55 protein-coding genes (2 of these 55 cut by a window edge) are annotated in these 56580 nt (G+C 66.1%); 31 read left to right on the top strand and 24 right to left on the bottom strand.

Annotated elements, in window-relative coordinates; genetic code table 11:
* Both U0S50_RS05220 and U0S50_RS05215 read right to left on the bottom strand, forming a co-directional pair.
* On the bottom strand, positions 1 to 409 hold the 5' end (the start) of the coding sequence (locus tag U0S50_RS05220; RefSeq protein WP_322307700.1) for an anthranilate synthase component I family protein. It extends 1109 nt beyond the left edge of the window; the window shows 409 of its 1518 coding nt (coding positions 1-409); it begins with the start codon at positions 407 to 409; the stop codon falls past the left edge of the window.
* An 8-nt stretch (positions 410 to 417) separates the two neighbouring features.
* Positions 418 to 2364 carry a peptidylprolyl isomerase gene (locus U0S50_RS05215; protein WP_322307699.1) on the bottom strand — a complete coding sequence of 649 codons (1947 nt, stop codon included), beginning with the start codon at positions 2362 to 2364 and terminating at the stop codon, positions 418 to 420.
* A gap of 211 nt (positions 2365 to 2575) precedes the next feature.
* Between U0S50_RS05215 and tpiA the strand changes: the two genes are divergently transcribed.
* The 4 genes from tpiA to U0S50_RS05195 all read left to right on the top strand — a co-directional run bounded on the left by tpiA (position 2576) and on the right by U0S50_RS05195 (position 6386).
* Positions 2576 to 3328: a triose-phosphate isomerase gene (tpiA, locus tag U0S50_RS05210; RefSeq protein WP_322307698.1), complete on the top strand. Its 753-nt coding sequence runs from the start codon at positions 2576 to 2578 to the stop codon at positions 3326 to 3328.
* A 73-nt stretch (positions 3329 to 3401) separates the two neighbouring features.
* Entirely contained in the window at positions 3402 to 3872 is a 471-nt protein-coding gene (secG, locus tag U0S50_RS05205) for a preprotein translocase subunit SecG (protein ID WP_322307697.1), read from the top strand.
* Between the two features lie 112 nt (positions 3873 to 3984).
* Positions 3985 to 5616 (top strand): CTP synthase, encoded by a 1632-nt coding sequence (locus U0S50_RS05200; RefSeq protein ID WP_322307696.1) that lies wholly within the window; start codon positions 3985 to 3987, stop codon positions 5614 to 5616.
* Positions 5617 to 5702: 86 nt separating this feature from the next.
* Entirely contained in the window at positions 5703 to 6386 is a 684-nt protein-coding gene (locus U0S50_RS05195; protein ID WP_322307695.1) for a Crp/Fnr family transcriptional regulator, read from the top strand.
* Between the two features lie 158 nt (positions 6387 to 6544).
* Here U0S50_RS05195 and dcd read toward each other — a convergent pair whose 3' ends face one another.
* Genes dcd through U0S50_RS05175 form a run of 4 tightly spaced genes read right to left on the bottom strand, consistent with a single transcriptional unit; the run spans position 6545 to position 8867 of the window.
* The gene (gene dcd, locus U0S50_RS05190; protein WP_322307694.1) at positions 6545 to 7099 is read right to left on the bottom strand and encodes a dCTP deaminase; all 555 of its coding nucleotides are present in this window, start codon (positions 7097 to 7099) and stop codon (positions 6545 to 6547) included.
* Between the two features lie 39 nt (positions 7100 to 7138).
* On the bottom strand, positions 7139 to 7597 hold the full coding sequence (locus U0S50_RS05185; protein ID WP_322307693.1) for a cytidine deaminase: 459 nt from the start codon (positions 7595 to 7597) through the stop codon (positions 7139 to 7141).
* Positions 7594 to 8367, bottom strand: a complete 774-nt coding sequence (locus tag U0S50_RS05180; RefSeq protein ID WP_322307692.1) for a GH25 family lysozyme — start codon at positions 8365 to 8367, stop codon at positions 7594 to 7596. The genes U0S50_RS05185 and U0S50_RS05180 overlap by 4 nt, the downstream gene beginning before the upstream one ends.
* 2 nt (positions 8368 to 8369) lie before the next feature.
* The gene (locus U0S50_RS05175; RefSeq protein WP_322307691.1) at positions 8370 to 8867 is read right to left on the bottom strand and encodes a UPF0262 family protein; all 498 of its coding nucleotides are present in this window, start codon (positions 8865 to 8867) and stop codon (positions 8370 to 8372) included.
* A 128-nt stretch (positions 8868 to 8995) separates the two neighbouring features.
* On the opposite strand from U0S50_RS05175, the gene U0S50_RS05170 reads away from it, so the two are divergent.
* Entirely contained in the window at positions 8996 to 10507 is a 1512-nt protein-coding gene (locus U0S50_RS05170) for a replicative DNA helicase (protein WP_322307690.1), read from the top strand.
* A 34-nt stretch (positions 10508 to 10541) separates the two neighbouring features.
* On the opposite strand, the gene U0S50_RS05165 is transcribed toward U0S50_RS05170, so the two are convergent.
* From U0S50_RS05165 to U0S50_RS05150, 4 genes are all read right to left on the bottom strand, one after another.
* Positions 10542 to 11642 carry a PA0069 family radical SAM protein gene (locus tag U0S50_RS05165; RefSeq protein WP_322307689.1) on the bottom strand — a complete coding sequence of 367 codons (1101 nt, stop codon included), beginning with the start codon at positions 11640 to 11642 and terminating at the stop codon, positions 10542 to 10544.
* 81 nt (positions 11643 to 11723) lie between these two features.
* On the bottom strand, positions 11724 to 12248 hold the full coding sequence (gene moaB, locus U0S50_RS05160) for a molybdenum cofactor biosynthesis protein B (protein ID WP_322307688.1): 525 nt from the start codon (positions 12246 to 12248) through the stop codon (positions 11724 to 11726).
* Positions 12249 to 12253: 5 nt separating this feature from the next.
* Entirely contained in the window at positions 12254 to 14008 is a 1755-nt protein-coding gene (locus tag U0S50_RS05155; protein WP_322307687.1) for a lytic transglycosylase domain-containing protein, read from the bottom strand.
* Positions 14009 to 14020: 12 nt separating this feature from the next.
* Positions 14021 to 14806 (bottom strand): uracil-DNA glycosylase family protein, encoded by a 786-nt coding sequence (locus U0S50_RS05150; RefSeq protein WP_322307686.1) that lies wholly within the window; start codon positions 14804 to 14806, stop codon positions 14021 to 14023.
* A 118-nt stretch (positions 14807 to 14924) separates the two neighbouring features.
* Between U0S50_RS05150 and U0S50_RS05145 the strand changes: the two genes are divergently transcribed.
* From U0S50_RS05145 to U0S50_RS05110, 8 genes are all read left to right on the top strand, one after another.
* Complete coding sequence (locus tag U0S50_RS05145; RefSeq protein ID WP_322307685.1) at positions 14925 to 16580, top strand: electron transfer flavoprotein-ubiquinone oxidoreductase; 1656 nt, start codon at positions 14925 to 14927, stop codon at positions 16578 to 16580.
* Positions 16581 to 16776: 196 nt separating this feature from the next.
* Complete coding sequence (locus U0S50_RS05140; RefSeq protein WP_322307684.1) at positions 16777 to 18237, top strand: tetratricopeptide repeat protein; 1461 nt, start codon at positions 16777 to 16779, stop codon at positions 18235 to 18237.
* On the top strand, positions 18234 to 19085 hold the full coding sequence (locus tag U0S50_RS05135) for a 4-(cytidine 5'-diphospho)-2-C-methyl-D-erythritol kinase (protein WP_322307683.1): 852 nt from the start codon (positions 18234 to 18236) through the stop codon (positions 19083 to 19085). The genes U0S50_RS05140 and U0S50_RS05135 overlap by 4 nt, the downstream gene beginning before the upstream one ends.
* Positions 19082 to 19813, top strand: a complete 732-nt coding sequence (locus U0S50_RS05130) for an N-formylglutamate amidohydrolase (RefSeq protein WP_322307682.1) — start codon at positions 19082 to 19084, stop codon at positions 19811 to 19813. The genes U0S50_RS05135 and U0S50_RS05130 overlap by 4 nt, the downstream gene beginning before the upstream one ends.
* A 59-nt stretch (positions 19814 to 19872) precedes the next feature.
* A complete protein-coding gene (gene ilvD / locus U0S50_RS05125; protein ID WP_322307681.1) occupies positions 19873 to 21729 on the top strand; it encodes a dihydroxy-acid dehydratase in 1857 nt (618 codons plus the stop codon).
* A gap of 1 nt (position 21730) precedes the next feature.
* The gene (locus U0S50_RS05120; RefSeq protein ID WP_322307680.1) at positions 21731 to 22126 is read left to right on the top strand and encodes a hypothetical protein; all 396 of its coding nucleotides are present in this window, start codon (positions 21731 to 21733) and stop codon (positions 22124 to 22126) included.
* 62 nt (positions 22127 to 22188) lie between these two features.
* A complete protein-coding gene (locus tag U0S50_RS05115; protein ID WP_322307679.1) occupies positions 22189 to 23544 on the top strand; it encodes an NAD(P)H-hydrate epimerase in 1356 nt (451 codons plus the stop codon).
* Position 23545: 1 nt separating this feature from the next.
* Entirely contained in the window at positions 23546 to 24748 is a 1203-nt protein-coding gene (locus tag U0S50_RS05110) for a class I SAM-dependent RNA methyltransferase (protein WP_322307678.1), read from the top strand.
* A gap of 30 nt (positions 24749 to 24778) precedes the next feature.
* On the opposite strand, the gene U0S50_RS05105 is transcribed toward U0S50_RS05110, so the two are convergent.
* The 3 genes from U0S50_RS05105 to U0S50_RS05095 form a co-directional block, all read right to left on the bottom strand.
* Positions 24779 to 25213 carry an MAPEG family protein gene (locus tag U0S50_RS05105; RefSeq protein WP_322307677.1) on the bottom strand — a complete coding sequence of 145 codons (435 nt, stop codon included), beginning with the start codon at positions 25211 to 25213 and terminating at the stop codon, positions 24779 to 24781.
* A 12-nt stretch (positions 25214 to 25225) separates the two neighbouring features.
* On the bottom strand, positions 25226 to 25657 hold the full coding sequence (locus U0S50_RS05100) for an MAPEG family protein (protein ID WP_322307676.1): 432 nt from the start codon (positions 25655 to 25657) through the stop codon (positions 25226 to 25228).
* Between the two features lie 80 nt (positions 25658 to 25737).
* Positions 25738 to 26904, bottom strand: coding sequence for a CoA transferase (locus tag U0S50_RS05095; protein WP_322307675.1), 1167 nt, complete (start codon positions 26902 to 26904; stop codon positions 25738 to 25740).
* Positions 26905 to 27100: 196 nt separating this feature from the next.
* Between U0S50_RS05095 and U0S50_RS05090 the strand changes: the two genes are divergently transcribed.
* Genes U0S50_RS05090 through U0S50_RS05075 form a run of 4 tightly spaced genes read left to right on the top strand, consistent with a single transcriptional unit; the run spans position 27101 to position 30742 of the window.
* Positions 27101 to 27721, top strand: a complete 621-nt coding sequence (locus U0S50_RS05090) for a TetR/AcrR family transcriptional regulator (RefSeq protein ID WP_322307674.1) — start codon at positions 27101 to 27103, stop codon at positions 27719 to 27721.
* The gene (locus U0S50_RS05085) at positions 27718 to 28692 is read left to right on the top strand and encodes an HlyD family secretion protein (RefSeq protein ID WP_322307673.1); all 975 of its coding nucleotides are present in this window, start codon (positions 27718 to 27720) and stop codon (positions 28690 to 28692) included. Before U0S50_RS05090 ends, U0S50_RS05085 begins: the two co-directional genes overlap by 4 nt.
* Positions 28689 to 29612, top strand: coding sequence for an ABC transporter ATP-binding protein (locus tag U0S50_RS05080; RefSeq protein WP_322307672.1), 924 nt, complete (start codon positions 28689 to 28691; stop codon positions 29610 to 29612). The genes U0S50_RS05085 and U0S50_RS05080 overlap by 4 nt, the downstream gene beginning before the upstream one ends.
* A complete protein-coding gene (locus tag U0S50_RS05075; protein ID WP_322307671.1) occupies positions 29612 to 30742 on the top strand; it encodes an ABC transporter permease in 1131 nt (376 codons plus the stop codon). Before U0S50_RS05080 ends, U0S50_RS05075 begins: the two co-directional genes overlap by 1 nt.
* 26 nt (positions 30743 to 30768) lie before the next feature.
* Here the strand turns inward: U0S50_RS05075 and U0S50_RS05070 are convergent, their stop codons facing one another.
* The 4 genes from U0S50_RS05070 to U0S50_RS05055 form a co-directional block, all read right to left on the bottom strand.
* The gene (locus U0S50_RS05070) at positions 30769 to 31962 is read right to left on the bottom strand and encodes a type III PLP-dependent enzyme (protein WP_322307670.1); all 1194 of its coding nucleotides are present in this window, start codon (positions 31960 to 31962) and stop codon (positions 30769 to 30771) included.
* A 334-nt stretch (positions 31963 to 32296) separates the two neighbouring features.
* A complete protein-coding gene (locus U0S50_RS05065) occupies positions 32297 to 32704 on the bottom strand; it encodes a hypothetical protein (RefSeq protein WP_322307669.1) in 408 nt (135 codons plus the stop codon).
* The gene (locus U0S50_RS05060; RefSeq protein ID WP_322307668.1) at positions 32704 to 33891 is read right to left on the bottom strand and encodes a carboxynorspermidine decarboxylase; all 1188 of its coding nucleotides are present in this window, start codon (positions 33889 to 33891) and stop codon (positions 32704 to 32706) included. Before U0S50_RS05060 ends, U0S50_RS05065 begins: the two co-directional genes overlap by 1 nt.
* Positions 33892 to 34170: 279 nt before the next feature.
* Positions 34171 to 35379, bottom strand: coding sequence for a saccharopine dehydrogenase family protein (locus tag U0S50_RS05055; protein WP_322307667.1), 1209 nt, complete (start codon positions 35377 to 35379; stop codon positions 34171 to 34173).
* A 64-nt stretch (positions 35380 to 35443) separates the two neighbouring features.
* On the opposite strand from U0S50_RS05055, the gene U0S50_RS05050 reads away from it, so the two are divergent.
* The 3 genes from U0S50_RS05050 to U0S50_RS05040 are packed head-to-tail and all read left to right on the top strand — an operon-like array spanning position 35444 to position 37542.
* Positions 35444 to 36433: a threonine ammonia-lyase gene (locus tag U0S50_RS05050; protein WP_322307666.1), complete on the top strand. Its 990-nt coding sequence runs from the start codon at positions 35444 to 35446 to the stop codon at positions 36431 to 36433.
* A gap of 55 nt (positions 36434 to 36488) precedes the next feature.
* On the top strand, positions 36489 to 36926 hold the full coding sequence (locus U0S50_RS05045; protein ID WP_322307665.1) for a hypothetical protein: 438 nt from the start codon (positions 36489 to 36491) through the stop codon (positions 36924 to 36926).
* 22 nt (positions 36927 to 36948) lie between these two features.
* Positions 36949 to 37542 carry a GNAT family N-acetyltransferase gene (locus U0S50_RS05040; protein WP_322307664.1) on the top strand — a complete coding sequence of 198 codons (594 nt, stop codon included), beginning with the start codon at positions 36949 to 36951 and terminating at the stop codon, positions 37540 to 37542.
* Here the strand turns inward: U0S50_RS05040 and U0S50_RS05035 are convergent.
* The 3 genes from U0S50_RS05035 to hemA are packed head-to-tail and all read right to left on the bottom strand — an operon-like array spanning position 37539 to position 39884.
* A complete protein-coding gene (locus tag U0S50_RS05035) occupies positions 37539 to 38213 on the bottom strand; it encodes a nitroreductase (RefSeq protein WP_322307851.1) in 675 nt (224 codons plus the stop codon). The two genes, U0S50_RS05040 and U0S50_RS05035, sit on opposite strands and share 4 nt — an antisense overlap.
* Positions 38203 to 38628, bottom strand: a complete 426-nt coding sequence (locus tag U0S50_RS05030) for a DUF695 domain-containing protein (RefSeq protein ID WP_322307663.1) — start codon at positions 38626 to 38628, stop codon at positions 38203 to 38205. Before U0S50_RS05030 ends, U0S50_RS05035 begins: the two co-directional genes overlap by 11 nt.
* A 35-nt stretch (positions 38629 to 38663) precedes the next feature.
* Positions 38664 to 39884 carry a 5-aminolevulinate synthase gene (gene hemA / locus U0S50_RS05025; protein ID WP_322307850.1) on the bottom strand — a complete coding sequence of 407 codons (1221 nt, stop codon included), beginning with the start codon at positions 39882 to 39884 and terminating at the stop codon, positions 38664 to 38666.
* A gap of 247 nt (positions 39885 to 40131) precedes the next feature.
* Between hemA and U0S50_RS05020 the strand changes: the two genes are divergently transcribed.
* Positions 40132 to 40695, top strand: a complete 564-nt coding sequence (locus U0S50_RS05020; protein WP_322307662.1) for a hypothetical protein — start codon at positions 40132 to 40134, stop codon at positions 40693 to 40695.
* 12 nt (positions 40696 to 40707) lie between these two features.
* Here the strand turns inward: U0S50_RS05020 and murI are convergent, their stop codons facing one another.
* Entirely contained in the window at positions 40708 to 41514 is an 807-nt protein-coding gene (murI, locus tag U0S50_RS05015) for a glutamate racemase (RefSeq protein ID WP_322307661.1), read from the bottom strand.
* A 134-nt stretch (positions 41515 to 41648) separates the two neighbouring features.
* Between murI and plsY the strand changes: the two genes are divergently transcribed.
* The 7 genes from plsY (at position 41649) to U0S50_RS04980 (ending at position 50868) form a co-directional block, all read left to right on the top strand.
* A complete protein-coding gene (gene plsY, locus U0S50_RS05010) occupies positions 41649 to 42251 on the top strand; it encodes a glycerol-3-phosphate 1-O-acyltransferase PlsY (RefSeq protein ID WP_322307849.1) in 603 nt (200 codons plus the stop codon).
* Positions 42248 to 43405, top strand: a complete 1158-nt coding sequence (gene dprA, locus U0S50_RS05005) for a DNA-processing protein DprA (protein ID WP_322307660.1) — start codon at positions 42248 to 42250, stop codon at positions 43403 to 43405. Before plsY ends, dprA begins: the two co-directional genes overlap by 4 nt.
* Positions 43406 to 43519: 114 nt before the next feature.
* The gene (locus U0S50_RS05000) at positions 43520 to 45067 is read left to right on the top strand and encodes a vWA domain-containing protein (protein ID WP_322307659.1); all 1548 of its coding nucleotides are present in this window, start codon (positions 43520 to 43522) and stop codon (positions 45065 to 45067) included.
* A 127-nt stretch (positions 45068 to 45194) separates the two neighbouring features.
* Positions 45195 to 46190 (top strand): hypothetical protein, encoded by a 996-nt coding sequence (locus tag U0S50_RS04995; RefSeq protein ID WP_322307658.1) that lies wholly within the window; start codon positions 45195 to 45197, stop codon positions 46188 to 46190.
* 101 nt (positions 46191 to 46291) lie between these two features.
* On the top strand, positions 46292 to 48844 hold the full coding sequence (topA, locus tag U0S50_RS04990; RefSeq protein ID WP_322307657.1) for a type I DNA topoisomerase: 2553 nt from the start codon (positions 46292 to 46294) through the stop codon (positions 48842 to 48844).
* Positions 48845 to 48957: 113 nt separating this feature from the next.
* Positions 48958 to 50688 carry a vWA domain-containing protein gene (locus tag U0S50_RS04985; protein WP_322307656.1) on the top strand — a complete coding sequence of 577 codons (1731 nt, stop codon included), beginning with the start codon at positions 48958 to 48960 and terminating at the stop codon, positions 50686 to 50688.
* A gap of 30 nt (positions 50689 to 50718) precedes the next feature.
* A complete protein-coding gene (locus U0S50_RS04980; protein WP_322307655.1) occupies positions 50719 to 50868 on the top strand; it encodes a hypothetical protein in 150 nt (49 codons plus the stop codon).
* A 23-nt stretch (positions 50869 to 50891) separates the two neighbouring features.
* Here U0S50_RS04980 and era read toward each other — a convergent pair whose 3' ends face one another.
* The 3 genes from era to lepB are packed head-to-tail and all read right to left on the bottom strand — an operon-like array spanning position 50892 to position 53355.
* Entirely contained in the window at positions 50892 to 51785 is an 894-nt protein-coding gene (era, locus tag U0S50_RS04975) for a GTPase Era (protein WP_322307654.1), read from the bottom strand.
* Positions 51782 to 52453, bottom strand: coding sequence for a ribonuclease III (gene rnc / locus U0S50_RS04970; protein ID WP_322307653.1), 672 nt, complete (start codon positions 52451 to 52453; stop codon positions 51782 to 51784). Before rnc ends, era begins: the two co-directional genes overlap by 4 nt.
* Before the next feature lie 8 nt (positions 52454 to 52461).
* Positions 52462 to 53355 (bottom strand): signal peptidase I, encoded by an 894-nt coding sequence (lepB, locus tag U0S50_RS04965; protein ID WP_322307652.1) that lies wholly within the window; start codon positions 53353 to 53355, stop codon positions 52462 to 52464.
* 204 nt (positions 53356 to 53559) lie between these two features.
* Between lepB and pgi the strand changes: the two genes are divergently transcribed.
* The 3 genes from pgi to U0S50_RS04950 form a co-directional block, all read left to right on the top strand.
* Positions 53560 to 55065, top strand: coding sequence for a glucose-6-phosphate isomerase (gene pgi / locus U0S50_RS04960; RefSeq protein WP_322307651.1), 1506 nt, complete (start codon positions 53560 to 53562; stop codon positions 55063 to 55065).
* A 119-nt stretch (positions 55066 to 55184) separates the two neighbouring features.
* Positions 55185 to 56531, top strand: coding sequence for a glutathione-disulfide reductase (gene gor / locus U0S50_RS04955; RefSeq protein WP_322307650.1), 1347 nt, complete (start codon positions 55185 to 55187; stop codon positions 56529 to 56531).
* Positions 56528 to 56580 carry the start of a helix-hairpin-helix domain-containing protein gene (locus U0S50_RS04950; protein ID WP_322307649.1) on the top strand. The gene runs 199 nt beyond the window's last position, so only the first 53 of its 252 coding nucleotides appear in the window; the start codon lies at positions 56528 to 56530; its stop codon lies beyond the right edge, outside the window. The genes gor and U0S50_RS04950 overlap by 4 nt, the downstream gene beginning before the upstream one ends.

Genomic DNA, 56580 nt, shown 5'->3' with positions numbered 1-56580 from the left:
CCAGGCCGATGGTTTCATAGGCAAAAAAGCCGACGAGGGTGGCGAGCGCCTTGGGCAGCCCTTCGGGGACGTCGAAGCGGCATTCGGCGACAAGATCGCGGAGCGCCTGGAGCGCGGGGCCGGGCAGGGGGGCAAAGGCATCGCGGTCGCGGCGCCAGTCGCGGTTGATCCGCGCGGTGTCGCCCGTGACATCGAAAAGCAGGTCGGGGTCGAGGCCGATCAGGCTGTAACGACCGCGCGTTTCGCCGCTTTCGACCGATTCCAGAACCCAGTCGCCGCGTCCCGGCTCGATCAGCTTGATCGCCGCCGAAACCGGGGTTTCGACATCGGAGATCAGCCGCTGCCAGACGACGGCGCCGCGCCCCTGCGCCAGCGCCTCGAGCGCCGCGGCCTTGCCTTCGAGGCTCATCGCCCGCGCTATTCGGCGACCGGCGCGGTGCCGGAGAGTTCGCGGCGCAGCTGGTCGACCAGATCCTTGTTGATCGTGACCCCGGCGCGGCGCTTGGCCTCTGCGATCAGCTGTGCGACCATTTCATTGCCGAAGGCGGGGGCGAGCGGCTGGGCGATCGCGGCGGCGCGCGCCGGATCGATATCCTTCGCCGACGGGCGGTCCACCTCGGTCAGCGAGATCACCATCCAGCCGCGATTGCCGGGCATTTCGAGCGTCTTCACGCTGCCCTGTGCCATCGAGAAGAGCAGCGACAATTCGGGGGGCACGGGCTGGCCGTTCTGGCCCAGCTCGCCGCGGCGGCCGCCGATCGTCTGGACGCTGCCGATATTGGGGCCGGCGGTGCCGATGGCCGCGGCCAGCGTCTGGCCGCCCTCGACCGCCTTGACGATCGCGCGGGCCTTGTCGCGCGCAATCTTCTGCCCTTCGGCAAAGCGCCATTCGGAGAGCAGGTCGCCGCGGATCTGGGCAAAGGGCGGCGGCGCCGCCGCCACGATCGTTTTCACGGCATAGACGGCGAATTTTTCATTCTCGACCAGCGTGGCGAGCTGCCCTTCGCCTTCACCGCCGGCCTGAAACGCCTGGGCGATCATCGGGGCGAGTTCGGGCGGCAGGGCAAAGGCGGGCTGTGCCGGGGCGCGGCCATTGGCGAGCAGCGCGGGGGTTTCGACGACGGCAAGCTTGCGGTCGGCCGCGACCTCCTCGATCGAGGCGCCGCCGTTCACGGCGTCCTGAAGATTGTTGTAGAAGTCGACGATCGTTTCGTTCGCCTTGTTCTTGGCCAGTTCGGCACGGATTTCGGCAGCGGCGTCGGCCTGGCTGCGCGCCGGGACGGCGGTGACATCCTCGACGCGGGCGACGGCCCAGCCAAGGCCGGTCTGCGTCGGGCCGAGCACGTCGCCGCGCTGGGCCGCGAAACCCGCCTTGGCGGCTTCGGCGCTGCTGGTCGCGGCATAGGCCGACTGGGTGAGCGGGCCGGTGGTCGATGCCGAAAGGCCGACCGCCTGGGCCGCCGCGGCAAGCGTGCTGCCCCCGCGGACCTTGGCGGCGATGCCGTTCGCGGTCGCCTGATCGGGGGCGATCACCTGCGCAAAGCGGCGGGTTTCGCTGGCCTGATAGCGCGCGGCGTTGGTCTTGTAATATTCGGCGACCTCGGCGTCGGTGACGGCGGGGACCGGAATCATGCTGCGGTCGAAAACCGCATATTGCAGCACGCGCCGTTCAGGGACGGTGAACTGGGCGCGGTGCTGCGACAGATATTTCTGGAGCGCGGCGTCGCCCGGATCCTTTTGCGGCGCAAAGGGGCTCGACGGGATGAACACGGCCTGGCCGCTGCGCCGTTCGAGCAACAGCGCGGCATAGGGCTGGGCCATCGCGGGCGCGATGCGCGGCATCGACCCGATCGGCACGACGATCTGTTCGGCGAGCAATTGTTGCCGCACGTCGCGGCGGAAGCTGGCTTCGTTGATATTATTGTCGCGCAGGAAGGATTCGAAGCGAATCTGGTCGAACTTGCCCGAGACGCCCGCGAAAATCGGAAGGTCGGCGATCTGGCCGTCGACCTGGCGCTTGCTGACGCCATAGCCGAGATCGGCGGCGAGCTGTTCGAAGGCCGCGCTCTGGATCAGTTCGTCGAGCACCTGATCGACGCCGCCCGATTCGACGAAGGCCGCCATGGTCAGCGTCGGCTGGTTCTGCCGCGCCTGGTCATAGGCCAGCCGGACGCGGTCGCGCAGTTCGCCGACCCCGATGTCGGTGCTGCCGACCCGCGCCACATTCGCGCCGCCAAGGCCGCCGAAAGACGAGCTTCCCGTCACATCGCCCAGGGCAAAGGCCACGCCGACGAGCGCGACGAAAGCCAGCGCAAGGAATTTGCCGATGGCGGAACTGAAAAGGCGGCGAATGGCGGTGATCATGAAATGCTGTTCTTTCGGGCCGGGCGCGAAGCGCAGTTGCGCGCTGCTTTAGGCGGGCCGGGGCACGGCATCAAGGCGGGAAAGGGCGTTTTTGCCAAGGGCTTTCCCGCAACCTTGCACCGTCCGCCCCCGGCGGCGCCCCCTTGCCACCAGCCGCCACGGCCCGCTAGGGCGCGGGGAATTGTAGCGGACAAGCACGGGAGCGAAGGAAATGGCGCGGCGCAAATATGTGGTCGGCAATTGGAAGATGAACGGGCTGACGGCCTCGCTGGACGAAGCGAAAGCGATTTTCGCGGCGGCGGCGGAGCATCCGGCGGTCGATGTCGCGCTGTGCCCGCCCTTTACGCTGATCGGCGCGATGGCGGCGGCGGCACAGGGCGCCGCCGTGGGCGGGCAGGATTGCCACAGCGCCGCATCGGGCGCCTTTACCGGATCGGTCGCGGCATCGATGCTGGTCGATGCGGGCGCCGGGCTGGTGATCGTCGGCCACAGCGAACGCCGCGACGGCTTTGGCGAGACCGACGCCGATGTGAAGGCAAAGGCAGAGGCGGCGCTGGCCGCCGGCCTGTCGGTGATCCTGTGCGTCGGCGAACCCCATGCGGTGCGCGAATCGGGTGCGGCGATCGACCATGTGCTGGCGCAGGTTCGCGAATCGCTGCCCGATGATTTCGACCGGTCGCGGCTTGCCATCGCCTATGAACCCATCTGGGCGATCGGCACCGGGCTGGTCCCGACGGTCGAGGATGTCGCGGCGATGCACGGATCGATCCGCGCCGCGCTGTCGGAGCGGATCGGCGCCGGGGCCGCCGAATTGCGCATTCTTTACGGCGGATCGGTCACGGGCGACAATGCGGCCCAATTGCTGGATGCGGGCGACGTCGACGGCGCGCTGGTCGGCGGCGCAAGTCTGACCGCCGCCAAATTCGTGCCGATCGTTGCGGCGGCGGCTGCACTCGCGGGTTGAAGCGCGGCGCCTTCATCTCTATGTGCGCCGCGGGCGCGGCCCGTTTGAGGGCGCGCAAGTTCGGGAAAATTCGATGTCCAATCTCTTCACCTTCCTGCTCGTTGTCCAGGCGCTGGTCGCCGCGGCGATGATCGCGGTCATCCTGATGCAAAAGTCGGAAGGTGGCGGCCTGGGTGTCGGCGGCAGCCCTGCGGGCCTGTTGTCGGCGCGCGGCGCGGCGGATTTCATGACCCGGGCAACGACGGTCCTGGCAACCCTGTTCGTCGGCCTGTCGATCGTGCTGGCCGCCATGGCGGCGGCGGGACGCAGCGGTTCGACGATCGATACCTCGCTTTCCAAGACCGCGCAGCAGTCGAGCGGCACGGCGGCACCGTCGTCGCTGACCGGCCCCGCACAGCCCGCCGAAGGCGCCCCGGCCGCTGCGCCGGCGGTAGCGAGCGACGATCCGCTGGCGGCGGCTGCCGCCGCGGCGGCGGCACAGAATGCCCCCGCCCAGGCGGCTCCGGCGCAGGACGCCCCGGCGGCACCGCCCGCCAAAAAATAACCCCGGCGGCCTCGGCCACCTGTTTCAGCCCGCGCGACGGCGGAATTTTTTCCGCCGTTTGCGATTCGACGGCTTGCGCCGTCCCCCTCCTGTTGAGTAAGTCTTTCCTCCCATGGCGCGGTTCATTTTTATCACCGGCGGCGTGGTCTCCTCCCTTGGCAAAGGTTTGATGGCGGCTAGCCTTGCGGCATTGTTGCAGGCACGCGGATATCGCGTGCGCATCCGGAAGTTCGACCCCTATCTGAACGTCGATCCGGGCACGATGTCGCCCTATCAGCATGGCGAGGTCTATGTGACCGACGACGGGGCCGAAACCGACCTCGATCTTGGCCATTATGAACGCTTTACCGGCGTTGCGGCGCGGCAGAGCGACAATGTCACCTCGGGCCGCATCTATCGCGACATCATCGCCAAGGAACGCCGCGGCGACTATCTGGGCGCGACGGTCCAGGTCGTTCCGCACGTCACCGACGCGATCAAGGCCTTTGCCCGGGCCGATACCGACGATCTGGATTTCGTGCTGTGCGAGATCGGCGGCACCGTCGGCGACATCGAATCGCTGCCGTTCATCGAGGCGATCCGCCAGCTTCGCAACGAGGTCGGGCGCGAAAATGCCATTTCGGTGCATGTCACGCTGGTCCCCTATATCGCCGCGGCGGGCGAACTGAAGACCAAGCCGACCCAGCATAGCGTGCGCGAACTCGCATCGTTGGGCGTCCAGCCCGACATCTTGCTGTGCCGCTGCGAAAAGCCGCTGCCCGACGGCGAGCGCGCCAAGATCGCCCAATTCTGCAACGTGCGGAAGGAGGCCGTGATCCCGGCGCTCGACGCCGACAGCATCTATTCGGTGCCGGTCCAATATCATGGCGAAGGCCTGGACAATGAAGTGCTGCATGCCTTTGGCATCCATGATGCGCCCGAGCCCGACCTGTCGCGCTGGTACGACATCATGGACCGCAAGCTGCACCCCGAAGGCGAGGTGACGATCGGCGTCGTCGGCAAATATGTCCAGCTTCCCGATGCGTATAAGTCGCTGAACGAGGCGCTGGTCCACGGCGGCATGGCGCACCGGGTCAAGGTCAATATCCGCTGGCTCGACGCCGAATTGTTCGAGCGCGACGAGGATCTGGCCGCCAATCTGGAACCGATGCACGGCATATTGGTGCCCGGCGGTTTCGGCGAGCGCGGATCGGAAGGCAAGATCGCCAGTGTGCGCTTTGCCCGCGAACGCGGCGTGCCTTTTTTCGGCATCTGCCTCGGCATGCAGATGGCGTGCATCGAGGCGGCGCGGAACACCAGCGGCATCGAAGCGGCGTCGAGCACCGAATTCGGCGCGACCGACGAACCGATTGTCGGCCTGATCACCGAATGGATGAGCGCCGAAGGCCTGCAACAGCGCGGTGCGAACACCGACCTTGGCGGCACGATGCGGCTGGGCGCCTATGACGCCAAGCTGTCGCCGAACAGCCATGTCGCGGCGGTTTACGGTGCCGAAGCGATCAGCGAGCGCCACCGTCACCGCTATGAGGTGAACGGCGCCTATCGCGAAAAGCTGGAAAAGGGCGGACTGGTCTTTTCAGGCATGTCGCCCGATGGCATGTTGCCCGAAATCGTCGAACGTCCGGACCATCCGTGGTTCATCGGGGTGCAGTTCCACCCCGAGCTGAAGTCGAAGCCCTTTGACCCGCATCCGCTGTTCAAGGGCTTTATCGAGGCGGCGGTCAAGCACAGCCGGCTGGTCTGACCCCGCCGGGAACGGCAGGCGAACGGCACGGTACGGCAAGACAACGACACCGCAACGGCACCGCAACGGTACAGGGGAATCAGGGCATGGATCACGCGAAGCTCGCCGGACTACAGAGCCCTGACAGCATCTTTTCCGGGCTGACGGTCGACGACTGGGGCGACCTGACCGCCCGCGCGGTGCAGGTGAGTTTCGCCAAGGGCAAGGAAATCCTGTGCCAGGGCGAAGCCGGCGACGGGCTGATCATCCTGACCGAAGGCAGCGCGCGGGTGTCGATGCTGACCGCCAACGGCCGCGAAATCGTCCTTGCCTATGCCGAACCCGGCGCCGTGCTGGGCGAGATTGCACTGCTCGACGGCGGCGAACGGACGGCATCGGTGATCGCGACGAGCGCGGGCAGCGCGCTGCAACTCGGCCGCAATGCGTTCCGCGATTTCGCGACGAGCCATCCCGAATTTTCCTGGTCGTTGATGCAGCAACTCGCCCGGCGGCTGCGCACCGCCGACCAGACGATCGAAAGCGACCGCGCCTATGCGTCGGGTCCGCGCCTTGCCCGCTATTTGAAGCGGCTGATCCGCAAGGATGTCGAAAGTTCGCACCGCGTCGAGCTGAGCCAGACCGAGCTGGGCAATTTCGCGGGCATGAGCCGCGAACATATCAACCGCCAGCTCAGAAGCTGGGAAGAATCGGGCATCATCTCGCTCGAACAGGGGCGGGTCCGCGTGCTCGACGCCGACACGCTCGAAGAAATCAGCGAAAGCGAAAGCTAGAGATATCGCCGCCTGGCGCCGACCGGGCGATCCGGTGATCAGGCAGCGCGTTGCTTGCGGCCCCTTTCCTTGCCGTCCCTGAGGCGGCGGCGGGGTTTTGTTCGGGTGCGCCGATAGGCTGTCCCCGCGTTGAGGCGTTGCGTCGTACCCCGGCGGGCCTAGAGCTTGGGCAGGGTGACGCCCTTTTGCCCCATATATTTGCCCGCGCGGTCGGCGTAGCTGGTTTCGCAGGGCTGGTCGCCCTTCAGGAACAGGAACTGGCACGCGCCTTCATTGGCATAGATTTTGGCGGGCAGCGGGGTGGTGTTCGAAAATTCCAGCGTCACATGCCCCTCCCAGCCCGGTTCGAGCGGAGTGACGTTGACGATGATGCCGCAGCGGGCATAGGTCGATTTGCCGAGGCAGATCACCAGCACGTCGCGCGGGATGCGGAAATATTCGACCGTGCGGGCGAGCGCAAAGCTGTTCGGCGGGATGATGCAGACATCGGTTTCGCGGTCGACAAAGCTGTTCGCGGCGAAATCCTTGGGATCGACCACCGCGCTGTCGACATTGGTGAAAATCTTGAATTCGGGCGCGACGCGCGCGTCATAGCCATAGGAGGAGAGGCCGTAGCTGATGCAGCCGTCGCGGCGCTGTGCCTCCACAAAGGGTTCGATCATGCCCTGGGTGCGGGCGGCTTCGCGAATCCAGATATCGGAAAGAATGGCCATGGGTGTCTCTTGTCGGTGGCGGGGCGGTTGCGCAAGCGGTCAATCGGGGATGAGGCCCAGATCCTTGGGACCGAAAGCGGCGGGCAGCAGTTCGCTCAGCCGGTAGCTGGCGACCTGTGCCCCGTCGCCCGAGGCGCAATGCACCCAAATGTCGGTTCGCGACCGTTCGGCGGCTTCGTTCAGAATCTGGCGGCAGCGGCCGCAAGGGTGGACCGGATCGCTGCCGAGCAGTGCCTCGCCATCGGGGCGCCCGCCGACAATCGCGACCGCGGCCAGTTCGGCGATCCAGCCTTCGTTGGCGATTTTCGCGATCGCGCTCGTCTCTGCGCAGAGGGTCAGGCCGTAGCTGGCATTCTCGACATTGGCGCCCGTCACGACGTCGCCGTTCTTGAGCAGCAGCGCGGCGCCGACGTGAAAACCCGAATAGGGCGCATAGGCGCGCGCCGCGGCCTCGCGCGCGGCGCCGATCAACGCATCGCGGCTGTCGCTGTCGGTCATCGCATCTCTCCTTGCGGGCGCAGCACATTCCATCCGACCGTGCCGTCGGCGCCCGACAGCCGGACATAATCGTTCGCGCGCCACATCGCCCAGCTGTGCGCGCCATAATCGGGTTCGAAAAAGTCGCGGCGCAGCCAGATGGTCCGCGCAATGCCGCTCGTCACCTTGTAATCGGCCTCGAACGCGGGGCCGGGCGCGATCAGGCTGCGCTTGCCGCTATGCGCCTCGATCTGCGCGAGGAAGGTCGCCAGTTCGGACAGCAACAGCGCGCGCGTCGGCCGGTCGGGGCAATTGTCGTCGAAATCGAGCCATACCGCGGCCGGCAGCGCGTCGGCGCGGCGCGGGACGTGACGGATGAAATTCGCCGCCTGGTCGGTCGCGAGCCGGCACAGGCTGTAGCGATGGACCGCACCCGCCTGAATCCCCGCTTCGCGCGCGGCGGCCATGTTGCGAGCGAAGGCGGGATCGACCTGGTTGGCCCCCGCAGTCGCCGCGATATAGGCGAAATCGGCGCCCGCCGCCTTGATCGATCCCCAGCGGACATCGCCATTCGCGGCGTCGATCGTCACCCCCTGGGTCGGATAGAGCGCGCGGTCGGGGGTCCAGCGTGCGGCCCACCACAGCGCCAGCCCGGCGCACAGCAGCATCAGCACCACCGCCGCGCCGCCGCGCCGCAGCCCGCGCAGGATGGCGGCACGCCAGTCGCCGCCTGTGCCGCGGTTTGCGCCCGTCCGTTGCCTGGCTTTGCCTTTTGCCGCCCCGTCCGCCATCGCTATCCCTTGATGTGGAGGACGCAGATCAGCGTGAACAGGCGCCGCGCGGTGTCGAAATCGACATCGATCTTTCCGTCGAGCCGTTCGACGAGCATGTCGGCGGCCTCGTTGTGCAGCGCCCGGCGCGCCATGTCGACGGTTTCGATCTGCTGGGCGGTGGCGGTGCGGATCGCCTGATAATAGCTGTCGCAGATCGCGAAATAGTCGCGGATCGGGCGGCGGAAACGCCCCAGCCCGAGGATCACCGATTCCAGCGGCGTGCCGTCCTCGCGCCCGATGTCGAACACCAGCCGCCCTTCCTCGACCCGCAGCAACAGCCGATAGGGGCCGGCATAGCCGTCGGCATGTTCGCGCTGCGGCGCGAAATGATTCTGTTCGATCAGGTCGAATATCGCGACGCGGCGTTCCTGCTCGACGTCGGCACTGCGCCAGACGATCGATCCTTCGTCAAGATCGACGGCGATGATACGCTGAAAATTGCGGTCCGCTTCGGCCATGATGGCGCCGCTTGTAAAGACGCGGCGGGGAGGCGCAAGGGGACTTATCCCCAGACGGGTCCACGGCGATGATCGGAAGGGCGATGATCGCCGTTGCATGAACGAGGCCGCCGTCGCATGGTGGCGCCATGCCCGAACTAGCCCTGTTTCCGACCCCGGCCCCGGCCGGGGATGAGCGCCAATTGCCCCGCAATATCGAGGCGGAGGCGGCCTTTCTGGGCGCGATTCTGATCGATAACCGAGTCGTCGAGGATTTGCCGGTGCAGCTGAATGCCGCGCATTTCTTTGAACCGCTGCACGGCCGCATTTTCCAGCAGGCGATGGCGCTGATCGAACGCAACAGCATCGCGACCCCGGTGACGCTGAAACCCTATTTCGAAGCCGACGAGGCGATGAAGGCGGTCGGCGGGGTCGGCTATCTGGCCCAGCTGACCGGCAGCGGCGCCGGGCTGATCGGGGCGCGCGATTTCGCGCGGCAGATTTTCGACCTGGCGCTGCTGCGCGAACTGGTCGGGGTGGGGCGCGGCCTGGTCGATGGCGCGCTCGACACCAGCGAGAGCGTCGATCCGCATGCGCAGATCGAGGAAGCCGAAACCGCGCTTTACCGCGTCGCCGGGGGCGAGGCCGAAATGGGGTCGGTCAAAAGCTTCAACGTCGCCAGCCTGACCGCGTTGCAGGCGGCCGAGCGCGCGCTCAATTCGGGCGGCCATCTGTCGGGGATCACCACCGGCATTTCCAGCGTCAACGCCAAGATCGGCGGCATGCACAATTCGGACTTGATGATCCTCGCCGGGCGTCCGGGGATGGGCAAGACGTCGCTGGCGACCAACATCGCCTATAATGCCGCCGAGCGCTGGCGGCGCGACGAAGATGACGGCATTCCGCCCGAAAAGAATATGGGCGCCAAGGTCGCCTTTTTCAGCCTCGAAATGTCGGCCGACCAGCTCGCGACGCGCGTGCTCGCCGAACAATCGGGGGTATCGGGCGAAGCGCTGCGCATGGGCAAGATCAGCAAGGAACAGTTTCAGCAGCTCAGCCGCGCGGCACAGCAGTTGCAGACGCTGCCGCTGTTCATCGACGACACGCCGGGCCTGACGATCGCCAGCCTGCGCACCCGCGCGCGCCGCCTGCAACGCCGCCACGGCATCGGTTTCATCATCGTCGACTATCTTCAGCTGTTGCAGGGTTCGTCGAAAAGCGGCGACAACCGGGTTCAGGAAATTTCCGAAATTTCCCGCGGTCTCAAAACGCTGGCAAAGGAACTTCATGTTCCGGTGATGGCGCTGTCGCAGCTCAGCCGCCAGGTCGAAAGCCGCGAGGACAAACGCCCGCAGCTGTCCGACCTTCGCGAATCGGGGTCGATCGAGCAGGACGCCGACATGGTCTTTTTCGTGTTCCGCGAGGATTATTATGTCGCGGCGCGCGAACCCAAGCGCCCGGTCGAGGGCGACGATGTGAAAATCCATGCGGCGCACGAGGAATGGGCCGCCGAAATGGAGCGCGTCTTTGGCCTGGCCGAGCTGATCGTCGCCAAATCGCGTCACGGTTCGACCGGCAAGGTGCGCCTGCAATTCGATGCCAAGACGACCAAGTTCCATGATCTGGCCGACGACAGCCAGGCCTATGAGGATTATGAATAGCTGACGTTACCCCGGTGAAGGCCCGGCGCGCCGGTCAGAAGGACAGCGCCATCTGGCCGTCCCGTTCCGGCGGGCGGAACAGGTCGGTGCGGAGCGCGGGAAAGCCGCCGTCGAGGTCGTGGAGCCGCGCGGCGCGCCGGAAACGGGTGCGGATCAGCTGGGCCCAGACACCGCGCCCCTTCATGCGCGTGAAATAGCCTGGGTCGTTGTCGCGCCCGCCGCGAATATCCTGAACCATATGCATCACCTTGCCGGCGCGGTCGGGGTAATGGTCCGCGAGCCAGGCGCGAAACAGCGGCGCCACCTCGAACGGCAGGCGCAGCAGGATATAGGAGGCGCGGATCGCCCCTGCGTCGGCGGCGGCGGCCATGATCGCCTCTATCTCGTGGTCGGTGATCGCGGGGATGATCGGCGCGATATTGACCTGGGTCGGCACGCCGGCGTCGATCAGCCGCCGGATCGCGGCAAGACGCCGCCGCGGATGCGGCGCCCGCGGTTCGAGCGTGCGAGCGATATGCGGGTCGAGGCTGGTCACCGACACCGCCACGCCGACCAGCCCGTCGCGCGCCATGGCGGCGAGCAGATCGATATCGCGCAGCAGCCGGTCGGACTTGGTGGTGATCAGCAGCGGGTGGCGCGTTTCGGCGAGCAGTTCGACAACCGACCGCGTGACGCCCCATTCGCGTTCGATCGGCTGATAACCGTCGGTGTTGGTGCCGATCGCGATGGGGGCCACCCGGTAATTGCGCCGGGCAAGCTCGTCGCGCAGCAGCTTTGCCGCGTCGGGTTTGGCGAACAGCCGGCTTTCGAAATCAAGCCCCGGCGACAGGTCGTGATAGGCGTGGGTCGGCCGGGCATAGCAATAGATGCAGCCATGTTCGCAGCCGCGATAGGGGTTGATCGAGCGATCGAAGCCGAGATCGGGCGACTGGTTGCGTGCGATGATCGTTTTGGGATGTTCGGCCGTGACGGTGGTGCGCAGCGGTGGCGGTGCGCCGTCGATGGCCTTGCGGTCGTCGAGCCAGTCGCCGTCGGCCTCGCGCTCGAGCGATCCGGTGCGGGTCGGACGCAAATTGGTGGGCGCGCCGCGACCGGGAATTGAGGGCAGGGGTTTGGCCGGTTCCACCGCCTCCATTTACCTGTTCGCCTAGAACAAATAAAGAACAAAAAGCCGGCGGTTGCCGATAAGGATTGTGGGCGCGCGCGGGCGGCGGGCCTATTCGGTCAGGCGCGGCATCAGTTCGACGAAGTTGCAGGGGCGGTAGCGGCTGTCGAGCTGGGTCGCCAAAATCCCCTCCCACGCATCGCGGACCGCCCCGGTCGAGCCGGGAAGCGCGAAGATATAGGTACCGCGCGCGACAATCGCGCAGGCGCGCGACTGGATCGTCGAGGTGCCGATCTTTTGATAGCTGAGCCAGCGGAACAGCTCGCCGAACCCTGGAATCTCCTTGCCGTCGAGGCGGCGCAGCGCCTCGGGCGTCACGTCGCGGCCGGTGAGCCCGGTACCGCCAGTGGTGATCACGGCGTCGACCTGTGGATCGTCGATCCAGTTGTGAAGGCGCGAGACGATGAGGTCGGCTTCATCCCGGATGATCGCGCGGGCGGCGAGCCGGTGCCCCGCCGTGGTCAGCATGTCCTGCAGCGCGTCGCCCGAACGGTCGTCTGCGGCGCTGCGGCTGTCCGAAATGGTCAGCAGCGCGATCCGGACGGGACGAAAGGGCAGGGTGGGGTCGATCGCCACCGGCGTCAGTCGGCGTTGCCGCTGCCCGCATAGCTCAGCCGGATGCGGTCCTTGCCATCGGGAAAGCGCGGCCACTGCCCCTGTGCGAGCGCGGCGCGGCTGACCGAAGGCTTGCCCTGCTGGGCTTCGTACATCCAATAGTTGCGCAGCACGATGCCGACATAGCCGCGGGTTTCCCAATAGGGGATCGATTCCATGTAGAGCAGCGGATCGCCATTGTCGCGAATCTCGCTTTGCCAGCGCGCGACGGGGGCCGGGCCGGCGTTATAGGCGGCGATCACCTTGGGCAGCAGGCCGCCGGTCGCCGATTCCCGGCTGAGATGTTGCAGATAGCGCTGGCCCAGATCCATGTTGACCGAAGGGGTCTTGAGATCGCTGAGCGCGGCCTTGATCTGTCCGTCGTTCCAGCGAACGATGTCGCGGGCGGTGCCGGGACGCACCTGCATCAGCCCCTGCGCGCCGGCCGAACTGACCACGGCGCGCTGAAAGCGCGATTCCTGAAGGGTATGCGCAAAGACCAGCGCCGGATCGACCTTCCACCCGCCGACCGGTTCCCAGCGTGGCTGGGGGTAGCGATTGGCGGCGGCGAGCTTGCGGCCCTGCGGCGTGTTGTGGGCCAGATAAAGCTGGGTTTCGGGCAGGCTGAGCGCGCCGGCGATGCCGATCAACTGCGCGTGCTGATCGCCTTTTCCGATCCGCGCCTGGTGCCGCAGCGTTTCGTCGGCATATTTGTCCTCGCCGATTTCGGCGAGCGCCATCGCGATGCGGACGTTCGGCAGATCCTCGAGCGCGCGCCACGCGCTGCGGTCGGCGCGGACATTCTCGCGCTGGCGACCGGCTTCGATCCCCAGCGATTCGGCGGCGAGCAGGCCGTAGAAAGTTTCCTCATTGCCCGCGGCGGCGCGCAGGCGCGGCTGGGCGAGTGCGGGCTGTCCGGCGGCGATCGATGCGCGGGCGGCCCAATAATGGCCCGCGGCGCGCAATTCGCTGTCGGGCGCTTCGCGCGCGACGCGATCGAACGCCGAAAGGGCGCTGCGATAATCGGCAAGCCGCCATGCGGCGAGGCCCTGAACCCAGGCGCCCTGCGTCGCCCATGATCCGCCGCCCTGCGACGACATCTGCGCCAGACGCAGCGCATTCTGATCGTCATTTTCGATATAATAGGACCAGGCGACCTTTTGCGTCCATTCGGCGCGCGCCTCCGGGCTGAGCTTGTCGATCACCGCATTCAGCAAAGCCTCTGCGCCCGCCGGATCGTCATTCTTGATCCGATCGGGAATGCTGGAGGCGAGCCCGCTGGCAAAGGGGTCGCTGACACTGTCGGCGCCGACACGTCGCGGCGCGCTGCCCGCCCAGTTGAGCCGGGTTTCGGCGGGCAGGGTCGGAAGGTCGGAGGCACCGCGCCGTGCGGCGAGGCGGCCGAGTTGCGCCGCCTGCGGCAGATAGGGCGAGCGCGCGAGGATCGGCAGGATGTCGGTGATTTCGGCGCGCGGGCTGTTCGCGTCGAGCAACAGTTCGGCGCGCAGGAAATCGGCGAGCAGCCCGTCGCGATCATCGTCGAGCAATTGCCTGGCCTCACCCCAGCGCTGGCCGCGGATCGCGGCGAGAATCTGGCCATAGGCCTGTTTCTGCCGCGACGAGAGGATGTCGGGCACCGTCTGTGCCGCCGCCGCGAGCGGGCGGTCGCCGGCATCGGCCGCCATGGCGGGCGCGACGCCCCCGGCGGTCAACAGGCCGGCGGCAAGGAAAAATTTGTTCATGTTCCGCATCTGTCAACGTCCCTGGTTGAGCAGTTTCAGGCTATCCCAGGCGGCGGCCTTTTGCGCCGGTCGGGCCAGCAGCATCGCCGGATGAGCGACTGCCGCCACCTCCACTTTGCCGCCATCTTGGTTAATATCGAGTAACCTTCCGCGCGCGTCGGCGAGCGGCATCGCCGCCGCCATGCGGACGATGTCGCTGCCGATCAGCAGCAGCCGCTGTGGCTGCGCGAGGCGCAGATGGTGCCAGAGCAGGCGGTCGAGTTCGGCAAGGTCGTCCTCTGCGCACCGTCCGCCGGGCGGCCGGGTGACGGCAAGGCTGGCGACATAGCAATCGTCGCGCACCATGCCGATCGCGCGCAGCATCGCGTCGAGCAGCGTCCCGGCGTCGCCGGTGAAGAGTTCGCCCTGGCGCTGGTCGTCGATTTCGGGCCAGGCGGTGAGCAGCATCAGCGGTGCGCGCGCCTCGCCGACCGGCAGGACGCGCCGCGCGTCCCATTGCGCACCGGGCACATCGTCGCTTTCGCCAAGCCAGCGCCGGAAGTCGTCCCATTGGTCGGGAAGGGCGACCGGTCCCTTCGGCCCGTCGTCCTTGGGGGCATCCTGTCGTTGCAATATGGCGGGCAGCGGCGGCGGTTCGATATCGACGACGGCCACCCTGGGCTTGGTTGCCGCAGCGTCATTCGCCGGCGCAAGGTCAAGCCAGCCTGCCGGCGCTTCGCCGACGAGCGCATCGATGCCCGCAAGCGACCACCAGTCGCAATAGCTTTCCGCCAGTCGTGCCGAGTTCAACCCACCCATGAATTTGTTCAAACAGGCGGTTGACGGACCCGTCAATTGGCGGGCATCGCAATTCGTGACAGAATGAGCGCCGCATACGACGAATGATCGGCGCGGGGATGGCAGAAAGGTTTTGGACGTGAGCGAACGGGAATCGATGCCTTATGACGTGGTCATCGTCGGCGCGGGGCCGGCGGGCCTTTCGGCGGCGATCCGCCTCAAGCAGATGGCGAATGAGGCGGGCAGCGAATTGTCGGTCTGTATCCTCGAAAAAGGGTCGGAAGTCGGCGCGCATATCCTGTCGGGCGCGGTCATCGATCCCAAATCGCTCGACGAGCTGATCCCCGACTGGCGGACGCAGGGCTGTCCGCTTGCCGAAGTGGCGGTCAACGACAACCAGCATTGGGTGCTGACCAAGACCAAGAAGCTGGGCGTGCCGCATTTCATTACCCCCGGCTTCATGCACAACAAGGGCACCTATACCGGCAGCCTCGGCAATCTTTGCCGCTGGCTCGCCGAACAGGCCGAAGCCCTGGGGGTCGAGATTTTCCCCGGATTCGCCGCTGCCGAAATCCTTTATAACGAAGACGGATCGGTAAAGGGGGTCGCGACCGGCGACATGGGCATCGCCCGTGACGGAAGCCACAAGGCGGATTATGCCCCCGGGCTCGAACTCCACGCCAAATATACCTTCTTTGGCGAAGGCGTGCGCGGGCATCTGACCAAGATGCTGAAGCCGCAATTCGCGCTCGACGCCGATTGCGAACCGCAGGTCTATGGCCTGGGGGTCAAGGAATTGTGGGACATCGATCCCGAAAATCACGCGCCGGGGCGGGTCATCCACACCCAGGGCTGGCCGCTGGACGCACATGCCAATGGCGGCGGGTTCCTTTATCATCAGGCGAACGGACAGGTCGCGCTGGGCTTCGTGACCTGGCTCAATTACCGCAACCCGCACATCTCCCCCTTTCAGGAGATGCAGAAGTGGAAGACCCACCCCGAGATCGCGAAGATTTTGAAGGGCGGCAAGCGGGTTTCCTATGGCGCGCGGGCGATCAGCGACGGCGGCTATCAATCGGTGCCCAAGCTTGCCTTTCCGGGCGGCGCGCTGATCGGCGACAGCGCCGGTTTCCTGAACGTGCCGCGGATCAAGGGCACCCACACCGCGATGAAGTCGGGGATGATGGCCGCCGAGGCGGCGTTTGCGGCGGTGAATGCAGGGCGCGCGGGCGATACGCTGGCCGCCTATCAGGACGCCTATGACGACAGCTGGGTGAAAAAGGAGTTGGGGATTGTTCGCAACGTCCTGCCGCTGGTCGAGAAATTCGGCGATCTGGCGGGCACCATCCTGTCGGGCATGACGATGTGGCTGGAAAGTTTCGGCATCCGGATGCCCTTCACGATGAAGCATCACCCGGACAATAGCACGCTGTACCGTGCCGACATGATGCCCAAGCCCGACTATCCAAAGCCCGACGGCGTCCTGACCTTTGACCGTCTGTCCTCGGTGTTCCTGTCGAACACCAATCATGAGGAAGACCAGCCGGTTCATCTGCAGCTCAAGGATCCGACGATCCCGGTCGAATATAATCTGCCGCTTTATGACGAGCCCGCGCAGCGTTATTGCCCGGCGGGGGTTTACGAGATTGTCGGTGCCGACGAAGGCGATCCGAAATTCGTGATCAACGCGCAGAATTGCGTCCATTGCAAGACATGCGACATTAAGGACCCGACCCAGAATATCAACTGGGTCACTCCCGAAGGCGGCGGAGGCCCCAATTATCCGAATATGTAAGCCCGCCGGTTTCGCGCTGATCGCGGCGGCATCGATCGTCGCCCTGCCATCCCGTGCCGCCGAGGACAGCAAGGCGGCGCTTCATGCGCTGGTTTCGGCCCGCCTGGCAGAAGAGGCGCGGCAGCCCGCGGACGCGCTGGCGGCGCTGACGGCGCTGTCGAAAGCCGCGCCGGGGATCGGCGGCCTCGACGGCCGTATGCTGGAACAGGCGATCGGCGCGGGCGACCTGATCACGGCGCGCGGCGTCGCGGCGCGTCTGTGGGACAGCGGCGACCGCCGGTTCGATGCCCAGATGGTGCTGCTGGTCGATGCGATGCGGCGGTCGGACTGGAAGGGCGCGCGGGCGCTGGTGGCGGCGCGCAGCGACAAGACGGGCGGCGATGCAATGGCGCGGCTGCTCCATCCCATGTTCAACGCCTGGATCGACGTCGGCCTGCGCGAAAGCCACGCCGAACGACATTTCGATACCGGGCCGGGCGATGCGCCGCGGCAACCCGCGCTCGCGCTGGAAGCGGCGCTGGTCCAGCTTGCGAGCAAGCGTCCGGCCGACGCGGTGGCGAGCGCCGACGCCGTCGTGCTGAGCGACCGGATGAGCCAGCTGGTCGCGCTGCGCCTGGCCGCGACATTCGATTCGGTGGGCGAGGGCGATGCCGCCAGGCGGCTGCGCGGCCGCGTCGCGCTGGCGGCCGGCGGGCGCGACGACCCGATGCTGCTGTTCCCCGATCGCGCCATTTCGGACCCGCGCAGCGGCGTTGCGCACTGGCTGGCGCTGCTCGGCGATATTTTTGCGCGTTCCCCCAATGGCGGCAATGGTATCGCGCTGTTGTTCGCGCGATCGGCGCACTGGCTCGACGATCAGGACCCCGCGGTCCGCTCCGCGCTGGTCGAGGCGTTGGCGCAGGGCGAGCGGCGCGATGCGGCGATCGCCCTGCTGGCCGAAGGCCGGGGGCCGTTGCTGCCGGTGATGGCGATGCGCCGCGCCGAATTGCTGGCCGACGCGGGCGAGCTTCCCGCCGCCGCGCGCACGGCGGCGACGGCGGTGAAAGACGACAGCGCCCCGCGCAGCCTGTTGCTGCGTTTTGCCGACCTGTCACGCCGGACCGAGGACAAGGCGCTGGCCGAACAGGCCTATGCGAGGCTCGACAATGCGCTGGGCAGCGGGGCCGACGATGTGGCTTTGCGCGCGATGCTGCTGATCGCGCGTGCCGACCTGAAATTGCAGGCCAACGACTGGAGCGCGGCCGAGCCCCTGATCGAGCGGGCCGTGTCGCTGCGCCCCGACGATGCCTCGGTGCTGAACTTTGCCGGCTATTCGGCGCTCGAACGGCGGCGCGATATCGACCGGTCGCTGGCGCGGATCGAGGCGGCGTGGAAGCGCGAGCCCGACAATGCCAGCATCACCGATTCGCTCGGCTGGGCCTATTTCCTGACCGGCCGCATCGCCGAAGCCGTCGGACTGCTGGAAAAGGCGCAGCAGGGCGAACCCGGCAATGCGGTCATTGTCGAGCATCTGGGCGATGCCTATTGGCGGGCCGGACGGCGTTTCGAGGCGCGTTATACCTGGCGCGCCGCCGCGCTCATCGCCGAAGAGGGCATGGCGGGCAGGGTCGATGCCAAGCTGCGCGACGGGCTGACCACGGCGACCGTCGCGCCATGAGCGGGGCGATGCGCGAAACCGGCTGGGCGAAGGTCAATCTGGCGCTGCACGTCCGCGCGCGACGCCCCGACGGCTATCACATGATCGAGACGCTGTTCGCCTTTGTCGATGCGGGCGATGCGATTTCCGCGTCCCCGGCCGACGCCGACCGGTTGACGATCACCGGCGAGTTTTCCGGCGGATTGAGCGCGGGTGACGATAATCTGGTACTGCGCAGCCTGGCGCTGCTGCGTGCGCGCTTTGGCGCCGCGCGTATCCCGCCGCTTGGCGTGACGCTCGACAAAAGCCTGCCGGTCGCGGCGGGAATAGGCGGCGGATCGGCCGATGCCGCCGCAATGGCGCGGCTGGTGCGCGATCATTTCGTCCCCGAAGTCGGCGAAGCCGCGCTGGCCGCGCTGGTGGCGCCGCTTGGCGCCGATGTCGCCGCCTGCGTCGCGAGCCGCACCTGCCTTGGCACCGGAACGGGTGACGAACTGAGCCCGGCGCCCGCCGCCGCGCTTGTCGGAATGCCGATCCTGCTGGTGAACCCGCGCCAGCCCGTCGCGACCGGGCCGGTGTTCGCCGCCTGGGACGGGATCGATCGCGGGCCGCTGTATATCGGGCACGACCCCCGCGCCGAACTGATCGGCGCGCGCAATGATCTGCAGCGCCCGGCGACCGCCGAATGTCCGGCGATCGCGGAGGTGTTGCTGGAACTCGGCGGGCTTGGCCCGTGGCTGGCGCGCATGTCGGGATCGGGGGCGACCTGCCTTGCGCTGTTCGATGCCGCCGCCCGGCGCGACGCGGCGGCGGTGCGGCTGGCGGAGGTGCGCCCGGACTGGTGGCAATTGGCGGGAGCATTGCGATGATCGAGGGATGGCGCCAGTTGGGACGTCCGCGCGCCGACGGTATTTTGCTGATCGCCGACCATGCCTCGGCCCATGTTCCCGACGACATCGACCTGGGCATCGATCCGGCGCTGCTCGCCAATCACATCGCGATCGACATCGGGGTCGCCGAGGTGGCGGCGTTGCTGGTCGAGGATGGCGTGGTCGATGCCGCGATATTGGGCGGGGTGTCGCGACTGGTCGTCGATTGCAATCGCGAGCCCGATGCCCCCGGTGCGGTTCCCATCGCCAGCGACGGCCATGCGATTCCGGGCAACGCGCTGGACCATGCCGGGCGCGAGGCGCGGCTGGCGCGCTTTTTCCATCCCTATCACGCCCGGATTGCGGCGGTTGTCGCCAGCGCCCGGCCGGCGATGATCCTGTCGTTGCACAGTTTTACCCCGTCGCTCGCGAGCGATCCCGAACAGCAGCGTCCCTGGGAGGTGGGGGTGCTGTACAATGAGGATACACGGCTCGTCCCGGCTGCGATCGCGGCCTTGACGGCGGCGGGGCTGACGGTCGGCGACCAGCTTCCCTATTCGGGCAAGCTGCTCAACGCGACGATGAACCGCCATGCCGAGGCGAATGACATCCCCTATGTCGGCATCGAAATGCGCCAGGATCTGGTTGCCGACGCCGCGGGGCAGCGGCGTTTTGCCGCGCATCTGGCGAAAATGTGCAAGGATGCAGCGTTGAAACTCGCCGCATAGGTGTGTAGAGGCGCATCGAAACGCCATTTTTCGAAATAATATTACTCGGAGCTCTCTCAATGCCTTCTTATCGTTCGCGCACGACCACCCATGGCCGCAACATGGCCGGCGCGCGCGGTCTGTGGCGCGCGACCGGAATGAAGGACAGCGATTTCGGCAAGCCGATCATCGCGGTCGTCAACAGCTTTACCCAGTTCGTTCCCGGCCACGTCCACCTGAAGGATCTGGGTCAGATGGTCGCGCGCGAGATCGAGGCGGCAGGCGGGGTCGCCAAGGAATTCAACACGATCGCGGTCGATGACGGTATCGCAATGGGGCATGACGGCATGTTGTACAGCCTGCCGAGCCGCGACCTGATCGCCGACAGCGTGGAATATATGGTCAATGCGCATTGTGCCGATGCGATGATCTGTATTTCCAACTGCGACAAGATCACCCCCGGGATGCTGATGGCGGCGCTGCGCATCAATATTCCGGTCATTTTCGTGTCGGGCGGCCCGATGGAAGCGGGCAAGGTGGTGCTGAAGGGCAAGGAGGTCGCGCTCGATCTGGTCGATGCGATGGTTGCCGCCGCCGACGAGACGTACAGCGACGAAGAGGTCACGGCGATCGAACAGGCGGCGTGTCCGACCTGTGGTTCCTGTTCGGGGATGTTCACCGCCAACTCGATGAACTGCCTGACCGAGGCGCTGGGGCTGTCGCTGCCCGGCAACGGATCGCAGCTTGCGACCCACGCCGACCGCAAGATGCTGTTTCTTCGCGTCGGTGCGATGATCGTCGAAATGTGTCGCCGCTATTATGAGGAAGAGGATGAGCGGGTGCTGCCGCGCAGCATCGCCAATTTCGAAGCCTTTGAAAATGCGATGAGCCTCGACATCGCGATGGGCGGATCGACCAATACGGTCCTGCACCTGCTCGCCGCGGCGCACGAAGGCGGCATCGATTTCACCATGGCCGACATCGACCGCCTGTCGCGCCGTGTCCCCTGTCTGTCAAAGGTCGCCCCGGCGAAAAGCGACGTGCATATGGAGGATGTCCACCGGGCGGGCGGGATCATGGCGATTCTGGGCGAGCTGGAGCGCGGCGGGTTGATCCACGCGCACCTGCCGACGGTGCACAGCGCGACGCTGGGCGACGCGCTCAACAAATGGGACATCACGCGTACCAACGATCCCGATGTTCAGAAATTCTATCTGGCGGCGCCCGGCGGGGTTCCGACCCAGACCGCCTTCAGCCAGGATCGCCGCTGGGACAGCCTGGACCTTGACCGCGAAAATGGCGTCATTCGTTCCGTCGAACATGCGTTCAGCAAGGATGGCGGGCTGGCGGTGCTGTCGGGCAATATCGCGCTCGACGGCTGTATCGTGAAGACCGCCGGGGTCGATGAGAATATCCTTCGCTTTTCCGGCCCCGCCAAGGTGTTCGAAAGCCAGGATGCGGCGGTCAGCGGAATTCTGACCGGACAGGTCGTCGCGGGCGACGTCGTCGTCATCCGATATGAAGGGCCCAAGGGCGGGCCGGGGATGCAGGAGATGCTGTACCCCACCAGCTATCTGAAATCCAAGGGACTGGGCGCCGCCTGTGCGCTGATCACCGACGGGCGCTTTTCGGGTGGCACGTCGGGGCTGTCGATCGGCCATGTGTCGCCCGAAGCGGCCGAAGGCGGCGCGATCGGGCTGGTCGAAAATGGCGACCGGATCGAGATCGATATTCCGGGCCGGACGATCGAACTGGTCATATCGAGCGAGGAACTCGCCGCCCGCCGGGCCGCGATGGAGGCAAGGGGCGAGGCGGCATGGCAGCCCGAAAAGCCGCGCCCGCGCAAGGTTTCGGTAGCACTTCAGGCCTATGCCGCAATGACGACCAGCGCGGCGCGGGGCGCGGTGCGCGATCTGTCGCAACTGAAAAGGGGGTAGGGTGGCGAGATCGATCAGGGCGGCATGGCTGATGCCGCTGTTGCTGGTGGCGGGATGCGACCGGGCGCCGGACAATGGCGAACTGGCCGCCGCCGAAGCCCGCGGGTCGCGCGATGCGGCGGCGAACGGCCGCATCGACTGCGCGCTGGAGGGCGCCGAGCTGTTCGATCGCACCTGTACGCTGGAAGAGATGAGCAGCGCCGAAGGGACCGTGCTGATCGTCGGGCGCGAAACGACCGGATATCGCCGCTTGCGGATCGCGACCGACGGCAGCGGGGTTGTCGCGGCCGACGGGGCCGAACCGGCGAAGGTGGCCATTGTCGGCGACGGCATGATCGAGGTGACGGTCGGGGCCGACCGCTATCGCCTGCCCGCCAATACCAAGGGCGCGAAATAGCGCGCGCGACGCCGCAGCGCGAAGTGGGGCGACTTTTACGCGGCGGCTGCTAGGGTCGCGGCATGTCCTTTCCCGCCGATGCCCCCATCCTGACAAGCGAAGCGATGCGCGCGGCCGAGGCAGCGTGCGCGGCCGATGGAACGCCATTATCGGAACTGATGGACCGGGCGGGCGCGGCGGTCGCCGACATGGCGTGGCGCGTCGGCGCCGGGGCACCGGTGCTGGTGCTTTGCGGTCCCGGAAACAATGGCGGCGACGGCTATGTCGCGGCGCGGCTGCTCGCCGCGCACGGCGCCGCGGTGCGGGTCGCGGCGCTGGCGCCGCCCGCGACCGATCTGGCCGGCGCGGCGTGCGCGCGCTGGAGCGGGGCGGTGGAGGCGATCGAAAGCGATCTGATGGGCGCGCCGGTGATCGTCGATGCGCTGTTCGGCGTCGGGCTGACGCGGCCGCTGGCGGCGGATCTGGCCGCGGTGCTGCGCGGTTTTTCCGGGCGGCGGATCGTTGCCGTCGATGTGCCGAGCGGGGTCGATGGCGATGCGCGGCGGGACTGGCGCGCGCCCTTGCCCGCGCATGTCACGATCGCGCTTGGCGCGCTCAAGCCCGCGCATGTGCTGCTGCCCGCCGCCGCCGATTGCGGAACGGTGCGGTGCGCGAGCATCGGTATCGACGCAGGGTCGGCGATGCGCAGCCTGCCGCTCGCCGCGCCCCGCATTCCGGGCGCGGCGGCGCACAAGTTCAGCCGCGGCATGATGCTGGTCCGCGCCGGGCCGATGGCAGGGGCGGCGGCGCTGGCGGCGGGCGCCGGGCTGCGCGCCGGGGCGGGCTATGTGATCCTGTGCGGTGCGCACGCCGCGCCCTTTGCGGCGGTGATCGCCGAGGATGGCGATGGTTATGATATGCGGCTCGCCGATCCGCGGCTGGGGGCGGTGGTGCTGGGGCCGGGCTATCCGGCGGGCGCAGCGCTCGATCGCGACGTCGCCGCGGCGCTCGATGCGGGAAAGCCGCTGATCCTCGATGCGGCGGCGATCGCGGCGGCGCTGCCCCGTCTCGGCAAGGGGGGAATGCCGCCGACCATCATGACGCCCCATGAAGGCGAATTTGCGCGCGCCTTTCCCGGCCTGTCCGGCAACAAGATCGACCGCGCGATGGCGGCGGCGGCCGCCACCGGGGCGGTGATCGTCCACAAGGGCGCCGATACGGTGATCGCGGCGCCCGATGGGCGGGTCGCGGCGGCGTGGCCGGGCACGCCCTGGCTGGCGACGGCGGGCACCGGCGATGTGCTGGCGGGAGCATGCGGGGCGATGCTGGCGGGCGGCGCCGATGCTTTTGACGCGGCGGTCGCCGCGGTGCGCTGGCATATCGCGCGCGCCGCGCGTATAGGCCCCGGCCTTGTCGCCGACGATCTGATTGGGAAGTGAAATGACCGAGACTGCGCTGATCGAGCGTATTGCCGCGCGCGGAGACGGCGTGACCGGCGACGGCCGCCATGTCGCGGGCGCGGTTCCCGGCGATCGGATCGGCCCCGATGGCGCGATCATCCCCGGTCCGAACCGCGCCGATCCGGTCTGCCGCCATTTCGGAAAATGCGGCGGCTGCCAGTTGCAGCATGTCGCCGAGGCGGCGCTCGCCGATTTCGTGCGCGACCGGGTCGCGGGCGCGCTCGCGGCGCAGCAGGTGCGGGCGGGCGAGATCGCGCCCGCGCAGCTGTCGCCGCCGCAGAGCCGCCGCCGCGCCGCGCTGACCGCGCTGAAAGCGGGCAAGCAGGTCGCGATCGGTTTCAACGCGGCACAGAGCAACCAGATCGTCGATATGCGCGAATGCCCGCTGCTGCATCCCGACCTGTTCGCGCTGGTCGCCCCGGTGCGGGCGCTGCTGGGCACGATCGCGCCGCAGCGGCGGCCGGTGAAGGTCAAGATGCAGATGCTCGACCAGGGTGTCGAACTGATCCTGGAGGGCGTGAAGGCCGAAGGGCTCGATGCCGCAATGGCGCTTCAGGATTTTGCGGGCGCCCATGCGCTGGCGCGGCTGGCGGTCGATCAGGGCGACGGGCTGGAAACCCTGTGGCAGCCCGAACCGCCGACGGTACGCTTTGGCGACATATCGGTCGAAGTGCCGCCCTTTGCCTTTTTGCAGGCGACGGCGGCGGGGCAGGCGGCGCTGGTTGCGGCGGTGCGCGATGCGATCGGCGACGCGGCGGCGGTCGCCGACCTGTTCGCAGGCGTCGGCACCTTTGCGTTGTCGGTGCAGCCGGGGCGCAAAGTCTATGCCGCCGAAGGCGCGCGCGATGCCATCGCGGCGCTGACGGGGGCGGCAAACCGCGCCGGCGCGCTGGTCGCGACCGAGCATCGCGACCTGTTCCGCCGTCCGCTGGTTCCCGCCGAGCTCAACCGTTTCGGCGCCATCATTCTTGATCCGCCGCGCGCCGGGGCGGAGGAGCAGGTAAAGCAACTCGCGGGCTCGGCGGCGCCGGTCGTCGCCTATGTCAGCTGCAACCCGGCGAGCTTTGCGCGCGATGCGAAAATGCTGGTCGCGGGCGGATACACGCTGGATTGGGTGAGGCCCGTCGGCCAGTTCCGCTGGTCGACCCATGTGGAACTGGCCGCGCGTTTTTCGCGGGCCTGATGGTTCCGCCTTCCGATCGGAAGGCGGCGATCAGTGCAGCACGAATGCCATGAAGGCGTGGATGCACAAGGCCAGTAGCGGCACGCTGGCGAGGATGAATACCGCAAAGCGCCACAGGACGCGGTTGCTTGTCACCTGGATCAGGCTGTGGACGATGCGCAGCCCTACATAGGCCCAGGCGAGCTGCGCGTTGAGGCCGTCCCCCATGCCGCCCACGGCCAGCGCGAGCGCCACCGCATAGAACAGCGTCGGCTGTTCCATCAGGTGGTTGTAATTATGCGCTTTCCACTGGACGTTCGGCGGCAGCATCTCGTCGAGGCTTTTGCCCGTCGTGCCGACCAGATTGACCGCATCGATCTTGGCGCGCTGCATGGCGGGAATGCGGGTGGCATACATCCAGAACCACATCACCATCGTCCACAGCGCCAGCGCCGCGACGGGCCCCAATATGGCGTTTCCTTCCATATGGCGTCTCCCTCAGCCCAGCGTCGCGATGACGGCGAGCGCCGACAGGGCGAACAGGCACAAGGTCGACAGGAGGAAGATGCCGAAGCGCAACGGGATGCGGTTTACCGTCGCCTGCCACAGGCTGTGCACGATGCGCAGCACGACATAGGCCCAGGCAAGGCCGCGCGTCAGGTCGGTCGATCCGCCCGACAGGTGCAGAAAGACGATCACCGCGTAAAAGAGCGTCGGCTGTTCGAGCAGGTGGGTGTAATTGTGCGATTTCCAGTTGGTCGCGGGCGGCAGCGCGCCCTCCAGATCGACGCCGCGACCGCCTGGCGGTGCGGTGTTGATGTCGACCCCGGCCTTGGCCATCGCCGAGAAACGTGTGGCGGCCATCCAGAAAAGCATGATGAGCGTCCAGAGCGCCAGAACGGCGCCGGGAGCGAGTAGGCTCTCGGGCATAATTCCCCCTTTCGTTGCGGCGCCTTGCTGACGACCGCGCAGGCGGGGATGCTAGGGTCTGCGTGGCAAGATGCAACGCATTATCTCGCCCTTTCGTTTCGGTTCAGTTCGGAGCGGATCGCATCGCCGTCACCGTCCACTTTCGGCGCGAAGCCCAGGTCGCGAGACGGTGCCGCGCCGAAGCGGACCGGGGGCTGCATTTCGTCGAACGCGCCGACGTCGGGATGGGTGCGCCGCCGGAAGAAGCCGGTCGCGACCAGATGGGGGTCGTCCTTGATATTCTGAAGATCGCGCGCCGCCATGGCGGGAATATCGTTTTCGGCGAACAGTGCCAGCCAGTCGGCATTGGTCCGTGCCGGGGTCTTGCGCGCAATTTCGGCATAGACCAGCGGCATATGCTGCCCCTTTTCCTTTGCGGCTGCGAACGCGGGGCTGGTGAGCAGATCGGCGCTGCCGAGCAGCGTCAGCAGCCGCGCGGTCGATTCCGGGGTATAGGGCACGATGGCGAGGTGGCCGTCCGCCGTCGGAAACGGCTGGCGGGTCGGGTCGAGCTGGCGCGGATAGCCCGCCGGGCCGATCGGCGGTTCGAGCGCGGCGTCGCGCAGATGTTCGGTCAGCATGAAGGCAGCGAAACATTCGAACATCGGCACTTCGACCGCCTGGCCTTCGCCGGTGCGCAATTTGTGGACGAGCGCGGCCAGGATCGCCTGAGCGCCGAACTGGCCGGCGATCTTGTCGGCGATCAGCGAGGGGAAATAGCGCGGGCTGGGGTCGCCATCGACCCGCGGCAGCAGGCTGGTGGTGCCGGTCGCGGCCTGGATGACATCGTCATAGGCCTGCAGATCGGCATAGGGGCCGTCCTGGCCAAAGCCGGTGCCATGGACATAGATGATGTCGGGTTTGAGCGCCCGGCAGGCGGCATAGTCGAAGCCGAGGCGGGCGATCGCCTTGCCCCGGACGTTGTGGAAAAAGACATCGGCGCCCGCGATCAGATCGCGCAATAGCGCCGCATCCTCCGGCTTTTTGAGGTCGAGCGCGATCGACCGCTTGCCCCGGTTCACGGTCAGATGGATCGACCCCATGGTGGGATCGGGAATGCCACTGCCGAGGTAGCGAGAGACGTCGCCGATGCCGGGGGTTTCGACCTTGATCACCTCGGCCCCGAGGTCGGCGAGCATCTGCGTCGCATAGGGGCCGAAGATCACCGTGGTGAGGTCGATGATGCGGATACCTTCGAGCATGGTCATTATCGCCGGCCCCCGCCCACATGGCTTTCGGTCGCATCATCTGGTGCCTGCGGCATCATGCCCGCCTTTCTGTATCGGATCGATGGCCGAGGATAGAATAGTTGCAGATGGAAACGGAAGGGGAAAAGCGCCGCGCGCTGCAACCGTTGCATCGAGGGGGCTTGTTTATGACTGACCAGTCAGTTATAAATGCGCCATGCCACGCCAGATACCCGACGATCGTGATGAAACCATCTTTCGCGCCGCGCGCGAAGTCTTTGCGGCGCAGGGCTTCGCCGCCGCGCGCATGGACGATATTGCGAAGGCCGCCGGGCTGTCGAAAGCGACGCTCTATCTGCACTTCGCCTCGAAAGAGGAGCTGTTCTTTGCGCTGACGCAGGAGCTGATCGACCGGATGCTACCAGTCGTCATCCCGTCGGACATCGGCGATGTGCCGGCGCCCGCGCTGATCCGCCAGATCATCGGCACCGCGATGCAGCAGGTAACGCGCCCCGACGTGGCGCTGGTGCCGCGGTTGGTGATCGGCGAGGGCAACCGCTTTCCCGATCTGGTCGCTTATTATCAGGAACATGCCGTGTCGCGCATCCATCACGCGCTGCAAACGATCATCGAACATGGCGTCGCGCGCGGCGAGTTTCGCGCCGTCGATGCGCGCAACAGCGCGCGCAGCATCATGGGCGGGATCATCGTCACCGCGATCTGGAAAACCGTTCTGGAACCCGCGGGCGCGGACAGTGTCGATGTCGAGGCGATGGCCGATGCGCATGTCGCGATGGTGCTCGGCGGGTTGCAGGTCGAAGCCGGAGCCGGATCATGAAAGCATCGCCCAAGCTCGCCATTCCCCTGGTCCTTGTCGTGCTGGGCGGGGCCGCCGCCTGGTACGCCTGGCCGCAGGCGTCGGAGCCGACGTGGCTGGGCTATGTCGAGGGGGAGGCGGTCTATGTGTCCGCGCCGCAGGGCGGGATACTCGCCTCGCGCGCGGTCGATCGCGGCGCGCGGGTGAAGGCGGGCGATCCGCTGTTCGCGCTCGACGCGGAGACGGGGCAGGCCGATCTGGCGCAGCTCGAGGCGAGCGAGCGTGCAGCCGAAGCGCAGCGCGCCGACCTGGCGCAGCAGCGGCAGCGGCAGGCCGAGCTTGATATCACGCGCGCCAATATGGCGGCCGCCCAGGCGCAGTCGGTGAAGGCGCAAAAGGATTATGACCGCGTGGCGGCGCTGGCCGGGCGCGGTTTCGTGTCGAAGGCGGCGCTCGATTCGGCGCGCGCGGCGCGCGATGTGGCGCGCGCCAATGTCGCCCAACTGGCCGCGCAGGAGCGTGCGGGCGAAATTACGGCGGGACGGATCGATCAGCAGCGCGCAGCGGCCGCGCAGGCCCTCGGCGCCGCGGCGGCGGTGCGCGGCCAGCGCAAACGAGTCAGCGACCTTGCGCCGGTGGCGCCCGCGACCGGGCAGGTCGAACAGACCTTCTTCAACCCCGGCGAGGTGGTGCCGGCGGGCAATCCGGTGGTGTCGATCATCCCCGACGACCGCCGCAAGCTGCGCTTTTTCGTTCCCGAAACGCGGCTGGCGGCGATGAAGATCGGCGCCGCGATCCGCTATCGCTGCGACGCCTGCGGCGGTGAACGCCGCGCGACCATCCGCTATATTGCGCCGCGCGCCGAATTCACGCCGCCGGTCATCTATAGTGAGCAAGCGCGCGCCAAGCTGGTGTTCATGGTCGAGGCCAGCCTGCCCGTCACCGACGATCCGCTGCCGCTGGGCCTGCCGGTCGAGGTCGTCGCGCAATGACCGCGGCGATCGACGTCCATGGCCTGACCAAGCGGTTTGGCGGGGGCACGGTTGTCGATCAGGCGAGCTTGCGGGTCGATGCCGGGCGGATCTGCGGCTTTCTGGGGCCCAATGGATCGGGCAAGACGACGACGCTGCGGATGATCTGCGGCTTGCTGATCCCCGATGCGGGCGGCGGCACGGTGCTGGGGCTCGACCTTGGGCATGATCGCCAGGCGATCAAGCGCCAGATCGGCTATATGACCCAGAAATTCGGGCTGTTCGGCGACCTCAGCATCCGCGAGAATCTGGATTTCGTGGCGCGCGTGTACAGCCTCGACCGCCGCCGCGCGCGCGTCGATGCGGCGCTCGAACAGTTGGGGCTCGCGACGCGCGCCGATCAGCTCGCGGGCAAATTGTCGGGCGGGTGGAAACAGCGGCTCGCGCTGGCCGCCTGTATCCTTCACGAACCGCGCATCCTGCTCCTCGACGAACCGACCGCCGGGGTCGATCCCCAGGCGCGGCGCGAATTCTGGGACCAGATCCACGACCTGGCCAAGCAGGATATGACCGTGCTGGTGTCGACCCATTATATGGACGAGGCCGAACGCTGCCACGAAATTGCCTATATCGCCTATGGCCGGATGCTGGCGCGCGGGACGACCGAGGAAGTGATCGCCGCATCGGGGCTTTATGCGCTGACCGGTGAAGGTCCGGGCGCCGACCGGCTGGCGCGCGAGATAGAGGGGCTTCCCGGCGTCAGCCTTGCCGCGCCCTTTGGCACCCGCCTGCATGTTTGCGGGCCCGATCCCGACGCCTTGCGGCGCGCGGTGGCGCCGTGGGACGGCCGCGTCCATTGGAAAGCCTCGACGCCGACGCTCGAGGATGTCTTCATCGACCTGATGCAAAACGCCACCGACAATAGCGTGGTGGTGAACTGATGCCCGGCTGGCTCGACCGCATCGGCGCGATGATCTTCAAGGAAGTGCGGCAGATGCTGCGCGATCCCGGCACCATCGCGATCATGTTCGCGATGCCGCTGATGCAGATGCTGATTTTTGGCTATGCGATCAACGGCGATCCCCGCCACCTGCCACTGGCGATCGAAATCAACGATCATTCGGCCTTCACCCGCTCGATCGACGCAGGTCTGCGCAACAGCAGCTATTTCGACGTCACCCATGTCGTCACCCGGCGGGGAGAGGGGGAGGCGCTGATCGAAAGCGGCAAGGTGCAGTTCCTGGTGACCATTCCCGCCGATTTTTCGCGCGATCTGGTGCGCGGCGCGCGGCCGCAACTGCTCGTCACCGCCGATGCCACCGACCCGTCGGCGACCGGCAATGCGCTGGGCGCGCTGCGCGAAACCGTCGAGCGCGCGCTCGCCCGCGACCTGATCGGCCCCCATGCGGCGCTGGCCGCGCGCGCCGGGCCGGTCGATCTGGTCATCCACCGCAGCTATAATCCCGAGGCGATCACCAGCCATAATACCGTGCCCGGGTTGCTCGCGGTGATCCTGTCGATGACGATGGTGATGATGACCGCATTGTCCGTGACGCGAGAGAATGAGCTGGGGACGATGGAAAATCTGCTCGCCATGCCGCTGCGCCCGTTCGAGGTGATGGTCGGCAAGATCGCCCCCTATCTGGTCGTCGGTCTGGTCCAGACGGTCGTGGTCTTCATTCTGGCATGGCTGATCTTTTCGGTGCCCTTCGCAGGCTCCGTGCTGCTGACGCTGTCGGCGGCGCTGCTGTTCAGCGCGGTCAGCCTGGCGCTCGGCTTTTGCATCTCGACCATCGCGCAAAACCAGGTGCAGGCGATCCAGATGAGCTTTTTCTATATGCTGCCGAGCATCCTGCTGTCGGGCTTCATGTTCCCGTTTCGCGGCATGCCGCAATGGGCGCAGTGGATCGGCGAGGTGCTGCCGACGACGCATTTCATGCGCATCCTGCGCGGCGTGATGCTGAAAGGGTGGGACGCCGCCTATGCGCTGCCCGAAATCGGCATCCTGCTGCTGACGCTGCTGGTGCTCGGGGCGGTGGCGATTTTCCGTTACCGCGACACGGTGGGCTGACCCACCGCATCGCGGGTTAGGGATCTTCAGAACAGCTTGGTGACGGTCGCGCTGCGGCGTTCCTGTTCGACTTCGCCGGTGTAAAGGCTTGCCATCGGCTCGTCGCTGACGACGTGAATTTCCTCGGCGCCAAAGCCGTTGAACTTGGTCCGCATCGCGCAGCCATAGGCGCCGAGCATGCCGATCTCGATGAAGTCGCCCGCCTTCACATCCGCCGGGAGGTAGAAGGGGCCGGCCATATGGTCGAGATCGTCGCAGGTCGGGCCATAGAAGCTGTAGGCGACATCTTCGGCCTCGCTCTCGCCGTCGCGCAGCAGGCTGACGGGGAAGCGCCAGCCGACATGCGCGGCGTCGAACAGCGCGCCATAGGCGCCGTCGTTGATGTACAGTTCCTCGCCGCGCCGCTTTTCGACGCGCACGATCAGCGAGCTATATTCGGCCGACAGCGCGCGGCCCGGTTCGCACCAGAGTTCGGCCGAATAGCTGATCGGCAGGCTTTCAAAGCTGCGGTGGATCGTCTCGAAATAGGCGTCGAGCGGCGGCGGCTCCATGCCCGGATAGGAGGAGGGGAAGCCCCCGCCGACATCGACGATGTCAACCGTCACCGATGCCGCGACGATCGCGGCGCGGACGCGCTCCATCGCCTGGGCATAGGCGTGCGGGGTCATCGCCTGGCTGCCGACGTGAAAACAGATGCCCAGCGCATCGGCCGCCTGGCGGGTGGCCATCAGCAGTTCGGCGACATCCTCGGGCTCGGCGCCGAACTTGGCGGCAAGGCTGAGCTTGGAATGGTCGGACGAAACGCGCAGACGCACGAGCAGGTTGAGGTCCTGAGCGCCTTCGGTCGCGCGGACGATCTTTTCCAGCTCTTCCATCGTGTCGAGCGAGAAGGTGCGCACGCCATGTTTCCAATAGGCCTCGGAAATCGCTTCCTCGGCCTTCACAGGATGCATGAAGCAAAGCGTCGCTTCGGGCAGCGCGCGCGCGAGCAGCCGGACCTCGGCGATCGAGGCGACGTCATAATGGGTGACGCCCGAATCCCACAGCACGCGCAGCAGATCGGGCGACGGATTCGCCTTGACCGCGTACATGGTGGTGCCGGGAAATCGCTCGATGAAGAAACGCGCTGCGCGCCGCGCGGCATGCGGGCGGACAAGCGTAACAGGTTCGACCGGCGAAAGTGCCTGAATCAGCCCGTGGGCGCTATGATGCTGGTGCAATGCAAGGGACCCCCAAAGGTAAAGTTAAACATCCAAGGCTGCCTTGCGGTTATTGGAAGTCCCCCTGGGGCAGCGGGGGGCGATATATTAACGGGGGGTCCCCCTGTAAAGACCCAATTGCGCAATTTCGGGATGCAGCGGCCGCACCCGCGCTAAACCGGGGCAGAGCTGCGTTCAGGGGTGGGCGCGGGGCGTCGAGCGGGGCGTATGCGTGCGCCCGATATCGCCATTCCTGCGCCATTTTGCGATCGAAAATCGACTCGCCAGTCAGGCAAGCTCTGCATTTTCGCCGGGCCCGATATGGGCCGCGGTCAGGCGGGGCGTAGGCGACTCGTCAGGCGCTGAAAGTCATTTCGGCGCGTTCATGGCTCTCCGCCTCGGCGTCGATGGCGGCAAGCGCGGGGCGCGTCATCACGAAGCTGCCCGAAAAGCCGTCGATCGACCAGCGCCCCTCGACGCGCCGCCCGTCGGGGGTGAGCGTGCCTTCATAGGCCACGAAATGGGCATAGGCGCCGTCGCCGTCATAATATTTGCCAAAGGCGACGGCGGTGTCGGTCCGGGTTCCGCGAATGGCGGCGCGTTCGTCGGCGCCAGGCAGCAGGTCCGATTTTTCGGTCGTGCTTCCCGACAACGCGCCGCGCTGTTCGCTGATCACCGCGACAAACTCCCTCGGCGGTTCCCAGGGCGACGGATAGCGATAGCTTCCCGTCCACATTCCGGTCATGTCGAGGGGATCGCTCATCAGCTCAATCGCGTCTTGAAATCCTCATAGCCGAATTCGCGGACCAGCCGGAGTTCGTCGGTTTCGCTGTCCCACAGCCAGATCGACGGCAGGGGAACGCCATTGAATGTGTTCGTCTTGACCATCGAATAATGCGCCTGGTCGAGGAAGGCGAAGCGCTGGCCGATGCGCGCGCCGCCGGGCAGACGATAATCGCCGATCACGTCGCCCGCCAGGCATGACGGTCCGCCGAGCCGGGTGATCGGGCCGCTCGTTTCCTCTCCCAGCATCGCCGGGCGATAAGGGGCCTCGATCACGTCGGGCATGTGGCAGGTCGCGCTGATGTCGGTGATGCCGATCGGCATGCCATTGTCGAACAGGTCGAGGATTTCGCCGACCAGCAGACCGGCATCGAGCGCCACCGCTTCTCCCGGTTCGATCATCACGTCGCAATCGGTCGCGGCGCGCACCTGTTTCAGAAAGGCGATCAGATCGTCGATCTGATAATCGCTGCGCGTGACATGGTGGCCGCCGCCGAAATTGATCCATTTCAGGCGGCCGAAAAAGGGGCGCAGCATCGGTTGTACCGCGTCCCAGGTGCGCGCGAGCGGCGGGAAATCCTGTTCGCACAGCGTGTGCATATGGACGCCATCGACGCCTTCCATATGTTCGGGGAGCAGCTGGCTGACGGGAAAGCCCAGGCGGCTGCACGGCGCGGCGGGGTCATATTTCGCGACCTCGCCCTCGCTGTGCATCGGGTTGATACGCAGGCCGATGTCAAAGCGTTCGCCCTGGGCGCGCAATGCGTCGAGCAGGGGCCGAAAGCGCGTAATCTGGCCGGGCGAGTTGAAGATCAGATGATCCGACAGGCGCGCGATTTCCGGCAGGTCGGCGGCCTTGTAGCCGGCGCAATAGGTTGCAACCTCGCGATCGCCGTCGGGGCCGGCATATTCCTGGCGACCCAATCGGGCCTCGAACAGGCCCGATGCGCAGACCCCGTCGACATGCGCGGCAACGGTCGGGCCGAGCGACCACATCGAAAAGGCCTTGAGCGCGGCGAGCACACGGGCGCCCGATGCGTCGCCGATGCGGCGCAGCACCGACAGGTTCGCCCGCACTTTCGCCGCATCGACGACGAAGGCGGGTGACGGTACGCGGCTGAGATCGAAGCGCGCAAAGGCTCCGGGGTCGCCGGCACGGGTTTCCATAATCGCTCGCTCCTGATGGGCCCGTTCGGCCCGCTATGGTCGTGTGACGGTCCGGCGGCGGGTGGCGCCGTTCGACCGCTGATCGAAAATCGCGCTGACCTAGCACAAAAGCAGCGCCATCATAGAGCGATGCTTGGCGTTTCGCGTCCGACGCCAGAGGCCGCACGTCGCGCGGTCGCGCGGCAAAGGGTTTCGAAGCGCCATTGTTGGACGATTCGAAACCCTGTTTATCCTGGATGAACTACGCGCTGGCGCGGCGTCGATACTGTCCCGTCCGGCCTAGAAATCGAGTGGCGCGTCGAGTTCCTTTACCTGCCAGGGCAGGCCGTGCTTGTTGAGCATGTCCATGAAGGGGTCGGGGTCCATCTGTTCCATGTTGAACACCCCGTCGCCCGACCAGGTACCAGTGACCATCATCGCCGCGCCGATCATCGCCGGGACGCCGGTGGTATAGCTGACCGCCTGGTTGCCGGTTTCGGCATAGGCGTCCTCATGGTCGCAGATATTGTAGAGATAGAGCGTCTTTTCCTGGCCGTCCTTGCCAAGGCCGGTGGCGATGACGCCGATATTGGTCTTGCCCTTCGTCGTTTCGCCGAGGCTCGACGGTTCGGGAAGCACGGCTTTCAGGAATTGCAGCGGGATGATCTCCTTGCCTTCATAGATCACCGGGTCGATGCGCGTCATGCCGACATTCTGGAGCACGGTGAGGTGCTGGATATAGGCATCGCCGAAGGTCATCCAGAAACGGATGCGGCGGATTTCGGGCAGGTGCGTCTTCAGGCTTTCGATTTCCTCATGATACATGAGGTACATATTCTTCGGCCCCACCGCCTCGAAGTCAAAGCTCTGCTTCACCGACATCGGCGGGGTTTCGACCCAGTCGCCATTTTCCCAGTGGCGCGCCACCGCGGTAACTTCGCGGATATTGATTTCCGGGTTGAAGTTGGTCGCGAAATGCTGGCCATGGTCGCCGCCGTTGCAGTCGAGAATGTCGAGCGTGTCGATGCGCTCGAAATGATGCTTCTTGAGCCAGGTGGTGAAGACGCTGGTGACGCCGGGGTCGAAACCCGAACCCAGCAGTGCCATCAGCCCGGCCTGTTTAAAGCGGTCCTGATAGGCCCATTGCCAGTGATATTCGAACTTCGCCTCGTCGCGCGGTTCGTAATTGGCGGTGTCGAGATAATGCGCGCCGGTGGCCAGGCACGCCTCCATGATCGTCAGATCCTGATAGGGCAGGGCGAGGTTCACGACATGCGTTGCGCCAATGTCGCGGATCAGCGCGGCGGTCGCCTCGATATCGTCGGCATCGACCTCGGCGGTGTCGATGGTGACGCCGGTGCGGGCCTTGACCGATTCGGCGATCGCGTCGCATTTGAACTTGCGGCGGCTGGCGAGGGTGATGGCGGGAAAGATGTCGGCATTCATCGCCATCTTGTGAACCGCGACCGATCCGACGCCGCCTGCGCCGATCACCAAAACCTTGCTCATCGAAAATCTCCTGTGGCGGCGCGACGCCGCTTGCCTTGTCTGACCGGGCATATAGGACGAAGACATGACAGAACAAAGCCCCGATCCCCGGATGCTGGCATCGCGCGTTCCATCGCTGTCGGGGGTGGAGCGCGCCGCCGACAAAGTGGCCGAAATCCTGCCGATGACGCCGCTTTTGCCGCTGGATGTCGCGGGGCGCACCATCTGGTGCAAAGCCGAATGCCTGCAACCCGTCGGCGCCTTCAAGATTCGCGGCGCGTGGCACCGGCTGACCGATCTGACCGCGGACGATGCCGCGGCGGGGGTGGTTGGGGTGTCGAGCGGCAACCATGCCCAGGGGGTCGCCTGGGCCGCAAAACGGCTGGGCATTCGCGCGACGATCGTGATGCCCAGCAACGCGCCGCAGATGAAACTGGCGGCGACCCGCGCGCTGGGGGCAGAGGTGGTGCTGTACGACCGCGTCACCGAATCGCGCGACGCGGTGGCGGCCGAACTGATCCGCGAGCGCGGCGGAGTTTTGGTCCACGCCTATGGCGACCCGTGGATCATCGAGGGGCAGGGGACGGCGGGGCTGGAGGCGCGTGCGCAGATGCGGGCGCGCGGGATCGACGGTCCCGACCGGATCGTTGCCTGTTGCGGCGGCGGCGGGCTGACCGCGGGGCTGGCGCTGGCCTGCCCCGATGCGATCGTCACGGCGGTCGAGCCCGAAGGCTGGGACGATGTCGCCCGATCGCTGGAGGCGGGCGAGATCCTGTCGGTCCGCGACATGCGCTATCCCACCGAATGCGATGCGTTGCAGACCCCGGAGACCTGGCCGATCAATTTTGCGGTGCTCCAGGCGCGCGGGGTGCGCGGGGTGGCGGTGACGCGCGAAGAGGTGCGCCATGCCATGCGCGTCGTGTTCGAGCGGCTGCACCTGGTCGTCGAGCCTGGCGGTGCGGCGGCGCTGGCGGCGGTCCTTGCGGGCAAGGTCGAGATAGGCGACGCGACGCTGGTGACATTGTCGGGCGGCAATGTCGATCCGCAGCTTTATGCCGAGATACTGGCGGGATAAGGGTTGCGGAACAGGGCGTTCCGCACGGTGTTGATACGGGTGAAGGGAGAAGCAAATGCAAGGCAAGACGATCCTGATCACGATGGCCGCGCTCGCGCTTGCGGGATGCGAAAAGGCCGAGGCGCCGGCCCCGGCCGACGCGCAGAAGGCGCCCGCATCGACGATCGCCGATGGCGCGGATTCCGCCTCCGCCACACCGGCCGAGGCGGCCCACCGCTTTGCGAGCTGGGCCGGAAAATGGACCGGTGTCGAAGGCATGTATGTCACCATCACCCCGGCAGAGCCCGGAAAATACCGGTTGGAGATGCAATCCGATCTCGACACGAAGGGCGATTATGAAGGCACCGATGGCGAACATGGCATCGGGTTCGAACGGGGCGGCGAGCAACTGTCGCTGCGTCGCGGCAGCGGCGATGAAACCGGGCTCAAATATCTGGCCGGAAAGACCGAATGCCTCGTGGTAAAGGCGGGCGAAGGCTATTGCCGCGATTGAGCTGGTGGCGAAAGGGGGAAGCGTGACCGAGGTCAATACCGCCGCCGCCGCGGACCGGGCGGAAATCGCCGAAACGCTGGCGCAGGCGTTCCAGACCGATCCGGCCCTGAGCTGGATATTGCCCGATGCGGCGCACCGGGCGCGCGCGCTGCGCAGCCTTTTCGGGACGCTGGTCCCTGCCGACATGCGCGCGGGACTGGCGCTGCGGACGTCGGGCGGCGAGGCCGCGTCGCTGTGGCGCGCGCCGGGACGCGCGCACAGCGGGACGATGGAGTTTCTGCGCACCGTCGTTCCGCTGATCGGTGCCTTCGGCATGGCGTTGCCGCGCGGGCTGAAGGTGCAGGCCGGGATCGACGCCCACCGGCCCGCTGGCCCTTATTGGTACCTTCACTATGTTGGGGTGCGCAGCGCGCATCAGGGTAAGGGGCACGGCGGCCGGATCATCCGGGCGCAGACCGCGGTTGCGGATCGCGAGGGACTGCCATGCTGGCTCGAAACGGCGACGCCGATCAATCTGCCGCTGTATGAACGGTTGGGATTCGTCACCCAGGTCGAATGGGACGTGCCGGGCGGCGGCCCGCATTTCTGGGGGATGATGCGGCCCCCGGCGGCCTAGTCGAACCCGACGAAGCGCACCGCGTCGGCCACTGGCTTGCGGTTCGACACGACGGCGTTGGCCGGGAACTGCTGATCGGGCCAGCCCATGGCGACACAGATCATGATGAGCTGATCGTCGGGGATCTGCGCATGTTCGCGCACCACGGGGCTTTGCATGATCCCCTGGCTGTTGATCACGCAGCCAAGCCCGCGCGACCAGGCGGCATTGACCAGCGCATTCGTGACCGCGCCGCAGTCGAAGGGCGCAATATCGCTGCCCAGCAGCACGCGGTCATAAGTGACGACGATGCTGACCGGGGCATCGAACTGCCGAAAACCGCGCAGAACCCAGTCCTGGCGGGCATCGCGGTCGTCGCGTTCGATGCCCATCGCGCCGAACAATTGCTTGGCGATTTCGATCTGGCGACCGCGATGCTCGTCGGGCACCTTGTCGAAGCGGCGAAATTCGCGGCTGTCGGGATTGCCTGCCAGAATGCCGTCGGTATTCCCGCGACGGATTGCGTCGAGCGGCGCGCCGGTGACGACCGAGAAGTTCCAGCACTGATTGTTGAAGGATGATGGCGCGCGCATCGCGACCTCGATGATCTCGGCGATCAGCGCCTTCGGAACGGGTTTGTCCAGAAAACCGCGGATCGACCGGCGTCCGCAGACGACTTCGTCATAGCTCATCATGCTTGTCGCTCGCTGTGCGTTGCTGAAGTTCGGCAAGGGCCAGCCATTCGGGATCGTCGAACAGCTGAAAATCGAGCGGGAACGCCTGTTTTCCGGCCAGAACCCTGTTGAGATTTTCCATGAATTCCGATGCGTCGGGCGTATAGAACCGCCATTCGCGGGCACCGTTTTCGGTCACGACCGCGACGCCGGAGCCCCAATATCGTTCGTGGTCGGAAGCGTCGAGAATGGCATCTTCGAATTCGACCATCCGGTCGAGCGTCTCGTCGTCGGGGAAGGTGCCCGCGCTGGCGTCGGCATATTGCCAACGGACGATGACGAGATTGGAAAAGAGCGCCTTGTCGGCGTTCGAGGGCATTCCGCTTCGGTAACGGGCCAGAATGGGACCGTTCGGTCCCATTCCTTTTGCCATGACCCAATCGTCTGTGGGGAAAATGCCCGGCTCGCTCACGCCGCCTTCTGAAGCTGCAGTTCGAGCCGATCCCAGATTTCCACGAGCGCCTGCGTCAACTCGCGCATCATCGCTTCATCATGCGCCGGACCCGGCGTGAAGCGCAGGCGTTCGGTGCCGCGCGGCACGGTCGGGAAATTGATCGGCTGCACATAGACGCCATATTCGGCGAGCAATATGTCGCTGATCTTCTTTGCGCGTACCGGGTCGCCGACCATCAGCGGGACGATGTGGGTGACCGAATCCATCACCGGCAGGCCCGCGTCGCGGAAGCTTTTCTTCAGGAAAGCGGCGGCGGCCTGTTGGGCATCGCGCTCGACGCTCGATTGCTTGAGGTGGCGCACGCTTGCCAGCACGCCGGCGACGAGCACCGGCGACAGGCTGGTGGTGAAGATGAAGCCCGGAGCATAGCTGCGGATGACATCGACGATATTCTTGTCGGCGGCGATATAGCCGCCCATCACGCCGAACGCCTTGCCGAGCGTGCCTTCGATGATCGTCACCCGGCTCGCCGCTTCGTCGCGATCGGTGATGCCGCCGCCGCGCGGGCCGTACATGCCGACGGCATGGACCTCGTCGCAATAGGTGATGGCGTTATACTTGTCGGCAAGGTCGCAGATCGCGTGGATCGGGGCGATGTCGCCGTCCATCGAATAGACGCTTTCGAACGCGATGACCTTGGCCGCTTCGGGATCGTCGGCGGCCAGCATCTCTTCGAGATGGGCGAGGTCGTTATGGCGCCATACGCGCTTTTCACACCCCGAATTGCGGATACCCGCGATCATCGAGGCATGGTTGAGTTCGTCCGAATAGATGATGCAGTTCGGCAAAAGCTTTCCGAGCGTGCCGAGCGTCGCCTCGTTCGAAATATAGCCCGAGGTGAAAAGCAGCGCGCCTTCCTTGCCGTGCAGGTCGGCAAGTTCAGCCTCGAGGTCGACGTGATAATGGGTGTTGCCGCCGATATTGCGGGTGCCGCCCGACCCGGCGCCGACGTCGTGCAGCGCCTCTTCCATCGCGCCGAGCACCTTGGGGTGCTGGCCCATGGCCAGATAGTCGTTCGAGCACCAGACGGTAATCGGCTTTGGCCCATTGTGGCCGGCAAAGCAGCGCGCATTGGGGAAGGCACCCTTGTTGCGCAAAATGTCGATGAAGACGCGGTAACGGCCTTCCTCGTGAAGGCGATCGATGGCCCGGGCGAAAATATCGTTGTAGTTCACAATGCAGCCCCGCGGATTGTTCCAGCGCGTGCCGCTCCCTCCAGCGGCAGTGTTTCGCCGGGCAATAGCGTTGAAATTGGCCGAAATCCAGTGCGAACGATTCGCAGTCATGGGTCAAATTGTCCCAATCGGGCGAGCCGTAACGTCAAGCGGCGTCCAGCATAGCGCTACATCGCAACGATTGGCGGTTGGCGGCGCCGCGCCTAGGGTTCATGGGCGCATATCCTGGAAAACGAAGGAGCATCAGATGCTTGTGACCGTCCTGCGAATATTTCCGATGGCGCTGGGCGCGGCATGGCTGGTCGCTGCGCCGGCCGCCCCCTCGGTCGAACCGACGCGGGCGCCGTTCGACGCGGTTCGCGCGGATTGCGAGGATTTTCGCGGGGCGACCATCTGTTCCTATCAGGTGACGAAGCAGCGGGGCGACCGGGTTTGCGGGATACAACGCTATTTCGCGACCAACGCCTATTATTACCAGAGATTCGTGGCGACGGTGGACGGCGATGTCGCGCGGATTGCCAAGATCTGCGGCGATCCGGGGTCCGAAACCGACACATATTGCCGCGGACAGGCGCCCGATCATGCGAGCAAGGTCGGCTGGGGGACGTCGGATGCGCTGCTCGTCGCCTGCGAAGGCGGCCGCTATGACGCGAAAAGCGGGAAGGTGGTCGGTTGCACGGCGGAGGCGTCATCGGCGCCCGCGCATCGCGAAACCGATCTGCCGGCGCTGGTCGATGATTTGGACAGCGACGGTCCCGACACTGAAAATCTCGCCTGGTTGAAGCGCTGTGTCGCCGGGCAGGAGGATTAGGCGCCCAGCGCGCTAGACGAGATCGATGCGGCCGAGCCCGAAGCGGGCGAGGGCCGATACGGGGGGCGGCGGATGATCGTCGCTGCGCGTAAAGACCGCAGTGCCCATCGACGCCGCTGCCGGCCAATCCTGTCCTTCGGTCAGATGGGCGATGCGCCGGGCGATGCCGCCGGCACCATCGATCAGCCGGACGCCCGGGCCCGCCGCCTGCGCCAGTTCGTCGGCAAGCAGCGGAAAATGGGTGCAGGCGAGGACGATCACATCCATGGCATCGCCGCCGGGCTGTTCGCGAAGGCCCGCGATCGCGCGGGCGATGACCGCAGGATCAACCGGTGCGCCGTGAAGCTTTGCCTCTGCGGCGGCGACCAGTTCGGGGCTGCCGTGGCGCAGCACCGTCTGGCCTGCGGCAAAACGGGCCGACAGGTCGTCGACATAGGGTTGGCGTACCGTCGCGCGCGTCCCCAAAACCCCGATCACACCGCTGCGCGTCAGCAATGCGGCGGGCTTGATGGCGGGAACCGTGCCGACGATGGGCAGGTCGAGGGCGGCGCGCACATGGGCCAGCGCGATGGTCGAGGCGGTGTTGCAGGCGATGACCGCGAGGCGCGGCCGATAGCGTTCGACCAGCCGGCCGAGCAGGGCCGGAACCCGCGCCGCCAGTTCGGCCTCGCTCTTCTGGCCATAGGGGAGCCCGGCATAATCGGCGGCATAGACAACAGGTGCCGTCGGCAACAGCGCCCGCGTCGGTTCGAGGATGGTGAGGCCGCCAAGGCCGCTGTCGAAGAAGAGGATGGGGGCATCGGGCGGCGGGACGTGCATCGGGGTCGCCTAGCAGGCGGCACCGCGGCGCTCAATGGGCCAAAGACTCCGCCCTTTTGGAGCTATCGACCCCGAATCCGTTGAAAGCTGCGCGCAATATCGCCAAGGTGCGCGCGAACGAGCTGGGGAGCATCATGTCCGTCTATCTTTTGATCGCCGCTGCCTACCTGCTCGGCTCCATCCCTTTCGGGGTCATCCTGACGCGATTGTCGGGTGCGGGTGATCTGCGGCAGATCGGGTCGGGCAATATCGGCGCGACCAATGTGCTGCGCACCGGGCGCAAGGGATTGGCAGCGGCGACGCTGCTGCTCGACGGGGCAAAGGGGGCCGTGGCGGTGTTGCTCGCGCGACATTTCCTGCCCGGGCTTGGCGATGACGGGGCGATGATCGCAGGCGCCGCTGCGATGATCGGTCATTGCTATCCGGTTTGGCTGAAATTCCGGGGAGGAAAGGGGGTCGCCACCCTGCTCGGGCTTGCGTTGGCGCTGGCCTGGCCGATCGGGCTGGTGTTCGCTGCGGCTTGGCTGGGGACGGTGCTGTTGCTGCGCATCTCGTCGCTTGGCGGCATGGTGGGCGCGGTGTCCGCGCCGCTCGCCGCGCTCGCCTTCGGCTATCCGACCTATGCCGTTGGCCTGGCCGGGCTGGCGGTGATCGTGTTGTGGCGGCATCGCGAGAATATCGCTCGGCTGCGCGCCGGAACCGAGCCCCGCGTCGGCGGAAAGAAGGACGCTGCGTGACAGCGGCCGAGCGGCTGGCGCGGCTGCGCCTGATCCGCACGCCGCATGTCGGCCCGGTGAGCTGGCACCAACTGATCCAGCGCTTTGGTTCGGGCGAAGCCGCGCTTGATGCGCTGCCGCAGCTTGTCCTGCGAGGCGGCAGTGGCAAACCCCGGATCGCGTCCGCGGCGCTCGTCGAGCAGGAAATGGAACGGGTCGCGATGCTGGGCGCGCGATACCTGTTCAGCGACGACCGAGACTATCCACCGCTGTTGCGCGCCGTCGCGGACGCGCCGCCGGTCCTCATCATGCGCGGAGATGCCGCGATTTTGCATCGCCCCGCGGTCGCCATCGTCGGCGCGCGCAACGCATCGGCGGTCGCCTGTCGCTTTGCCCGCCAGCTCGCCGCCGACCTGGCCGGGCAGGGCATTGCAATAGTCAGCGGCCTGGCGCGCGGCGTCGACACGGCGGCGCATGTCGGCGGGCTTGGGGGCGCGACTGTCGGCGTGATCGCCAGCGGAATCGATGTCGCCTTTCCGCCGGAAAATGCCGAATTGCAGGACCGCATCGCCGCCGGGCACCTGCTGCTTGCGGAGCAGCCGCCGGGAACCGAGCCACTCGCGCGCCATTTTCCGTCGCGCAACCGGATCATAGCCGGAGCGGCCCATGCGACCGTGGTGATCGAGGCGGCGCCGCGATCGGGGTCGCTGATCACCGCGCGCCGTGCCGCCGACTATGGGCGCGAGGTGATGGCCGTGCCCGGATCGCCGCTCGACCCGCGCGCGCAGGGTTGCAACCAGCTTATCCGCGACGGTGCGACGCTGATCCAGAATGCCGCCGATGTGATCGAGGCGATCGGGCCCATCGATCCGCGCATGGTGCGCGACCCAGCCGCGCGCGATACAGAGCGGCGCGATACAGGGGGACGCCAGATGGGCGGCGATGCGCGCGCGCCGTTTCCTCCATCGCCCCGGGGTATCGAGCCGAGGGACGAGTCGGCAGGCGAGGGGGAGCGCCGGGCGATCGCGGAACTGCTGGGTCCGACGCCGGTGACGATCGACGAGCTGGTCCGCCAGTCGGGGCGCTCCGCTGCGACCGTGCAGCTGATCGTGCTGGAATTGGAGCTGGCAGGACGGATCGAGCGCCACGCCGGTGCGAAAATCTCGCTGGTGTGAGGGGAGGCACAACGGGGGCTTTGTCCGCCCGGCCATCGTCGGTTCCGGTTCAGTCATGGTTCAGCGGCTGAAACACAGATTCGTGATATTCTATTACATGCGGGGAACAAGGCCATGCAAAGTCGTTGGATGACAGGCGTAACGATGCTTGCGGTGCTGGCGACGGTGCCAGCGCCGCTGCCGATCGCGACGGCCCCGGCACAGGCCGCCGACCGCCAGGGCTTTTGCCGGACGGCAGACCCCCTGCCTCGGCTGGCACCCGAGGCGCAATCGCAGCAGACCAGCGGCGCATCGGACCGGCGCGGCGGCGAACCGTATCTGGAGAAGATGGTTGGAGCTCCGCCGCCGCCGGCCCCGCCGCCGCCGCCGGTGATGGCGCTGCCCGCCCCCGTCGCCGCCGACGAAGTGATGGTGACGGGCGCGCGCGTGTCGCCGCCCGCGCCATCGGCCGCGGAAGCATCGGCGGCGGGCGGCTATGATCGTGCCGTGCCGCCGCCGGTCCCGCCATACCCACCCTATCCGCCGCGCCCCCAGCCGCAACCGCAGGCGGGAATATTGACCGCCGGCGAGCATGACGACCTGCTCAATCCCGAACTGTATGCCGCCTATGTGAACCGCAGCAATCTGGGGCAGGAGATCCGGGTTCTGCCGCGTGTCGATACGACGCGGGTGGTGACGGTGAAGGTGCAGGACCGCAACGGGCAGCCGATCCCCTTTGCCGACGTCACCGTGACCTGTTCGGACGGGAACCGGATCACCATGGCGACCCAGGCCGACGGCAGCGCGGTCTTTTTTCCCGGCCTTGACCGGCTTAGCGAGCGGATCAGCGTTTCGGCGCGCAAGAATGGGCGCCAGATCGCCGATACGCGGCCGGTGCTTGTCTCGCGCGCCTCTGGCGGACAGCTCGTCGGCCTCACCGCGAACCAGCAGGCGACCCGCGCGAGCAAGCTGGACCTGATGCTGGTGATCGACACGACGGGCAGCATGGGGGACGAGATACGTTACCTTCAGGCCGAGCTGCGGTCGATCATGGCCGCCATCACGCGCAAGCATAGCGACCTTGATATCCGGGTCGGTTTTGTCTTCTATCGCGACCTTGGCGACGAATATGTCACCCGGACGGTCGCGTTCGACCGCGATATCGGGCGTGCGCAGGGCGTTCTGGCACAGCAATATGCGACCGGTGGCGGCGATTATCCCGAGGCGATGGACCAGGCGCTGATCCGTGCGGTCGGGCAGCAGTGGCGCCCCGATGCCGTGAAGTCGTTGTTGCTGGTCGCCGACGCACCGCCGCACGACGAACAGTTCGCGCGGACGTGGGCGGCGGCGGAGGCGGCGCGGGCCAAGCGCATTCACATCACCCCTGTCGCGGCGTCGGGCGTTGCCGACAAGGCCGAATATGCGATGCGCGCGATGGCCGCGGCCACCCAGTCGCGGTATCTGTTCCTGACCGACGACAGCGGGGTCGGCAATCCCCATGCTCCGCCGGCGATCGACTGTTACCTCGTCACCCGGCTCGACGCGCTGGTCCGGCGCGTCATCGACAGCCAGATCAGCGGCCGTCGCATCGAGCCCGACGGGCAGGAGGTGATCCGCAGCGTGGGCAAATATGACGCTGGAAAATGCATCCTGCCCGCCGATTTTCGCTGGCAGGAGGGGTGACGGACCGATGCCGCGCCATTGACTTGGTGCGGCATCTGGTCGATGCGGGAGGCGTGGGTTGCTTCGATAAGCCCTCTCTCAGGCCGGACGGGTCGGCCGGTGGAGATGGGGGTCGGAGGAAAGACCCATGAAAAATCTGCTGTCGGCCGTTGCGGCCGCAGTGCTGCTCGTCCAGCCCATTTTACTCGCCGCCAAAGACAAGGATCCGGTCAAGATTTCGGGACCGGCCAATGCCAAAAACGTCACGACCGTCGCGGTCGCGGGCTTCAACATCGGCTTCATCTTTGAATCGATCGACCAGAAGCAAAAGACCGGTGGCCTGATGGGCGCCTTTGGCGGCACGACCAAGGCGCAGAGCGAGTTGGTCGGGGTCACGCCCCAGATGATGCAGGCGATTACCGATGCCGCCTATGCGGACTTCGTTCGGCAGATGGAAGGGCGCGGCTATGTCGTGCAACCGGCGGCCGAGCTGTTCGGCCATGCCGCGCTGGCCAAGGCCAAGCCACAGGCCGGGCCGGTCGATATCAACATCACGCTGGAAAAGGGAAGCAAGGGCAAGGCGACCTATTTCAAGCCGTCGGCATTGCCGTCGCTGTTGATGCTTCCCGGCGATTTTACCGGGTCGGGGATGAGCAGCATGGGGTTGAACATGGCGGCGGGGCAAGCTGGTTCGGCCCTGTCATCCTATGCAAAGCAGGCGGGCGTCGGGGTCGTCAATGTCGTCTATCTCGTCGATTTTTCGGACCAGAAACGACCGGGCTTCTTCAGTTTCGGCGGCGGGATCAATGTGAACAGCGGACTGTCGGTCGCGGCCGATTTTTCGCGCATGACGCTGATCGCGCCCAGCGGAAAGCAGGCCGTCATAACCATGACTGCGCCGGTCGGGGTCGAGGGCGAGTTCATCGAGAAAAGCGATGCGTCGACCGGCACCGAAAAGGCCGTGCAGTCGACCGCCAATGTCGCGGGCGGCCTGGCCGCCGCCGCCGGAATCGGCCTGCCGCGTTTTGGCAAGACGCGCAAATTCCAGTTCACGGCCAAGCCCGGAAATTATGAGGAGGGTGCGGCCAAGGCGGCGAGCCTTGCCAGCGAATTGTTGATCGGGCGTCTCGGCGCGCTGCGTTGACATCCGCCTTGCGGGCGCCCAAATCCCCTCTTGACGGACGGGCAGGGTGCCCGCAACCCTCGCGCGTGTATGTGTAAGGGTTCCCGGGGAACGGATTTTCAATGCAATTGGTAATTGTCGAATCGCCCGCAAAGGCGAAAACGATCGAGAAATATCTCGGTCGCGATTTCAAGGTGCTCGCCAGCTATGGCCATGTGCGCGACCTGCCGCCCAAGGACGGATCGGTCGATCCCGACGAGGGTTTCGCGATGCAGTGGCAGCTTTACCCCGAAAAGGCGAAGCGGATGAAGGACATCCAGGACGCGGCAAAACAAGCCGATCGCCTGATCCTCGCCACTGACCCTGATCGCGAGGGAGAGGCGATCAGCTGGCATGTGCAGGAATTGCTGCGCAGCAAAAAGGCGCTGCCGCAGGCGGTCGACCGCGTGACCTTCAATGCGATCACCAAACAGGCCGTGACCGATGCGATGGCGCATCCGCGAGAGCTGGATACGGACCTGATCGACGCCTATCGCGCGCGCCGCGCGCTCGATTATCTGGTCGGCTTCACCCTGTCGCCGGTTCTGTGGCGCAAGCTGCCCGGTGCGAAGTCCGCAGGCCGCGTCCAGTCGGTCACGCTGCGCATGATCGTCGAACGCGAGCGCGAGATCGAGGCGTTCGTCGCGCAGCAATATTGGTCGATCACCGGCCTGTTCGAAATGGGCGGCACCCCGTTCAAGGCGCGGCTGGCGCGATGGCGCGGCGACAAGATCGAGCGGCTGTCGATCACCACCGAGGCCGATGCGCGCGCGGCGGAAGCCGATGTGAAAGCCGGCCATTTCACGGTCGATCTGGTCGAAACCAAGCCGCTGACCCGCAACCCGCCGCCGCCCTTCACCACCTCGACCCTGCAACAGGAAGCCGCACGCAAGCTCGGCTTTTCGGCCAGCCACACGATGCGGGTGGCGCAGGATCTCTATGAAGATGGTGCGATCACCTATATGCGTACCGATGGCGTCCAGATGGACGGCAGTGCGATCAGCGCCGCCCGCCGTGCGATCGCCGACCGCTATGACGGCGGCTATGTTCCCGACAAGCCGCGCCAATATCAGGCCAAGGCCAAAAACGCGCAGGAAGCGCACGAAGCGATCCGCCCCACCGATTTTGGCAAGGACAAGGTCGGCGGCGGCGATCATGCGCGCCTGTATGACCTGATCTGGAAGCGCGCACTGGCGAGCCAGATGGCCTCTGCGCGGCTCGAACGCACGAGTATCGACCTGACCGACGGCACCGGCAAGACGATGCTGCGCGCGACCGGACAGGTCGTGAAGTTCCCCGGTTTCCTCGCCCTCTATGACGAAGGGCGCGACGACGCCGAGGACGAGGATGCCCGCCTGCTTCCCGCCATGGCCAAGGGTGATGCGCCCGCGAAAACCGGCGTCGAGGTCGAGGCCCACGAAACCCAGCCGCCGCCCCGCTATTCGGAAGCCAGCCTGGTCAAGAAGATGGAAGAGCTCGGCATCGGGCGTCCCTCGACCTACGCCGCGATCCTGCAGGTGCTGAAGGATCGTGCCTATGTGCGCGTCGAAAAGAATCGCTTCTTTCCCGAAGAGAGCGGACGGCTGCTCACGGCTTTCCTCGAGCGTTTCTTCGAACGCTATGTCCAATATGACTTTACGGCGGGCCTGGAAGAAGAGCTTGACGACGTTTCGGGCGGCCGCGCGCAGTGGCAGGCCGTGCTCGAGCGTTTCTGGCGCGATTTCAAGCCGCGCACCGGCGAGGTGATGGAACAGAAGCCGTCGGAAATCACCGCGGCGCTCGACGAGTTTCTCGGCCCCTATCTTTTCCCCGACAAGGGCGACGGCAGCGACCCGCGCGTCTGTCCCAATTGCAGCACGGGACGGCTTGCGCTGCGCGGCGGACGCTTTGGGCCCTTTATCGCGTGCAGCAACTATCCCGAGTGCAAGTTCACGCGGAAGTTTGCGCAGCCGGGTGGCAATGGCGAGGCCGATACCGGCCCCGAAACGCTGGGCAGCGATCCCGACAGCGGGCTGGAGGTGACGAAACGCAGCGGACGTTTCGGCCCCTATGTCCAGCTTGGCGACGGCAAGGAAGCCAAGCGCTCGTCAATTCCCAAGGATATTCCGGGCGAGGATTTCGACCTCGACTATGCGTTGCGGCTATTGAGCCTGCCGCGCGATGTCGGCGTGCATCCCGAAAGCGGGAAGCCGATCGTCGCCGGGCTGGGGCGCTATGGCCCCTATCTGCTCCATGACGGCAAATATACCAAGTTGACCGGCACCGCCGAAATCTTCGAGATCGGCATGAACGCCGCCGTGGCCCGGATCGCCGACGCCGCGAATGGCGGCGGTCGCGGTGCGCGCGCCAAGGCCGAGCCGCTCAAGACCTTTGGCCCGCATCCGACCAGCGGCGGCGAAATGAAGCTGATGGCGGGACGTTTCGGCCCCTATGTCACCGACGGCGCCACCAATGCGACTTTGCCCAAGACGGTCGAGCCCGACGCGCTCACCGCCGAAGAAGCCGTCGCGCTGATCGACGCCCGCGCGGCAAAGGGGCCGGCCAAGGGCAAGAAAAAGGCGGCGCCGAAAAAAGCTGCCGCCAAGAAGGCGGTAGCGAAAAAGGCGCCTGCCAAGAAGGGCACGGCTAAGGAATAAGCCTGTCGGGCGTCGCCAATATTCTTGGCGGCGCCCCGTTATTTTCCGTTACGGCAATTGTTGTGTTCGTGATAGCCTGTCGCCCTGGGTCATTGGCCGTGGGGAGACGGATTATGGCGGACATTCGGCGTGGCAGGGCAAGGGCGACTTGGCTGGCGGCGGTTTTGTTGTCGACGGTGGCGATAGCGCCGCTGAGTGCGCAGGACGTGCAGCAGAACGAAGAAGAAAAGGCGCAGAATCTCGTCGTCGTCACCGGCACGCGCATCCGGCAAGGAGGCGCACAGGATATCCAGCATTTTCGGTCGATGGCGATCGAGGCGAGTACATTGCCTCGACCCGAATCGCTGACGGTCGAAGGCTTGATGGGCGAACATGACCTGACGCTGCCTGCCGCCGGACCGTGCGATAAGCTCTTTTGCCTCAATGTTCAGGCGACAGCCGCCAATCTGCCGACGCGCCCCGACGACAAATTGTTCGTCGGGCTGGCGTTCGACAGCAACGTCGATGCCGACAAGCTGAAACGGGGACCGGTGAGCCTGATGGCCGTCGTCGACAGGTCGGGATCGATGGGCGGCCCGCCGATGGAGAATGTGAAGGCGGCGCTTCATGCTTTGGTCGATCAACTGGGGCCGAAGGACCGGTTGGGCATCGTCATCTATGGCAACGACAGCAAGGTGCATCTGCAACCGACGGCGGCGAACGGCGACAAGCGCTTGCTGCACGACGCGATCGACGCCATCGCCATACTTGGCTCCACCTATATGGAGGCGGGGCTGAAGCTCGGCTATGACGCCGCGTTCCGGGAAGCGAAAAGCTTTGACGGGTCGGTGCGTATGATGCTGTTCACGGACGAGCAGCCGAATGTTGGGCGCACCGATGCTTCCAGCTTCATGGGCATGGCCGAGGAGGCGTCGCGCAAGGGAATCGGGCTGACGACGATCGGCGTCGGCGTTCAGTTCAACGGCGCGCTGGCGACCAAGGTGTCGAGCGTGCGCGGCGGCAATCTGTTCTTCGTCGATGGCCCCGCCAAGGGCGGCGAACTGATGCAGAAGGAATTCCGCAATATGGTGAGCGAGGTCGCGCACGACCTCGTCATGACGCTCGCGCCGCATCCGGGTTACAAGATCAGCGGCGTATTCGGCGTTCCCGGCGACATGATGAGCGAAGGGCGCGACGGCGCGGTGGCGATCACCGTGCCATCAGTGTTCCTGTCGTCAAACGGCGGCGGCATTTATGCGTCGCTGGCGAAGGCCGACAGCCGGGCGAACCTGCCCGCCGTCAAGCTGGACGGGCAGGCGTCACTGATGGACGTGCGGCTGAGTTATGTCAGTGCGCTTGATGGCAGCAAGCATAGCGATGCTGTGAGCGTGGGGGTGCCGTCCGCTACGCCTCATGCCAATTTGCGGCTCGCGCAGGTGCTGGTCGACGAATATGTCTCGCTCAACGCCGCGACCCGCGCCTTCCATCACGATGGCGATCCGAAGGCGGCTTTTGCGTTGCTCGACGGGCTCAACAATCGGCTCGCAGCGGTCGATTTTGCTGACATGAAGGGTGAGCTAGAACTGGTCGGCACGATGCGGGGCAAGGCCGCGCTCTATGCGGGCTACGGCGGCGAAGCGCTGAAACACCAGGCCGCCGTGGCGGCGCCAGGCGCCAGCGCGCGCGCGCGGCCTGTCGATGTCGTGGCGGCCGAGGATTTCGAACCTGATGGCCGCTATGGCTGGAAGGCGCTCAAAATGGCGCGGGTCCTTGGGAAATGGCGCGTGGTTGCACTGAGCGGCGTCGATGAGCTGTCGTACGGCGACACGGTCGAATTCACTGACGATCAGGAGTTTGTCACCTAATTCCGGCGCCCGCTGCGCGGCGAGGGTGAAATGTACCAGAATTTCCAAATCAACGAGAAGGAAATCTATATTCCGGACGGCGATCTGCGCGTCCGCTATCGGTTCGACGGCGACAGGCTACGGCTGACATCAGCGGACAGGCAGATACGGATCGTGCTGGCGCGCGACGGGGTGAGTTAGGGTAGGGGCGCCTTGCGCGCCCCTCAATCCACCCAGTCGAGGCCCATGTCGCGATACACGCTGCGGTCTTCGTCCCAGTTTTCCTTGACCTTGACGTGCAGGAACAGGTGGACCTTGCGGCCCATGAGTTCGGCGAGCTCGGCGCGGGCGCGGGCGCCGATTTCCTTGATGCGGGCACCGCCCTTGCCCAGCACGATGGCGCGCTGGTTGTCGCGTGCGACATAGATCTGCTGGTGGATTTCCGCGCTGCCGTCGGGGCGCGTCTTGAACAGCTCGGTCTCGACGGTCGACTGGTACGGCAGTTCCTCGTGGAGTTGGCGATACAGCTGTTCGCGGGTGATTTCGGCGGCGAGCATCCGTTCGGGCGCGTCGCTGACTTCATCTTCGGGGAAATGCCACGGCCCCTCGGGCATCAGGGCGGCAAGATGTGCCTTGAGCTCGGGAACGCCGTCGCCGGTGCTGGCGGCGATGAAGAAGGTTTCGTCGAAAGCGAGCCGCTGGTTGAGTTCGGTCGCGACGGTCAGCAGCTTGTCCTTTTTCGACAGGTCGACCTTGTTGAGCACCAGATATTTCTTCTCGGGCCGTTTTGCGACGCCTTCGAGCACGCGCTCGACGCGGCCGGTCAGCTTTGCCGCCGCATCGACCATGACCAATATCGCCTCGGCCTCTTCCAGGCTGCCCCAGGCGGCGGCGACCATCGCGCGGTCGAGCCGGCGGCTCGGCGCAAAAATGCCGGGGGTATCGATCAGGACGATCTGGGTGTCGCCTTCCATCGCCACGCCCATCAGGCGGGTTCGGGTGGTCTGCGCCTTGGGGCTGACGATCGCGACCTTTTGGCCGACGAGCGCGTTCACCAGGGTCGATTTGCCGGCATTGGGCGCGCCGACGACGGCCACGAAACCGCAGCGCTGAGTCATTTTACTTCTTCCTCCGTCAACCGCGCGAGCAGCGCGGTCGCAGCGGCCTTTTCGGCCGCCTGTTTCGATGCACCTTCGCCCTCGGCCTCGGCGAGCTTGCCGACCGCGACCGCGACGCGAAAGCGGGGGGCGTGGTCGGGGCCTTCGCGGCTGACCAGGCGATATTCGGGTGGGCGGCGCTTGCGGGCAAGCGCCCATTCCTGCAGCGCGGCCTTGGGATGCTTGGGCGCGGCCACCTGGCCTTCGATCATCCCGCCCCAGTTGCGGACGATGAAGGCGCGTGCCGCGTCTTCGCCGAGATCGAGCCACAGGGCGCCGATCAGTGCCTCCAGCACATCGGCGGCGATATTGTCGCTGTGACGGCCGCCGTCGCCGATCGCCTGGGCGCCGAACCGGACATGCGCGTTAAGGTCGAGGCCCTGCGCGATGCGCGCGCAGGTCTCGCCGGAAGCGAGCGCGTGGAGCCGCGACGACAGCTCCCCTTCGGCTGCCCTTGGAAAACGGCGAAAAAGTTCGGATGCGATCACCAGTCCCAGGACCCGATCGCCCAGGAATTCCAGCCGCTGATAGTCGCCCGCGCCGCTGCTGCCGTGGGTCAGGGCCTCGTGGTAAAGGCCAAGGTTGCGGGGGTCGGCGCCGATGATCGCGGCGATTGTTTCCGCGGGCACGCCGCCGGTCAAAAACCTTCCCCGATACGTTCCCAGCGTGCGGCGGTGAACCAGCTGATCGGGTTGAACCAGCTCGCCGATCCGTCGGTGGAGAACATGCCGACCAGCGCATGGCCGACCAGATTTTCTTCGGGTACCAGGCCGATGCCCTGGTTTTCCATTGCGGGGAAGCGGCTGTCCGCGCTGCGGTCGCGGTTGTCGCCCATCAGGAACAAATGCCCCTCGGGGACGGTGACGAGCGGCGTGTCGTCTTCCGCGATGGGGACGATGTCGAGGATCGCATAGCTGCGGCCGCTGGGCAGGGTTTCGCGGAACTGCTTGTAACGGCACTGACGCTGACCGTTGTCGGCGACCTCCTCAAACTCCGGGGCATAGCAGGGCAGGGTGCCCATCGCGCGCGACGCATCGATCATGTTCTGCGTCACCGGAATGACGAAATCGGGCATTGCCTCGCGCTTCAGCGGCGTACCGTTCAGCCAGACGATTCCGTCGCGCAGCTGCACCGTGTCGCCGGGCAGGCCGATAACGCGCTTGATATAGTCATTGTCGTTGACCGGCGGCGCCTTGAAAACCACGACATCGCCGCGTTCGGGCGAGCGCGGGAAAATCCGGCCGGGGATCAGCGGCACGCTGAACGGCAGGCTGTAGCGCGAATAGCCATAGGCCATCTTGTTCACGAGCAGATAGTCGCCGATCAGCAGGCGCGGCTGCATCGATTCCGAAGGGATGTTGAAGGGCGACAGAAAGAAGCTGCGGAAAACCAGCACCGCGACCGCAAGCAGCGCAAGGAAGCGAACGGTGTCGACCGCCTCTTCCTTGGCGGAGACCGGCGCGGGGCCGGGCGAGGCCGGAGCCGGGGCGATATGAGGCGGATTTTCAGCGGCGATGGGTGCATCGGTCATGGGGCGCATTGGCTATGAATAGGTCTGCGCGTCAAGCAAATATCGGCGGACGACGCTGGTGCCGGTTCGGCGACTGGCCTATGGAAGCGCGCGACGAAATCAGAACCCGCCCGGATCGAGCATGGCTCAAGCCCTTTTTTCTGAATGTTTCTTATGAAAAGGCGGGGGCTCTGCCCGATCCGAACGGAAAGAGAGGATGGATCGATGACGACCGCAGCGGAAAACTGGCAGGCGCTTTCCCATTGGCAGCCGCAGAAGATCGTCGATCTGGTGACAGCCGACCCGGCCGCCCGCCTGTCCGCGACGGTGCGAACCGTCGCCGATATTCGTTTCGATTTCGCCAAGACGCATCTTGACGCCGACGCCGCGGCAATCCTGTCGCGTCTGGCCGCCGCGCAGGATTTTGACGCACGTCGCAAGACGCTTTTCTCGGGCGGTATCGCCAATCCCACCGAAAACCGCGCCGCCGAACATGGCGCCGAGCGCGGTGACGGGGCGCCGGAATCGGTCCACCGGGCTCAGGCGTTGCACCAGCGGATGCGCATGCTGGTCGATGCGGTCGAGGCGGGCGCGTTCGGCGAAATCCGCCACCTGCTCCATATCGGCATCGGCGGATCGGCGCTTGGCCCCGACCTGCTGATCGACGCGCTTGGCCGCCATGGCTCGCGCTATGATGTCGCAGTCGTTTCGAACGTCGACGGCGCCGCATTGGCCGAAGCCTTTGCCCGCTTCAGTCCCGAACATACGCTGGTCGCGGTCGCGTCCAAAACCTTTACCACCACCGAAACATTGCTGAACGCCGCGTCGGCGCTGCAATGGCTGGAGGAAGCCGGGGTCGAGGATCCGCAGGGCCGCTTCATCGCGCTGACCGCCATGCCCGATCGGGCGATCGAATGGGGGATCGACGAGACGCGCATCCTGCCGTTCAGCGAGACCGTCGGCGGTCGCTATTCGCTCTGGTCGTCGATCGGCTTTCCCGCAGCGCTGGCGCTTGGCTGGGACGCCTTTGCCGACCTGCTCGAAGGCGCGGCGGAGATGGACCGGCATTTCCGCCTGTCGGACGGGGAAGATAATGTCTGTCTGCTCGCGGCCTTTGTCGATCAACTCTATGCCAATCGGCTGGGCTGTCAGACCCGCGCCGTCTTTGCCTATGACGAACGCTTGCGCCTGCTTCCCGACTATCTCCAGCAACTGGAAATGGAATCGAACGGCAAGTCGGTGATGCTGGACGGGCAGCCCGTCGGCCGGGCGAGCGCGGCGATCACCTGGGGCGGCGTGGGCACCGATGCCCAGCACGCGGTGTTCCAGCTGCTGCATCAGGGAACGCACCTGACCCCCGTGGAATTCGTCGTCGCGCGCGAGCCCGATCATCTGCTCGACGATGCCCATCACGAAACGCTCGTCGCCAACTGCATCGCGCAGGGCGCGGCGTTGATGACCGGGCGGGCGAGCGAGGATGGCGCGCGCAACTATCCCGGCGACCGGCCGTCGACGACGATCCTGCTCGACCAGGTGACGCCGCGCAGCCTGGGGGCACTGATCGCCTTTTACGAGCATCGGACCTTTGCCAATGCCGTGCTGCTCGGCATCAATCCGTTCGACCAGTTCGGGGTCGAGCTGGGCAAGGAAATGGCAAAGGGGCTGGCCGAAGGAACGGTGGCGTTCGACCCCGCCACCCGCGCGCTGATGGACGCCGCGCTGGACGATTGACCCGCGCCCGCGTGCCGTCCGACCCCGGGCGGCGCGCGATTTGCGGTTGGCAAGGTGCGCGTGCGTAACCACATGGGGGTCCGACACGTATTCCACCCGAACCGGAAACTGGGGGCCTTATGAGCAAATTTGATTTCGACCTGTTTGTGATCGGCGCAGGGTCGGGCGGCGTGCGCGCGAGCCGGGTCGCGGCATCGCATGGCGCGCGCGTCGCGGTGGCCGAGGAGCATCGGGTCGGCGGAACCTGCGTCATCCGCGGATGCGTGCCCAAGAAGCTGCTCGTCTATGGCGCGCATTTTGCCGAGGATCTGAAGGATGCGCGCCAGTTCGGCTGGGACGTCCCCGATTGCAAGTTCGATTGGGACCGGCTGCGCGACAATGTTCTGAACGAAGTGACGCGGCTCGAAGGCCTTTACGGCCAGACGCTCGACAATCACAAGGTGACGCTGTTCAAGAGCCGCGCGACCGTGGTGGGGCCGCAGAAGGTGAAGCTGGACGACGGCAAGGAAGTGACCGCCGAACGCATCCTGATCGCGACGGGCGGCTGGCCCTTCGTTCCCGACTTTCCGGGCAGCGAACATGCGATCACGTCGAACGAGGTTTTCCATCTGGACAAGCTGCCCGGACGGATCGTGATCGCGGGCGGCGGCTATATCGCCAATGAATTCGCAGGAATCTTCAACGAGTTCGGCAGCAAGGTCACGATCGTCAATCGCGGCGACACGATCCTGCGCGGCTATGACGAACAGATACGCGACCGGCTGCTCCAGATATCGATGACCAAGGGCATCGAGTTTCGATTCAACGCGCCGTTCCAGTCGATCGAGAAAAAGAAGGACGGCTCGCTGACGGTACATCTGGACAATTGCGATCCGATCGACGCCGATGCGGTGCTGATAGCCACCGGTCGGGTTCCAAATACCAAGGGGCTGGGGCTCGAAGAGGTCGGGGTCGAACTCGACGCCAAGGGAGCCGTCCGGGTGGACGAGGCCAACCGGTCGTCGGTCCCGAGTATCTATGCCGTGGGCGATGTGACCGACCGGATTCAACTGACCCCGGTGGCGATCCGCGAGGGGCAGGCGTTCGCCGACAGCGTCTTTGGGAACAAGCCGACCGTCGTCGATTATCGCAATGTTCCGAGCGCGGTGTTCAGCCATCCGCCGATCGGCGCGGTCGGGATGACCGAGGCCGAGGCGCGCAACGAACTGGGCACGATCCGCACCTATACCAGCGATTTTCGTGCCATGAAAAACGTCCTCGCGGGGCGCAATGAGCGCGCGCTGTACAAGATGGTCGTCAATGAGGCGACCGACCAGGTCGTCGGCCTGCATATGATTGGCCCCGACGCGCCGGAGATTTTGCAGGCCGCCGCCGTCGCGGTGAAGGCGGGGCTGACCAAGGCGGATTTCGACGCGACGGTCGCGCTGCACCCGAGCATGGCCGAGGAACTGGTGCTGCTCAAATGACCGTGGCGGCGGCGTTCCCTGCGGCCGAACGCGAGCGGTTGCTCGCGGT

Source organism: Sphingopyxis sp., assembly GCF_034380315.1.
Taxonomy (GTDB): Bacteria; Pseudomonadota; Alphaproteobacteria; order Sphingomonadales; family Sphingomonadaceae; genus Sphingopyxis.
The sequence above is the reverse complement of the archived record's forward strand: the minus strand, read 5'-3'. Positions and strand labels throughout refer to the sequence as shown.

Coding starts and splice junctions, on each gene's coding strand:
- U0S50_RS05215 (WP_322307699.1), bottom strand. CDS start 2,364: ATGATCACCGCCATTCGCCGCCTTTTCAGTTCCGCCATCGGCAAATTC.
- tpiA (WP_322307698.1), top strand. CDS start 2,576: ATGGCGCGGCGCAAATATGTGGTCGGCAATTGGAAGATGAACGGGCTG.
- secG (WP_322307697.1), top strand. CDS start 3,402: ATGTCCAATCTCTTCACCTTCCTGCTCGTTGTCCAGGCGCTGGTCGCC.
- U0S50_RS05200 (WP_322307696.1), top strand. CDS start 3,985: ATGGCGCGGTTCATTTTTATCACCGGCGGCGTGGTCTCCTCCCTTGGC.
- U0S50_RS05195 (WP_322307695.1), top strand. CDS start 5,703: ATGGATCACGCGAAGCTCGCCGGACTACAGAGCCCTGACAGCATCTTT.
- dcd (WP_322307694.1), bottom strand. CDS start 7,099: ATGGCCATTCTTTCCGATATCTGGATTCGCGAAGCCGCCCGCACCCAG.
- U0S50_RS05185 (WP_322307693.1), bottom strand. CDS start 7,597: ATGACCGACAGCGACAGCCGCGATGCGTTGATCGGCGCCGCGCGCGAG.
- U0S50_RS05180 (WP_322307692.1), bottom strand. CDS start 8,367: ATGGCGGACGGGGCGGCAAAAGGCAAAGCCAGGCAACGGACGGGCGCA.
- U0S50_RS05175 (WP_322307691.1), bottom strand. CDS start 8,867: ATGGCCGAAGCGGACCGCAATTTTCAGCGTATCATCGCCGTCGATCTT.
- U0S50_RS05170 (WP_322307690.1), top strand. CDS start 8,996: ATGCCCGAACTAGCCCTGTTTCCGACCCCGGCCCCGGCCGGGGATGAG.
- U0S50_RS05165 (WP_322307689.1), bottom strand. CDS start 11,642: ATGGAGGCGGTGGAACCGGCCAAACCCCTGCCCTCAATTCCCGGTCGC.
- U0S50_RS05155 (WP_322307687.1), bottom strand. CDS start 14,008: ATGAACAAATTTTTCCTTGCCGCCGGCCTGTTGACCGCCGGGGGCGTC.
- U0S50_RS05150 (WP_322307686.1), bottom strand. CDS start 14,806: ATGGGTGGGTTGAACTCGGCACGACTGGCGGAAAGCTATTGCGACTGG.
- U0S50_RS05140 (WP_322307684.1), top strand. CDS start 16,777: ATGCTGGAACAGGCGATCGGCGCGGGCGACCTGATCACGGCGCGCGGC.
- U0S50_RS05135 (WP_322307683.1), top strand. CDS start 18,234: ATGAGCGGGGCGATGCGCGAAACCGGCTGGGCGAAGGTCAATCTGGCG.
- U0S50_RS05130 (WP_322307682.1), top strand. CDS start 19,082: ATGATCGAGGGATGGCGCCAGTTGGGACGTCCGCGCGCCGACGGTATT.
- ilvD (WP_322307681.1), top strand. CDS start 19,873: ATGCCTTCTTATCGTTCGCGCACGACCACCCATGGCCGCAACATGGCC.
- U0S50_RS05115 (WP_322307679.1), top strand. CDS start 22,189: ATGTCCTTTCCCGCCGATGCCCCCATCCTGACAAGCGAAGCGATGCGC.
- U0S50_RS05110 (WP_322307678.1), top strand. CDS start 23,546: ATGACCGAGACTGCGCTGATCGAGCGTATTGCCGCGCGCGGAGACGGC.
- U0S50_RS05105 (WP_322307677.1), bottom strand. CDS start 25,213: ATGGAAGGAAACGCCATATTGGGGCCCGTCGCGGCGCTGGCGCTGTGG.
- U0S50_RS05100 (WP_322307676.1), bottom strand. CDS start 25,657: ATGCCCGAGAGCCTACTCGCTCCCGGCGCCGTTCTGGCGCTCTGGACG.
- U0S50_RS05095 (WP_322307675.1), bottom strand. CDS start 26,904: ATGACCATGCTCGAAGGTATCCGCATCATCGACCTCACCACGGTGATC.
- U0S50_RS05090 (WP_322307674.1), top strand. CDS start 27,101: ATGCCACGCCAGATACCCGACGATCGTGATGAAACCATCTTTCGCGCC.
- U0S50_RS05085 (WP_322307673.1), top strand. CDS start 27,718: ATGAAAGCATCGCCCAAGCTCGCCATTCCCCTGGTCCTTGTCGTGCTG.
- U0S50_RS05080 (WP_322307672.1), top strand. CDS start 28,689: ATGACCGCGGCGATCGACGTCCATGGCCTGACCAAGCGGTTTGGCGGG.
- U0S50_RS05075 (WP_322307671.1), top strand. CDS start 29,612: ATGCCCGGCTGGCTCGACCGCATCGGCGCGATGATCTTCAAGGAAGTG.
- U0S50_RS05065 (WP_322307669.1), bottom strand. CDS start 32,704: ATGAGCGATCCCCTCGACATGACCGGAATGTGGACGGGAAGCTATCGC.
- U0S50_RS05060 (WP_322307668.1), bottom strand. CDS start 33,891: ATGGAAACCCGTGCCGGCGACCCCGGAGCCTTTGCGCGCTTCGATCTC.
- U0S50_RS05055 (WP_322307667.1), bottom strand. CDS start 35,379: ATGAGCAAGGTTTTGGTGATCGGCGCAGGCGGCGTCGGATCGGTCGCG.
- U0S50_RS05050 (WP_322307666.1), top strand. CDS start 35,444: ATGACAGAACAAAGCCCCGATCCCCGGATGCTGGCATCGCGCGTTCCA.
- U0S50_RS05045 (WP_322307665.1), top strand. CDS start 36,489: ATGCAAGGCAAGACGATCCTGATCACGATGGCCGCGCTCGCGCTTGCG.
- U0S50_RS05035 (WP_322307851.1), bottom strand. CDS start 38,213: ATGAGCTATGACGAAGTCGTCTGCGGACGCCGGTCGATCCGCGGTTTT.
- U0S50_RS05030 (WP_322307663.1), bottom strand. CDS start 38,628: ATGGCAAAAGGAATGGGACCGAACGGTCCCATTCTGGCCCGTTACCGA.
- U0S50_RS05020 (WP_322307662.1), top strand. CDS start 40,132: ATGCTTGTGACCGTCCTGCGAATATTTCCGATGGCGCTGGGCGCGGCA.
- murI (WP_322307661.1), bottom strand. CDS start 41,514: ATGCACGTCCCGCCGCCCGATGCCCCCATCCTCTTCTTCGACAGCGGC.
- plsY (WP_322307849.1), top strand. CDS start 41,649: ATGTCCGTCTATCTTTTGATCGCCGCTGCCTACCTGCTCGGCTCCATC.
- U0S50_RS05000 (WP_322307659.1), top strand. CDS start 43,520: ATGCAAAGTCGTTGGATGACAGGCGTAACGATGCTTGCGGTGCTGGCG.
- U0S50_RS04995 (WP_322307658.1), top strand. CDS start 45,195: ATGAAAAATCTGCTGTCGGCCGTTGCGGCCGCAGTGCTGCTCGTCCAG.
- topA (WP_322307657.1), top strand. CDS start 46,292: ATGCAATTGGTAATTGTCGAATCGCCCGCAAAGGCGAAAACGATCGAG.
- U0S50_RS04985 (WP_322307656.1), top strand. CDS start 48,958: ATGGCGGACATTCGGCGTGGCAGGGCAAGGGCGACTTGGCTGGCGGCG.
- U0S50_RS04980 (WP_322307655.1), top strand. CDS start 50,719: ATGTACCAGAATTTCCAAATCAACGAGAAGGAAATCTATATTCCGGAC.
- era (WP_322307654.1), bottom strand. CDS start 51,785: ATGACTCAGCGCTGCGGTTTCGTGGCCGTCGTCGGCGCGCCCAATGCC.
- lepB (WP_322307652.1), bottom strand. CDS start 53,355: ATGACCGATGCACCCATCGCCGCTGAAAATCCGCCTCATATCGCCCCG.
- pgi (WP_322307651.1), top strand. CDS start 53,560: ATGACGACCGCAGCGGAAAACTGGCAGGCGCTTTCCCATTGGCAGCCG.
- gor (WP_322307650.1), top strand. CDS start 55,185: ATGAGCAAATTTGATTTCGACCTGTTTGTGATCGGCGCAGGGTCGGGC.